This window comes from Amycolatopsis sp. NPDC003865, assembly GCF_053605345.1.
The window spans coordinates 1-55,665 of the sequence record NZ_JBSGJA010000033.1 but is presented as its reverse complement, the minus strand read 5'-3'; the positions used below and the strand labels follow the sequence as shown (position 1 = coordinate 55,665).

The 55,665-nt window shown below is 72.6% G+C and carries 54 protein-coding genes (1 of these 54 only partly in view); 33 read left to right on the top strand and 21 right to left on the bottom strand.

The window, feature by feature from the left end; genetic code table 11:
* The 5 genes from ACWEVP_RS45930 to ACWEVP_RS45910 all read left to right on the top strand — a co-directional run.
* Window positions 1-697 carry the 3' portion of an ABC transporter substrate-binding protein gene (locus ACWEVP_RS45930; RefSeq protein WP_452068910.1) on the top strand. 569 nt of this gene lie to the left of the window's left edge, so 697 of the gene's 1,266 nt are visible here — the last part of the coding sequence; the start codon falls outside the window, past its left edge; it ends in the stop codon at window positions 695-697.
* A 9-nt stretch (window positions 698-706) separates the two neighbouring features.
* Window positions 707-1,609: a carbohydrate ABC transporter permease gene (locus ACWEVP_RS45925; protein WP_452068909.1), complete on the top strand. Its 903-nt coding sequence runs from the start codon at window positions 707-709 to the stop codon at window positions 1,607-1,609.
* A complete protein-coding gene (locus ACWEVP_RS45920) occupies window positions 1,606-2,478 on the top strand; it encodes a carbohydrate ABC transporter permease (protein WP_452068908.1) in 873 nt (290 codons plus the stop codon). The genes ACWEVP_RS45925 and ACWEVP_RS45920 overlap by 4 nt, the downstream gene beginning before the upstream one ends.
* A 31-nt stretch (window positions 2,479-2,509) precedes the next feature.
* A complete protein-coding gene (melA, locus tag ACWEVP_RS45915) occupies window positions 2,510-3,817 on the top strand; it encodes an alpha-galactosidase (protein WP_452068907.1) in 1,308 nt (435 codons plus the stop codon).
* A gap of 143 nt (window positions 3,818-3,960) precedes the next feature.
* Window positions 3,961-5,226, top strand: a complete 1,266-nt coding sequence (locus ACWEVP_RS45910) for a serine/threonine-protein kinase (RefSeq protein ID WP_452068906.1) — start codon at window positions 3,961-3,963, stop codon at window positions 5,224-5,226.
* A gap of 4 nt (window positions 5,227-5,230) precedes the next feature.
* Here ACWEVP_RS45910 and ACWEVP_RS45905 read toward each other — a convergent pair whose 3' ends face one another.
* Window positions 5,231-5,884: a TetR family transcriptional regulator gene (locus tag ACWEVP_RS45905; RefSeq protein WP_452068905.1), complete on the bottom strand. Its 654-nt coding sequence runs from the start codon at window positions 5,882-5,884 to the stop codon at window positions 5,231-5,233.
* A 93-nt stretch (window positions 5,885-5,977) separates the two neighbouring features.
* On the opposite strand from ACWEVP_RS45905, the gene ACWEVP_RS45900 reads away from it, so the two are divergent.
* From ACWEVP_RS45900 to ACWEVP_RS45860, 9 genes are all read left to right on the top strand, one after another.
* A complete protein-coding gene (locus ACWEVP_RS45900; protein ID WP_452068904.1) occupies window positions 5,978-6,862 on the top strand; it encodes an SDR family NAD(P)-dependent oxidoreductase in 885 nt (294 codons plus the stop codon).
* A gap of 105 nt (window positions 6,863-6,967) precedes the next feature.
* On the top strand, window positions 6,968-7,699 hold the full coding sequence (locus tag ACWEVP_RS45895; RefSeq protein WP_452068903.1) for a hypothetical protein: 732 nt from the start codon (window positions 6,968-6,970) through the stop codon (window positions 7,697-7,699).
* Between the two features lie 267 nt (window positions 7,700-7,966).
* Window positions 7,967-10,198 carry a hypothetical protein gene (locus ACWEVP_RS45890; RefSeq protein WP_452068902.1) on the top strand — a complete coding sequence of 744 codons (2,232 nt, stop codon included), beginning with the start codon at window positions 7,967-7,969 and terminating at the stop codon, window positions 10,196-10,198.
* Complete coding sequence (locus ACWEVP_RS45885) at window positions 10,191-11,453, top strand: hypothetical protein (RefSeq protein WP_452068901.1); 1,263 nt, start codon at window positions 10,191-10,193, stop codon at window positions 11,451-11,453. Before ACWEVP_RS45890 ends, ACWEVP_RS45885 begins: the two co-directional genes overlap by 8 nt.
* Before the next feature lie 18 nt (window positions 11,454-11,471).
* On the top strand, window positions 11,472-12,011 hold the full coding sequence (locus ACWEVP_RS45880) for a hypothetical protein (RefSeq protein WP_452068900.1): 540 nt from the start codon (window positions 11,472-11,474) through the stop codon (window positions 12,009-12,011).
* A 25-nt stretch (window positions 12,012-12,036) separates the two neighbouring features.
* A complete protein-coding gene (locus ACWEVP_RS45875) occupies window positions 12,037-13,353 on the top strand; it encodes a hypothetical protein (protein ID WP_452068899.1) in 1,317 nt (438 codons plus the stop codon).
* Window positions 13,354-13,356: 3 nt separating this feature from the next.
* The gene (locus ACWEVP_RS45870; RefSeq protein ID WP_452068898.1) at window positions 13,357-14,370 is read left to right on the top strand and encodes a hypothetical protein; all 1,014 of its coding nucleotides are present in this window, start codon (window positions 13,357-13,359) and stop codon (window positions 14,368-14,370) included.
* 435 nt (window positions 14,371-14,805) lie between these two features.
* Complete coding sequence (locus ACWEVP_RS45865; RefSeq protein ID WP_452068897.1) at window positions 14,806-15,126, top strand: helix-turn-helix domain-containing protein; 321 nt, start codon at window positions 14,806-14,808, stop codon at window positions 15,124-15,126.
* 9 nt (window positions 15,127-15,135) lie between these two features.
* Window positions 15,136-16,092, top strand: a complete 957-nt coding sequence (locus ACWEVP_RS45860) for an aminoglycoside phosphotransferase family protein (protein WP_452068896.1) — start codon at window positions 15,136-15,138, stop codon at window positions 16,090-16,092.
* A gap of 185 nt (window positions 16,093-16,277) precedes the next feature.
* Here ACWEVP_RS45860 and ACWEVP_RS45855 read toward each other — a convergent pair whose 3' ends face one another.
* Window positions 16,278-17,504, bottom strand: coding sequence for an amidohydrolase family protein (locus ACWEVP_RS45855; protein ID WP_452068895.1), 1,227 nt, complete (start codon window positions 17,502-17,504; stop codon window positions 16,278-16,280).
* A 172-nt stretch (window positions 17,505-17,676) separates the two neighbouring features.
* Between ACWEVP_RS45855 and ACWEVP_RS45850 the strand changes: the two genes are divergently transcribed.
* Both ACWEVP_RS45850 and ACWEVP_RS45845 read left to right on the top strand, forming a co-directional pair.
* On the top strand, window positions 17,677-18,987 hold the full coding sequence (locus ACWEVP_RS45850; protein WP_452068894.1) for an NAD(P)/FAD-dependent oxidoreductase: 1,311 nt from the start codon (window positions 17,677-17,679) through the stop codon (window positions 18,985-18,987).
* Window positions 18,988-19,027: 40 nt separating this feature from the next.
* The gene (locus ACWEVP_RS45845; RefSeq protein WP_452068893.1) at window positions 19,028-20,239 is read left to right on the top strand and encodes a PucR family transcriptional regulator; all 1,212 of its coding nucleotides are present in this window, start codon (window positions 19,028-19,030) and stop codon (window positions 20,237-20,239) included.
* A 46-nt stretch (window positions 20,240-20,285) separates the two neighbouring features.
* Here the strand turns inward: ACWEVP_RS45845 and ACWEVP_RS45840 are convergent, their stop codons facing one another.
* Window positions 20,286-21,188, bottom strand: coding sequence for a helix-turn-helix transcriptional regulator (locus ACWEVP_RS45840; RefSeq protein ID WP_452068892.1), 903 nt, complete (start codon window positions 21,186-21,188; stop codon window positions 20,286-20,288).
* 99 nt (window positions 21,189-21,287) lie between these two features.
* Here ACWEVP_RS45840 and ACWEVP_RS45835 point away from each other — a divergent pair, with 99 nt between their 5' ends.
* Window positions 21,288-22,046 (top strand): SDR family oxidoreductase, encoded by a 759-nt coding sequence (locus ACWEVP_RS45835; RefSeq protein WP_452068891.1) that lies wholly within the window; start codon window positions 21,288-21,290, stop codon window positions 22,044-22,046.
* Here the strand turns inward: ACWEVP_RS45835 and ACWEVP_RS45830 are convergent.
* Entirely contained in the window at window positions 22,043-22,978 is a 936-nt protein-coding gene (locus tag ACWEVP_RS45830) for an NADP-dependent oxidoreductase (RefSeq protein WP_452068890.1), read from the bottom strand. The two genes, ACWEVP_RS45835 and ACWEVP_RS45830, sit on opposite strands and share 4 nt — an antisense overlap.
* A gap of 143 nt (window positions 22,979-23,121) precedes the next feature.
* Window positions 23,122-23,964, bottom strand: coding sequence for a helix-turn-helix domain-containing protein (locus ACWEVP_RS45825; RefSeq protein WP_452068889.1), 843 nt, complete (start codon window positions 23,962-23,964; stop codon window positions 23,122-23,124).
* Between the two features lie 65 nt (window positions 23,965-24,029).
* Here ACWEVP_RS45825 and ACWEVP_RS45820 point away from each other — a divergent pair, with 65 nt between their 5' ends.
* Window positions 24,030-24,533 (top strand): MarR family winged helix-turn-helix transcriptional regulator, encoded by a 504-nt coding sequence (locus ACWEVP_RS45820; protein ID WP_452068888.1) that lies wholly within the window; start codon window positions 24,030-24,032, stop codon window positions 24,531-24,533.
* Between the two features lie 9 nt (window positions 24,534-24,542).
* On the opposite strand, the gene ACWEVP_RS45815 is transcribed toward ACWEVP_RS45820, so the two are convergent.
* Window positions 24,543-25,163, bottom strand: coding sequence for a TetR/AcrR family transcriptional regulator (locus ACWEVP_RS45815; protein ID WP_452068887.1), 621 nt, complete (start codon window positions 25,161-25,163; stop codon window positions 24,543-24,545).
* Window positions 25,164-25,292: 129 nt separating this feature from the next.
* Between ACWEVP_RS45815 and ACWEVP_RS45810 the strand changes: the two genes are divergently transcribed.
* On the top strand, window positions 25,293-25,745 hold the full coding sequence (locus tag ACWEVP_RS45810; protein ID WP_452068886.1) for a cupin domain-containing protein: 453 nt from the start codon (window positions 25,293-25,295) through the stop codon (window positions 25,743-25,745).
* A 19-nt stretch (window positions 25,746-25,764) separates the two neighbouring features.
* Window positions 25,765-26,544: an alpha/beta fold hydrolase gene (locus ACWEVP_RS45805; protein WP_452068885.1), complete on the top strand. Its 780-nt coding sequence runs from the start codon at window positions 25,765-25,767 to the stop codon at window positions 26,542-26,544.
* Between the two features lie 27 nt (window positions 26,545-26,571).
* Here ACWEVP_RS45805 and ACWEVP_RS45800 read toward each other — a convergent pair whose 3' ends face one another.
* Window positions 26,572-27,498, bottom strand: coding sequence for a hypothetical protein (locus tag ACWEVP_RS45800; protein WP_452068884.1), 927 nt, complete (start codon window positions 27,496-27,498; stop codon window positions 26,572-26,574).
* A gap of 275 nt (window positions 27,499-27,773) precedes the next feature.
* Here ACWEVP_RS45800 and ACWEVP_RS45795 point away from each other — a divergent pair, with 275 nt between their 5' ends.
* Window positions 27,774-28,538, top strand: coding sequence for a S1 family peptidase (locus ACWEVP_RS45795; RefSeq protein ID WP_452068883.1), 765 nt, complete (start codon window positions 27,774-27,776; stop codon window positions 28,536-28,538).
* A 53-nt stretch (window positions 28,539-28,591) separates the two neighbouring features.
* Here the strand turns inward: ACWEVP_RS45795 and ACWEVP_RS45790 are convergent, their stop codons facing one another.
* The gene (locus tag ACWEVP_RS45790; protein WP_452068882.1) at window positions 28,592-29,722 is read right to left on the bottom strand and encodes a serine hydrolase domain-containing protein; all 1,131 of its coding nucleotides are present in this window, start codon (window positions 29,720-29,722) and stop codon (window positions 28,592-28,594) included.
* Window positions 29,723-29,771: 49 nt separating this feature from the next.
* Between ACWEVP_RS45790 and ACWEVP_RS45785 the strand changes: the two genes are divergently transcribed.
* The 4 genes from ACWEVP_RS45785 to ACWEVP_RS45770 all read left to right on the top strand — a co-directional run bounded on the left by ACWEVP_RS45785 (window position 29,772) and on the right by ACWEVP_RS45770 (window position 33,322).
* The gene (locus ACWEVP_RS45785) at window positions 29,772-30,158 is read left to right on the top strand and encodes a MerR family transcriptional regulator (RefSeq protein WP_452068881.1); all 387 of its coding nucleotides are present in this window, start codon (window positions 29,772-29,774) and stop codon (window positions 30,156-30,158) included.
* 100 nt (window positions 30,159-30,258) lie between these two features.
* Complete coding sequence (locus ACWEVP_RS45780; RefSeq protein WP_452068880.1) at window positions 30,259-31,011, top strand: SDR family oxidoreductase; 753 nt, start codon at window positions 30,259-30,261, stop codon at window positions 31,009-31,011.
* Window positions 31,008-31,778, top strand: coding sequence for an SDR family oxidoreductase (locus tag ACWEVP_RS45775; protein WP_452068879.1), 771 nt, complete (start codon window positions 31,008-31,010; stop codon window positions 31,776-31,778). Before ACWEVP_RS45780 ends, ACWEVP_RS45775 begins: the two co-directional genes overlap by 4 nt.
* The gene (locus ACWEVP_RS45770; RefSeq protein WP_452068878.1) at window positions 31,775-33,322 is read left to right on the top strand and encodes an acyl-CoA carboxylase subunit beta; all 1,548 of its coding nucleotides are present in this window, start codon (window positions 31,775-31,777) and stop codon (window positions 33,320-33,322) included. Before ACWEVP_RS45775 ends, ACWEVP_RS45770 begins: the two co-directional genes overlap by 4 nt.
* Here the strand turns inward: ACWEVP_RS45770 and ACWEVP_RS45765 are convergent.
* From ACWEVP_RS45765 to ACWEVP_RS45755, 3 genes are all read right to left on the bottom strand, one after another.
* Entirely contained in the window at window positions 33,319-33,834 is a 516-nt protein-coding gene (locus ACWEVP_RS45765; RefSeq protein WP_452068877.1) for a dihydrofolate reductase family protein, read from the bottom strand. The genes ACWEVP_RS45770 and ACWEVP_RS45765 overlap by 4 nt on opposite strands.
* A 66-nt stretch (window positions 33,835-33,900) precedes the next feature.
* Window positions 33,901-34,725 carry an enoyl-CoA hydratase-related protein gene (locus tag ACWEVP_RS45760; RefSeq protein WP_452068876.1) on the bottom strand — a complete coding sequence of 275 codons (825 nt, stop codon included), beginning with the start codon at window positions 34,723-34,725 and terminating at the stop codon, window positions 33,901-33,903.
* Window positions 34,726-34,783: 58 nt separating this feature from the next.
* Entirely contained in the window at window positions 34,784-36,001 is a 1,218-nt protein-coding gene (locus ACWEVP_RS45755) for an amidohydrolase family protein (RefSeq protein WP_452068875.1), read from the bottom strand.
* A gap of 91 nt (window positions 36,002-36,092) precedes the next feature.
* On the opposite strand from ACWEVP_RS45755, the gene ACWEVP_RS45750 reads away from it, so the two are divergent.
* Window positions 36,093-36,530: a MarR family winged helix-turn-helix transcriptional regulator gene (locus ACWEVP_RS45750; protein WP_452068874.1), complete on the top strand. Its 438-nt coding sequence runs from the start codon at window positions 36,093-36,095 to the stop codon at window positions 36,528-36,530.
* Between the two features lie 100 nt (window positions 36,531-36,630).
* Window positions 36,631-39,690, top strand: a complete 3,060-nt coding sequence (locus ACWEVP_RS45745; protein WP_452068873.1) for a glycoside hydrolase family 2 TIM barrel-domain containing protein — start codon at window positions 36,631-36,633, stop codon at window positions 39,688-39,690.
* 6 nt (window positions 39,691-39,696) lie between these two features.
* Here ACWEVP_RS45745 and ACWEVP_RS45740 read toward each other — a convergent pair whose 3' ends face one another.
* Window positions 39,697-40,506: a hypothetical protein gene (locus tag ACWEVP_RS45740; protein ID WP_452068872.1), complete on the bottom strand. Its 810-nt coding sequence runs from the start codon at window positions 40,504-40,506 to the stop codon at window positions 39,697-39,699.
* A 287-nt stretch (window positions 40,507-40,793) separates the two neighbouring features.
* Here ACWEVP_RS45740 and ACWEVP_RS45735 point away from each other — a divergent pair, with 287 nt between their 5' ends.
* From ACWEVP_RS45735 to ACWEVP_RS45725, 3 genes are read left to right on the top strand one after another with little or no spacing between them, the layout of a single operon-like run.
* On the top strand, window positions 40,794-42,446 hold the full coding sequence (locus tag ACWEVP_RS45735) for an AMP-binding protein (RefSeq protein ID WP_452068871.1): 1,653 nt from the start codon (window positions 40,794-40,796) through the stop codon (window positions 42,444-42,446).
* Between the two features lie 2 nt (window positions 42,447-42,448).
* Window positions 42,449-43,417 carry a phosphotriesterase family protein gene (locus ACWEVP_RS45730; protein WP_452068870.1) on the top strand — a complete coding sequence of 323 codons (969 nt, stop codon included), beginning with the start codon at window positions 42,449-42,451 and terminating at the stop codon, window positions 43,415-43,417.
* Window positions 43,418-43,460: 43 nt separating this feature from the next.
* Complete coding sequence (locus ACWEVP_RS45725; RefSeq protein ID WP_452068869.1) at window positions 43,461-44,084, top strand: TetR/AcrR family transcriptional regulator; 624 nt, start codon at window positions 43,461-43,463, stop codon at window positions 44,082-44,084.
* Between the two features lie 213 nt (window positions 44,085-44,297).
* On the opposite strand, the gene ACWEVP_RS45720 is transcribed toward ACWEVP_RS45725, so the two are convergent.
* The 8 genes from ACWEVP_RS45720 to ACWEVP_RS45685 form a co-directional block, all read right to left on the bottom strand.
* A complete protein-coding gene (locus ACWEVP_RS45720; protein WP_452068868.1) occupies window positions 44,298-45,170 on the bottom strand; it encodes an alpha/beta fold hydrolase in 873 nt (290 codons plus the stop codon).
* A gap of 224 nt (window positions 45,171-45,394) precedes the next feature.
* On the bottom strand, window positions 45,395-46,486 hold the full coding sequence (locus tag ACWEVP_RS45715; protein WP_452068867.1) for an acyl-CoA dehydrogenase family protein: 1,092 nt from the start codon (window positions 46,484-46,486) through the stop codon (window positions 45,395-45,397).
* Window positions 46,483-47,667 carry an acyl-CoA dehydrogenase family protein gene (locus ACWEVP_RS45710; protein ID WP_452068866.1) on the bottom strand — a complete coding sequence of 395 codons (1,185 nt, stop codon included), beginning with the start codon at window positions 47,665-47,667 and terminating at the stop codon, window positions 46,483-46,485. Before ACWEVP_RS45710 ends, ACWEVP_RS45715 begins: the two co-directional genes overlap by 4 nt.
* Window positions 47,664-48,887, bottom strand: a complete 1,224-nt coding sequence (locus tag ACWEVP_RS45705) for an acyl-CoA dehydrogenase family protein (protein WP_452068865.1) — start codon at window positions 48,885-48,887, stop codon at window positions 47,664-47,666. Before ACWEVP_RS45705 ends, ACWEVP_RS45710 begins: the two co-directional genes overlap by 4 nt.
* Window positions 48,888-49,904 (bottom strand): phosphotransferase family protein, encoded by a 1,017-nt coding sequence (locus ACWEVP_RS45700; RefSeq protein ID WP_452068864.1) that lies wholly within the window; start codon window positions 49,902-49,904, stop codon window positions 48,888-48,890.
* A gap of 102 nt (window positions 49,905-50,006) precedes the next feature.
* Window positions 50,007-50,459 carry a MaoC family dehydratase gene (locus ACWEVP_RS45695; protein WP_452068863.1) on the bottom strand — a complete coding sequence of 151 codons (453 nt, stop codon included), beginning with the start codon at window positions 50,457-50,459 and terminating at the stop codon, window positions 50,007-50,009.
* Window positions 50,460-50,464: 5 nt separating this feature from the next.
* Window positions 50,465-51,226 carry a 3-oxoacyl-ACP reductase FabG gene (gene fabG / locus ACWEVP_RS45690; RefSeq protein ID WP_452068862.1) on the bottom strand — a complete coding sequence of 254 codons (762 nt, stop codon included), beginning with the start codon at window positions 51,224-51,226 and terminating at the stop codon, window positions 50,465-50,467.
* Window positions 51,227-51,465: 239 nt separating this feature from the next.
* Window positions 51,466-51,846: an MFS transporter gene (locus ACWEVP_RS45685; RefSeq protein ID WP_452068861.1), complete on the bottom strand. Its 381-nt coding sequence runs from the start codon at window positions 51,844-51,846 to the stop codon at window positions 51,466-51,468.
* 500 nt (window positions 51,847-52,346) lie between these two features.
* On the opposite strand from ACWEVP_RS45685, the gene ACWEVP_RS45680 reads away from it, so the two are divergent.
* Complete coding sequence (locus ACWEVP_RS45680) at window positions 52,347-52,931, top strand: methyltransferase family protein (protein WP_452068860.1); 585 nt, start codon at window positions 52,347-52,349, stop codon at window positions 52,929-52,931.
* A gap of 146 nt (window positions 52,932-53,077) precedes the next feature.
* On the opposite strand, the gene ACWEVP_RS45675 is transcribed toward ACWEVP_RS45680, so the two are convergent.
* Window positions 53,078-54,109: a TetR/AcrR family transcriptional regulator C-terminal domain-containing protein gene (locus ACWEVP_RS45675; protein ID WP_452068859.1), complete on the bottom strand. Its 1,032-nt coding sequence runs from the start codon at window positions 54,107-54,109 to the stop codon at window positions 53,078-53,080.
* Here ACWEVP_RS45675 and ACWEVP_RS45670 point away from each other — a divergent pair.
* Together ACWEVP_RS45670 and ACWEVP_RS45665 are read left to right on the top strand one after the other, a co-directional pair.
* Entirely contained in the window at window positions 54,060-54,701 is a 642-nt protein-coding gene (locus tag ACWEVP_RS45670) for a hypothetical protein (RefSeq protein WP_452068858.1), read from the top strand. The genes ACWEVP_RS45675 and ACWEVP_RS45670 overlap by 50 nt on opposite strands.
* 223 nt (window positions 54,702-54,924) lie before the next feature.
* Window positions 54,925-55,185 (top strand): hypothetical protein, encoded by a 261-nt coding sequence (locus ACWEVP_RS45665; protein ID WP_452068857.1) that lies wholly within the window; start codon window positions 54,925-54,927, stop codon window positions 55,183-55,185.
* Window positions 55,186-55,665 lie beyond the last annotated feature (480 nt).

Below are 55,665 nucleotides of genomic sequence, written 5' to 3'. Positions count from 1 at the left end.
GCCCGCCACCGGTGACGAGGACACCGTCTGGCGGATCTGGCCGATGGTGTGGGACCTCGGCGGCGACGTGATCGGCGCGGGCGGCCGCGGCATCGGGTTCGCCGACCAGGGCGTGCGCGCCCTGGAGGTCGTCCGCGACCTCGCCGCGGCGAAATCCGTCTACCTCGACCCGAAAACCGGCAGCGAGCAGATGTACCAGGCGTTCGAGGCCGGCCACATCGGCATGGTCCCGACCGGTCCGTGGCAGCTGCCCGACATCACCGACGCCGGGATCGACTACGCGGTCGTGCCGCTGCCGAGCTTCAGCGGCCGCCCCGTGACCATCTCCGGCCCGGACACCTGGACGCTGTTCGACAACGGTGCCGAACGCGTCCAGGCGGCGCGCACCTTCCTGTCGTGGCTGGCGGACCCGGCCCAGGACGTCCGCTGGGACGACGGTGCGGGCAGCCTCCCGCTGAGCCCGCAGACCAAGGACCTGCCCGCGTGGCAGGAGAAAACCGCCGGAACGCCGGGGCTGCCGGTGTTCGTCGACGCGCTGGCCGGTGCGCGCGTCCGGCCGGTGCACCCGGCCTACCCGCAGGTGTCGGCGGCCCTCGGCACCGCGATCGTCGCCGTGCTGCTCGGGCAGGCGACCCCGGCCGACGCCGTGGGCGACTGCGCCGCGGCCGCGAACGCCGCCCTGATCATCCCACGCTAGGGAGCCGCCATGCCCGGACTGCCGAGTCCCCTCACCGTGCCGAGACGCCACCGCGAAACCGCGGCCGCGTGGACCTACGTCTCGCCCGCCGTGCTCATCATCCTCGGCCTCGGCGTGGTGCCCGTGGCCTGGTCGCTGCTGCTGTCCTTCCAGGCCGACGACCTCGTCACGCCGAGCCGGTTCGTCGGGCTCGACAACTACGCCGCGCTCGCCCAGGACCCGCACTTCGCCCAGGCCGTGGGCAACACCGTGCTCTACACGGTGCTCTACGTCCCGCTGAGCATCCTGTTCGGCTTCCTGCTGGCGCAGGCGCTGAACCGGCGCATCCGGCTGATCGGGGTGTACCGGACGCTCGTGTTCGTCCCGTTCGTGCTGTCGGCGACCGCGCAGGGCGTGCTGTTCTCCTTCATCCTCGACCCGCAGTTCGGCGCGGCGAACTCGCTGCTGCACCACCTCGGCGTGTCGCCGCAGGGCTTCCTGACCGACCCGGCGCAGGCGCTGCTCGTGCTCGTCGGCATCACGCTGTGGAGCGGCACCGGTTTCTGCGTCGTGGTGTACCTGGCCGCGCTGCAGGACGTCCCGCCGTCGCTGGTCGAGGCCGCGCGGCTGGACGGCGCGGGCACCTGGCGCGTGCTGCGGCACGTGACGCTGCCCGCGGTCACGCCGGTGACGGCGTTCCTGGTGCTGTGGCAGCTGATCACGTCGCTGCAGGTGTTCGACCTCGTCTACGTGACGACCAAGGGCGGCCCGCTCGGCTCGACGACGGTGATCGTCTACTTCGTCTGGGAGCAGGCGTTCAAGAACTTCACCGCGGGCTACGGCGCGGCTTCGGCCTACGTCCTGGCGCTGGCCCTGCTGGTGGTCGTGGCCGCCGTGCGCCTGGCGCGCCGGCCGCGGAAGGCACTGCGGTGACCGCCCGGATCGACAGCGTGCCCGCGCCGCGCACGCTGCCCGCGCTGCGCCGCCCCCGGCTGCCGTTCAGCGCCTGGCACCTGCTCCTCCTCCCGCTGGCATTGGTGTTCGCCGCGCCGCTGGTGTGGCTGCTGCTCAGCTCGGTGATGAGCAACGCCGAGATCAACCGGTTCCCGCCCGCGCTGTGGCCGTCCCATGTGGACTTCGCGGGCTACCGGTACGTCCTCGAGAACGCGCTTTTCGTGCGCTGGATCGGCAACTCGCTGATCGTGTCGGCGGTGACCGTCGTGTCGAACCTGCTGTTCGGCGCGCTCGGCGGGTACGCGTTCGCGCGGATGCGCTTCGCCGGCTCGCGGGCGCTGCTGGCCCTGATGGTCGCGACGATGGCGATCCCGTTCCAGCTCACCATGATCCCGACGTTCCTGGTGATGAAGCGGCTCGGCCTGATCGACAGCCTGGGCGCGCTCATCGTGCCGTCGCTGGTCACGCCGTTCGCGGTGTTCCTGCTGCGCCAGTTCTTCCTGTCCCTGCCCCGGGAGCTCGAAGAGGCCGCGTGGATCGACGGCTGCTCGCGCCTGCGCGTGCTCTTCACGATCGTGCTGCCGCTCTCGCGCCCGGCGTTGACCACGGTGGCCGTGCTGACGTTCTTGAGCACCTGGAACGACCTGACCTGGCCGCTGATCGCGCTCAACCACGACACGACCTACACGCTGCAGCTGGGGCTCACCACGTTCCAGGGCCAGCACCACACGAACTGGGCCGCGGTGATGGCGGGCAACGTCATCACGGTCCTGCCGGTGCTGCTCGCGTTCCTCGGCGCGCAGAAGACGTTCATCCAGTCCATCACCTCCAGCGGGCTCAAGGCCTGACCCCGCACCTCGAACCACCGGATCGGATCCCATGACCGCCAAGATCACCTTCGTCGGCGCCGGCAGCGTCGTGTTCACCCAGGGCCTGCTCGCCGACCTGTTCGCCTACCCCGAGCTGGACGGCCTCCACGTCGCCCTGCACGACATCGACCCCGGCCGGCTCGCGACCGCGCTCGCCGCGGCCCGCCGGATCGCCGCCGCGCGCGGGGTCGAGCCGGTGCTCACCGCCCACGAAGATCGGCGGGAAGCCCTGGCGGGCGCGGACTTCGTGGTCAACATCGTCCAGATCGGGATGGGGGAGTCGACGCGGACCGACTTCGAAGTCCCGGCGCGGTACGGCCTGCGCCAGACCATCGGCGACACCCTCGGCATCGGCGGGATCTTCCGCGCCCTGCGGACGTTCCCGTTCCTGGCGGAGCTGGGCCGCGACATCGCCGCGGTCTGCCCGGACGCCTGGCTGCTCAACTACACGAACCCGATGGCGATGAACGTCCAGTACCTGACCGAAGCGACCGGGCTGACCCGGGTCGTCGGGCTCTGCCATTCGGTGTACTGGACCGTGCACGGGCTCGCCGAGCTGGCCGGGGTGCCGTTCGAGGAGGTCACCTACGTCGCCGCCGGCGTCAACCACCAGGCGTGGGTGCTGCGGTTCGAGCACCGGGGGACCGACCTGTACCCGCGGCTGGCCGAGCTCGCCGAGACCGACGGCCAGCTGCGCCGGCGCGTCCGGTTCGACATGTTCCGGCGGCTCGGGTACTACCCGACGGAGACCAGCGAGCACTCCGCGGAGTACGTCCCCTGGTACCTCGGGCACGAGAGCGAAGTCGAGCGGCTGCGGCTGCCGATCGGCGCCTACCTCGGCATCGTGGCGGAGAACGAAGCCGAGTACGAGAAGACCCGCCGCGCCATCGCGGCCGACGAGCCGCTGCCCGTCGAAGGCACGAACGAGTACGCGCCGCAGATCGTCCACAGCCTGGTCACCGGCACGCCGCGGACGCTCTACGGCAACGTCGTCAACCGCGGGCTGATCGAGAACCTGCCGTCGGGCGGGGTGGTCGAGGTGCCGTGCCTGGCCGACGGCACCGGCGTCCGGCCGACCCGGATCGGCGCGCTGCCGCCGCAGCTCGCCGCGCTCAACCGGACGTACCTGAGCGTCAACGACCTGGTCGTGCGTGCGGCCGTCGAGGACGACCCGCGCCACATCCGCCACGCCGCGATGACCGACCCGGCCACGGCGGCGGCGCTGCCGGTCGAGCGGATCTGGGAGCTGTGCGACGATCTGGTCCGCGCGCACGGCGACCGGCTCCAGCCGGGCCTGCGCGCCCTGCTGGGCCGCTGACCCGGCAAGATCCTCCGCGGCGCGGGTGAAGCGGCGCCACCGCCCGGCCGGGCGTAAAGTGCTTCCCGGTTCAACCAGCAGCCGTCGTCCAGCGCCGCGCCTCGCGCCCGGCGTTCGCCCTCAGCCTGCGGAGGTCGCCGCTTATGCTCGGTGAGCACCACGGCGACAGCACCCCGACGTCTCCCCGGTTCTCCCTCGACGTGACCGGCGTGCGGCCGTGGTGGGCCCGCGACGAACCGCCGGAGGTGATCGCCGGGCGCTACGAGGTCGGCGGCCTGATCGGCACCGGCGGTACCGCCCGCGTGTACCAGGCCTTCGACCGGCGGCTGCGCCGCGACGTCGCGGTCAAGGTGTACGACCGCGGCGCGGTGGCTGTCGAGCGGCTGCGCCGGGCGCGGGAGAAGACGATCCAGGCCAGCATCGACCACCCCCGCGTGGTCGCCCTGTTCGACAGCGGCACCGACGGCGACCGGGCGTACCTGGTGATGCAGCTGGTGCACGGGGAGAACCTCGCGCAGCGCCTGCTCGCCGGGCCGCTGCCGGCCGGCGAGGTGACCGAGCTGGCGGGTCAGCTGGCCGACGCGCTGGCCCACGTCCACGACCGGCGGATCGTGCACCGCGACCTCAAGCCCGCCAACGTCCTGCTCGGCGGCGACGGCCCGCTCATCTCCGACTTCGGCATCGCGCACGAGCTGGAGTCGACGCACGTGACCGGCTCCGGCCTGGTGACCGGCACGGCCGCGTACCTGGCCCCGGAGCAGGTGGCCGGCGAGCGGGTCGGCCCGGCGGCGGACGTCTACGCGCTCGGCCTGATCCTGCTGGAGTGCCTGACCGCGGAGCGCGAGTACCCCGGCACCCCGGCCGAGTCGGCGACGGCGCGGCTGAACCGGTCTCCCCGCGTGCCGGCGGGCGTACCCGCACCGCTGGCCCGCGTGCTGGAGCGGATGACGGCGAGGGAGCCCGAGGCGCGGCCCACCGCCGGCGAAGTGGCGCGGCTGCTGCGGGAGCCGGACGCGCCGATCCTGGCCCCGGTCCCCGCGCGGCGCCGCCGCCGGCTGGCGGCCGCGGGCGGGCTCGCGACGGCGGCCGCGGCGGTGGTGCTCGGCGTGCTGCTGACCCGCCCGGACGCGGCGGACCCCGACGCCGGCCAGGATCCGGGCGCGGGTTCGGTCACGCCGGGCAGCCGGGTGCAGCCGCCGCCTTCGGCGATGGCGACGCTCCCGGCCTCGACGGTGGTGATGGGGTCGCCGCAGGGCGGGTCCTCGGTGACGTCGGAGCCGGTGGCCGAGCCGCCGCCCGCGCCCGCCACGTCCGGTGCCGCGCACAGCGCGAACGCCGAGAGCGGGAAGGCGCGGGGCAAGACGCGGGGGAACGGTCCGGTGAAGGGCAAGGGCCAGACCGGCCCCTGACCTCTCACGCCTCCCGCGTCACGCCGAGGGCGACCGCGCGCAGCAACGTCGTCAGCTGCTCGCGGAAGCGCAGTGCGCTGTGCGCCCACCGCGGTACCTCGTCGTAGAGCCGGCGCAGGGTCGGCGTCGGCCGGGACAGCTGGTAGAGGTACGCCGCGCAGCTCATCGCCGCCGTCAGGATCGTGCGCGCGCCTTCCGCGTCCAGCCCCTCGCCGGCCTCGGCCAGCGCGGCCGTCATCGCGTCGAACGACTCCGAGGCCGCCGTCTTGTACCGGCGCGCCCGCTCCAGCCGGACCGCGCCCTCCAGGCTCAGGCCGACGTGCGTCTGCAGGTCGCAGAACAGGGGGAGCGCGTCGAGGGACCCGGCGACGACGTCGGCGATCTCCACCGCGGTCAGGCGCCGGCCGGCCAGACCGGCCAGCAGGCGCTCGCGCCATTCGGGCCACTCCCGCTCGGCCAGTTCGAGCAGCAGCTCTTCGCGGGATTCGAAGTAGCGCCGCAGCGCCGACGGGTGCAGGCCGACGCGGTTGGTCACCTCGGTGAGCGTGACCTCGCGCACGCCGAGATCGGCCGCCAGCTCGCGCGCGGCGGTCAGCAGGGCCTCCTTGCGAGCCTCTTTGTCCTGGTCGGAGCGGGCGCGCTGGCGGGGGTGGGACACCCTCCCAGGATAACGCAAGCGCTTTGACTTAACTGCCGGCCCCGCGTACGGTCGATTTAACGCAAAGACATTGCGTTAACTGAGGAGCGTCCCATGAGTTCAGTGTTTTTCGTGACCGGCTCGTCGCGCGGGCTCGGCAGGCAGATCGCCGAGCGGGCCCTCGCCGCCGGGCACCGCGTCGTCGCCACCGCCCGGGACCCGCGGGCGGTGGCCGACCTCGCCGGCCGCTACGGCGACCGCGTCCACGTCGAGCGGCTCGACGTCACCGACGCGGCGGCCGCCGAAGCCGCGATCGCCGCCGGGGTCGCCGCGTTCGGCCGGATCGACGTCGTGGTCAACAACGCCGGCCAGGGCGACCGGGTCGCCCTGGAGGACACGACCCTCGACGTCTTCCGCCGGCAGATCGAGACCAACTTCCTCGGCACGGTGTACGTCACCAAAGCCGCGGTTCCGGTGCTGCGCCGGCAGGGCGGCGGCCGGATCATCCAGGTCTCGTCCGTCGGCGGCCGCGTCGGCAGCCCCGGGATGACGGCCTACCAGTCGGCGAAGTGGGCCGTCGGCGGGTTCAGCGAGGCCCTTTCCGCCGAGGTCGCCCCGCTGGGCATCAAGATCACGGTGCTCGAGCCGGGCGGGATGCGCACGGACTGGGGCGGCGCGTCGATGACCACGCCGCCGATCAGCGAGCCGTACGAGGCGACAGTCGGTGCTTCGGCCCGCGCGATGGCGGACTTCGAGAAGCACGCGAACAGCGACCCCGCGAAGGTCGCCGACCTGGTGCTCACGGTCGCGGCCCTCGACGAGCCGCCGCTGCGCCTGCTGGCGGGCAGCGACGCCTACGAGTACGGCCGGGAGGCGTGGCGGCACCGCGTCGACACGGATGCGAAGTGGGCCCACCTGAGCGCCTCCACCGACGACGCCGAAACCGGCGACGCGTGGCGCCGCCAGCGCGGCAAGAGCCTGCCCGACGTGCGCGCCTGAGAAACACCGACGGGTGGTCGGACGTTCCGGACGGCGGTTTCGTGGGTAGCCCAGTGGTGTGAGGCTGAGCAGGCCCTGCCTGCGGGACCAGTGAGAGGTGAGCACATGACCCAGGGCGATGCTCCGGTCGGACGATCCGTGAAGACGGCGGCGGCCGGCGTACGAGACCTCGCGGCCGAGGCGGCGCGGGTGGGTGCGGCCGCGGCCGCACGCGCGGTGGAGATCACCGACCGCAAGCTGTCCGAAGGCGCCGACGAGCTCGCGAAGGTGGGCCGGACGGCGACCAAGGACTTCGACAAGAGCACCCGGTCCTCGCGCCGGGACGTGCGCAAGCACTCGGTCGCGGCCCGCGACGAGGTGCTGAGCCGCGCGGTGAAGCTGCGCGACCCGGGCCGCAAGGCGGCCCAGGCGCTGGCGACCGTCGCGGGGTCGGCGAACGAGTCGAACCGCAAGCGCCGCAAGGCGGTGGCCACGGCCAAGCGCGACCTGGCGGTGGCGCTGCAGGAAGCCAAGAGCGTGGCGCGCGGGGAACGCGGCCGCCGGGCCCGCTGGCCGTGGTTCCTGGCGCTGGGCGCGCTGGCGGCGGCGATCGTGGCCGTGACGCAGGTGAAGCGGTCGAACCCGCTGGCGGAGGAGACCCCCGCCCCGGCTCCGGCGGCCCCCGTGGGTGAGCAGCCCCCGGTGCCGGCGGACAAGACGGTGACCCCGGCGGACCAGGCGGTCCCGCCGAACCCGGCGAAGCCGGCACCGCCGAAGCCGGCCACGGCCAAGCCCGTCAACGGGAGCAATGGCCAGGCGGCCGCGGCCAAGGGCAAGAGCGAGCCCAAGGCCCGCTGAGCCGGGCGAGAAAGCCGGGGCGTCGCCTGAACGGGCGGCGCCCCGGCTTTCGCATGTCGTGATCCGCAGCTGTCCGGGACCCGCTCGGAACTTCCCGACCGGTCCGCTTTTCCGCCCGGGTGGCGGAAAAGCCAATGGTGACCACCGGAGCGGGCGTGCCACGCTGAACGCACATCGTCCGTCCAGACAGGACGCACGCGGAGTTCCCGCGGTGGCGAACTCGTCGCGCCGGCCCGGAGCTGGGGCGGTCAGCTGTGGAGGTTCCCGATGAGCGTGCCCGTGCTCGGCCCGTACGGCGAAGAAGTGACCACCGAGATGGGCGCGACCTCGCCGTTCGCGCCGGTGAGCCTGGCGAACGTGGCCGAGCCGGCGACGGCGCCGCGACCCGGGCAGGTGCTGCATTCCCCGTTCGCGGAGGCCGCGGTCGCCGCGGGCGACGGCGACCGCGCCGCCGAGGCGACCGACGCCCTGCTCGCCGAGCTCGAAGACCCCGCCTTCACCGAGGCGCTCGAGGCGCTGGCGGACGAGGCCGCCGCCCGGCACCTCAAGTCGGTCGGCACCTGGTCGAACGACTCGGAGGCGCCGGCGCTCGCCACCGCCGACACCACCCAGTGGCTGGAGCAGCTGGCCGGCGAGGCCGACCGGATGCTGGGCGCGCTGGAGGCGTACTTCGGCGACCGCCCGGCGGACTCGCTGCAGGAGGGCGAGATCGAGGCGGCCACCGGGATCGACGGGTTCGTCGACCCGGCGGATGTGCAGCAGCTGTTCTTCGGCAAGTTGCTGGACAAGGCGAAGAAGCTCGCGAAGGGCGCGGTCAAGCTCGCCAAGAAAGGCCTTTCCGTCGTCGGGAACCTCGCGCTGGGACCGTTGTTCGGCAAGCTGCGGCTGCTCGTCAAACCGTTGCTGGGCAAGGTGCTCGACACCGCCATCGGCAAGCTGCCCGAATCGTTGCGCCCGCTGGCCACCCAGCTCGCCGCCAAGCTCCGGGGTGAGACCGGCAGCCACGAGGAGGAACTCGCGGAGTCCTTCGACCGCAGCCTCGCCGAGCTGGCGACCGCACCCGACGACACGACCGCCGCGCACCTGGTGGCCGAGCTGCAGCCGGCGGGTGAGGACCCGTACGGGCCTTCGCCCGCGCACGAACTGGACTCCGCCCGCGCCCGGCTGGCCCGCGAACTGACCGAGGCCGACCCCGGCGTCGCGCCCGTCGCGCAGCTCGAGCAGTTCATCCCCGTGGTGATGGCGGCGATGCCGTTGATCCGCATGGGCGTCCGGCTGATCGGCCGTGACCGGATCGTCGACGGGATCGCCAAGCCGCTCTCGCAGCTGATCGCGAGCATGGTCGGCCAGGACGCGGCGAACCTGCTGTCCCGGCACATCGCGAGCGCCGGGCTGGGGCTGCTCGGCCTGGAGGCCGGCGGCGGCGACCCGGCCCTGGGTGGCGAGGCCCTCGCCGCGGCGGCCGAGGACACCGTGCGGAAGGTGCTGACGCTGCCGCCGGAGTCGCTGGAGAACGAGCTGCTGCTGGAAACCGAGATCCAGGACGCGTTCGCCGAGGCAGCCGCCCGCCACCTCCCCGCGACCGTGCTCCGTCCCGAACTGGCCGAACCGGGCGCCGACGGCGAGCACGGCGTGTGGCTGATGATGCCGCGCGCCACCCGGCCGTGCTTCCGCTACAAGAAGTACAGCCGGGTCATCCCGGTGCGGATCACCCGGCCGATGGCCCGCGCGGTGCTGCTGTCCGGTGGGGACTCGCTGGAACGGCGGCTGCTCGAGGACGGCACCGAGACCTGGCCCGTCGAGGGCGAAGTGGAGCTGTACGAGCTCCTGCCCGGCGGCGGGCTCGGGCACATCTCCGCGTTCGAGTCGCCCGACGGGCCGGTCGCCGCGGCCGAGGAGTTCGAGGAGCTCACCGAATCCGCCGCGACGGTGCTGGCCGGCAATCCGCGCCTGGCCCACGTCGGGCACCACGGCGCGCCGGGCAGGCACCGCCGTCCGGGCAGCCGCTACTTCCGCTTCCGCCACCGCGGGCGTCCGGTGCACCGCAGGCACTTCCTCGGGGTCCTGTTCGACCTCACCGCACCACAACCGGTGCTCCGGCTGAACCTCGTGCTGGGCGAGCGGGACACCCACGAGCTCGCCGCGCACCTGCAACGACGGCACTTCGTCCAGGTGGTCGCGATCGTCCGCCGGCTGCTCGGCCCCGCCGCGCTGCGGGCGGTCGAACGCAGGCTGACCAAGCTGATGGCCAAGCACGGCATCACCGTGGAGGCGGGGGCCGCGGCCCGGCTCGCCCAGCGCCTCGTCGACGGCGTGCTGCGCGCGGTGTCGGACCAGCTGCCCGCCGCCGCGGCCGCGCTCGCCAAGGCCGCCCAGGATCCGGCGCCGGGAGCCACCTTGACGTTCACGTTCGGGTTCGCCGACCGGGCGGCGCTCGCCGCGGGCACCCCGGCGAGCGACCCGGCCGTCGCGATCAGACCGGGGCGCCACCGTGACTGAGGCGGTGGACCGGCAGACGGAGGCGGAGCTGGCCCATTGGCAGCTCGCGGTCGAGGCGCTCGCCGACCTCGACACGGTGGCCGCGCCCGAGGCGTGGCAGGCACTGGAGGACTACCTGCAGCGCCGGGTCCGCGACCGGCTGTCCGAGCTGGTCGCCGTGCTGGTGGGCGAAGGCAGGGCGGCCCGCCGCATGCTCGGCCACGGCGGCGACCCCGGCGCGGTGCGGCAGGCGGTGCTGAAGCTGCGCACCCGGTACCTGCAGGTGGAGACGATCCTCGACTTCTACGGCCACGCGGTGAACAGCCGCACCAATCCGGCACTGCGGGCGGTGCTGCGCGGTTACGACACGCTCGCGGGCGACAGCATGGCCGCGGTCCTGACCCGGCTCGGCATCGAGCCGCCCCCGGCCCTGGTGTACCTGGACCACGGGCTGGGCGCGTCGATCCTGCGGGCCGGCATCCGGCTGTGGGACCACAGCCACCCCTCGCCGGCCGCGGCGATCAAGCTGACCCGGCACAACCTGGCCTACCCGACCGCGCTGCTGCACGAGACCGGCCACCAGGTCGCCCACCTGACCGGCTGGACCACCGAACTCGCGGACGCGCTGGCGGCCCGGCTCGCGCCGCGCTCGGCCGAGCTGGCGCAGGCCTGGCGGGACTGGGCCGGGGAAATCGCCGGCGACGTCCACGCCTTCGTCCAGGCGGGGTGGGCGCCGGTCGCCGCGCTGGCCAACGTCGTCGACGGTCCCACGCCGGCGGTGTACCGGGACCGGTTCGGCGATCCGCACCCGTTCCCGTTCCTGCGGGTGCTGTTCAACGTCGAACTGTGCCGCCGCTGGTTCGGGGCCGGACCGTGGGACGACCTCGCGGCGGCGTGGCAGCACCGGCATCCGGTCGACCGCGCCTCCGGGGACACGGGGGCGCTGGCCCGGGCGAGCCTCCCGGTGCTGGGCGACGTCGTCGACGTGTGCACCCGGCTGCCGATGGCGGCGTTCGGCGGGGAACCGCTTTCGGCACTGCTCGACCCGCGCCGGGTGTCGCCGGCGGCGCTGGACGCGCTGGCCCGGCAGGCCGGCCCGTCGCTGCTCACCTCGGCCTACCTGAGGCGGCGCGAGCCGTTGCGGATCCTCGCCCTCCTGTCCACGCGCGCGGTGCTCGCTCCCGAAGCCGCGGCGGACCACCAGGCGGCCCTGCTGTCCTGGGTCACCTCCGTCGGTGCGGACGCCGCACCGGCCGCCCCCCACTGTGCAGCCTGACCGGAACGAGGAAACGCCATGACCAACCCGAAGACCACCGAGTCCCGCGCCGTCGCCGGCCGCACGAAACAGGTCGCCGAAGTGGAACCGAAGAGCGACCGCGACGCGATGCTGGCGCAGCTGGTCTCGCTCACCAAGTCGATCGGCGAACTGGCCAAGCAGGCGAACGGCGCACCCGGCGTCCAGGTGACGGCCACGCCGGACGACGATCCCGTGCTGCGGCAGCAGGACCGGGTCCGGTTCGCCTACAACTTCCTCGGTTTCGTGCTGGGCAGGCGCGCGCCGAGCGTGTTCCAGCTGACCACGGTGGAAGTTCACCGCGACACCCGCACCCTCACCTTCACCGGTCTCGGCGCGGCGACGGCGGCGAGGATCCGCGCGGCCGACAACCGCTCCCAGTTCCTGGAAGGGCTGGTGGACGGCAGGCCCGTGGTCATCGACGAAGGCAAGGACGCCATCCGGTACGACCAGCGGATCGACTCGATCGTCACGTTCACCTCCAAGGGCGGGGTACCGGTCGCGATCGGCCCGTGCCAGGACCCGGTACCGGGCGAATGACCCCCTAGACAACGGAGACAGCGTCATGTTCTTCCCCTTGGCCAAGATTTTCGGCACGCAGCGGGTGTTCCGCCTGCATCCCTGGCAGATCGCGTACTTCCTCGACGAGGTGTGGGACGGGGCCCGCCGGACGCCGCAGATCCCGGACCCGGCCGGGTCGGCGGACCTCAGGTTCTTCGCCACGTTCTTCGACGACACGGTGCTCGACGCGCTCGACCTGCCGACCCAGCCGGGCGACGACACGTTCACCTCGACCGACGGGCTCAACGCGTTCCTGGCCCCGTCCGGCATCAACAACGACGTGCCGTTCAAGTTCGAGTGGAACGGCCGGCCGAACCGGCTGTTCTGCCCGCCGCTGCTCTGGCACCACCTGGCCTACGCCTACGTCCTCGAGAGCACGGGCATCGTCGAGATCTTCGCCGAGGTCGTGCGGCGGCTGCTGGTCGGCGAGACGCTGGGCGTGCTGTCCCCGGACAGCATCGCCTGGCTGCGCGCGACCGAGCAGCTGTTCTTCCGCGACATCCCGACGTTCTCGGTGGCCAGCGTGCTCAGCGAGGTCCGCCCGTTCGACCGGACCAACCGGCGCAACGCGTACTGGCGCATGTTCGGCCTGGACCTCGCCCACCCGGTGCCGCCGCTGTGGGCGAGCTCGAGCCCGCTGGCCGACTGGAAGGCGCTGACCGGCCCGGTGAACCTCGACTTCCGCCAGAAGTGGAGCGAGTTCCTGCGCCAGGTCTGGATCGGCCTGGAGAACACGGCGAACAACAGCGGCCCCAACCCGACCGACCCGGCCTACATCGCGCTGCTGTCCACCGCGATCAAGGACCTGCTCGGCAACCGCCGTCGTGGCGGCGCGCTCGCCCGCGAGGAGTTCGCCTACGTGACGATGCTGAACTGGTTCCACCTGACCGTCGACACCGACACGTCGGTGATCGTCGACCTGCAGGCGCAGGCGAGCAACCCGGCCGACCGGCTGGGCGCGCTCGGGCAGAAGGTCGGCATCACCCCGGCGCTGCGGTCGCGGGAGCTGTTCGACCTCGCCGAACCGATGTCGACGCTGCTGCGCGGCATCGAGCTCGGGCTGTTCGACACCGAGGACACCGCGGCGACCTTGTTCACCGGCAAGAACAACCTCGTCACCGACGCCCGCTCGGTGATCAACAACTGGCAGTCGGCCACCGGCGAGCGCGTCAAGGAATCGCCCGCCTACCCGCGTCCGGTCGTCACCGGCACCCAGCCGTTGCGGGTGCCCAAGCCCGCGTCGCCGCCGGCCGTCACGGCGCCTTCGCCGTCGCCGAACGGCATGACGGCGGCGCCGTCGCTCAATGGCCAGAAGGTGTGAGCTGTGCGCGCCTGGACGCTCCCCGAACCCCGGTGGGAGTGGGAGTGGACCCACTCGCCCGTCGCCGGGCTGCCGGCGCCGGAGCGGGAAGGCCCGCCGCGGCGGGCCCCGGCCGGGACCACCACCGTGCGGACGTGGGCCGGTGCGTTCACCGCGGACCAGTACACGCTCCTGGAAGTGTTCCCGCCCGGCGGTCGCCTGCTCGTCGGCCACGGGGCGGACATCACCATTTCCTTCCGGCCCGGCCCGCTCGTCGAGGCCGACCGGATCGAGTTCGTCCAGCTGGCGCGCACGGTGCAGAACGACGAGCCGTACAACAAGTACACCGCGAACGACAAGGAGACGCGCACCGCCGAAAGCCGGATGGTGCCCGGTGACGGCGCGCACATCGACCAGTTCCCGCGGGTTCCGTCGCCGTGGTTCGCCCCGGCGACACCCGGGTGCCGCCGCAGGGACGCGGCCGGCAGGTGGCAGGCCACCGACGCGTCGATGCACGACCCGCCGACCTTGAGTTCCGGTGACATCGGCACGTCGGCGGCCGAGGCGCACACGGGGGCGTGGAGCCAGCAGTTCGAGACGGCGGTCGTCGCGACGGCGGGTGCCCAGAAGGGCACCTACTACGGCTCCGTGCGGTGGGGCTGGCGCTGGCCGGAACCCCTGGCGCGCCGGGATCCGGAGCTGCTGAAGTTCGAGGTCGTGTCGGCGGACGTGCCGTCGACGCTTTTCCGGGCCGCGGCCAAGCTGTGGAACGACAGCCTGACCTCCGAGGGTGCCCGGCCGGAACCGGTGCCGATCTCCGAGAACCGCAGGGTGAAGGCGAAAAGCGCGCGGCTGTGGGACAACCCGGTCACGCGGGCGACGATCGCCGTGCTGCCGAAGGGCACGCCGGTGCAGCGCATCGACGTCCGCCCGAGGTCGAGCACGCCGTCGCAGTCGTGGTTCTGGACGAAGGTGACCGTGACCGGCGGGCGGGACGCCGGAAGGACGGGCTGGCTGTGGCTGACCGATCTTTCCTAGCCGGCCCGGGCGGGCTCCACAGCCCGTTCGCGGCGGACGTGCCCGGACTGTCCGATGTGGACCGCCACTTCTCGGTGGAGCGGGAGCCGGCGGACTGGGCCGGCACCGCGCCCTTGGCCGTCCAGCTGCTCGTGTCCGGCGGAAAACGGGACGAGAACTGGCTGACCGACCTCGTCTTCCACGCCGGCGACCCAGCGGGGAAACCGCGAACTGCTGCGGGAGCAGAACACCGTCGTGGCGCCGTACTACGCCAGGATCCGCGACCTGGAGGACTTCGACCTGATCCCCGACCGGATGTCCCGCGGCGAGCTCGTCGCCCGCCGCCGGGCTGACACCCGCCCCGGCTGTCGACGGATTGTCGACGGGACCTGGGACCGTGGGCGGTGTTCGCCGGTGCGGACGCACGGCGGGTGTTCGGGGCGAGGGGGAAAGAGCGTGGAAACCGGGTTGGTGTGTGGTCCGTCCGGGGTGCTGAGCGACCGGGAGCTCGAAGTGCTCGCGATCGTCGCGCAGGACCGGACCGATCGGGAGATCGCGAGCCGGCTGGCGATCAGCGAGCGCACGGTGCGTGCGCACGTCAGCCGGATCATCCGGAAGCTGGGGGTCGCGTCCCGGGTGGGCGCGGCGGTGGTGTTCGTCGAATGGAAGGCGCGCGTCGAGCCGGCCGGGGTGCCGGCGGCCTGCGACGTCGGACTGGACGCCGGGGCGGAGCGAAACCTGGTGTCCGCGGGCCACCGGAGCCGGCTCGCGCGCTAACGTGCCGGTGTGGTCGCGGAGCCGTCGGAGGAAGTCCTGCGCTGGGCGGCCGGCGCGGTGGGAAGCGACGCGCGCGTCACCGCCGTCACGGGTCTGCGGGAGGGCGCCAACCCGTGGCTGCTGCGGTTCGCGCCCGCCGGCCCGGTCGAGGCGGCCGTGCTGCGCCTCGGCGACCCGGCCGACCCCGGCGACCGCCTGCGGTTCGCCACCGAGGTGGCGGCGCTGCGGGTCGCCGGTGACCACCGGCTGCCCGCGGCCCGGCTGATCGCCACGGACCTCGACGCCACCGCGACGGGCGCGCTGGCCGTGCTGAGCACGGTCCTGCCCGGGAACAGCAGGATCCCGCCGTCCGCCTCCGCCGAGCGGCTGCGCCGCCTGGGCGCCGCGGCGGCCGCACTGCAATCGGTCCCGTTGCCGCCTGGACCGGCTCTGCCGCTGCGGACCCGCTCGATCGCGGACGTGGACTTCGCGGCCCGCCGCCGCGAAAGCGGGACCACCGCGCTGCTGACGGCCGCCGAGGAGCGCCTCGCCCGGCTCGCCGTGCCCGAAGGCCCGACGGTCTTCGTGCACGGCGACCTGTGGCACGGCAACACCCTGTGGTCGGGTGACCGCTGCACCGGCCTCGTCGACTGGGACTGCGCCGGCGCCGGGTCGCCGGGGCTCGACCTCGGCGGCGCGCGGTTCGACGCGGCCCTGCTGTTCGGGCTGCCCGCCGCCGGGCAGGTGCTGACGGGCTGGGAGCGGGCGGCCGGGCGGCGGGCCGCCGACGTCGCCTACTGGGACGTCGTGGCGGCGACCTGCACGTTGGCCGACATGGCGTTCTGCGTCCCGGTCATGCACGACCAGGGCCGGCCGGACCTCGACGCCGGTGTCCTCGGGCAGCGCCGGGACGCGTTCCTCGAAGACGCGCTGGCCCGGCTCGACGGCACCGCTTCCCCGGCGGGGCAGGCGAATCCCGGAACGTGACGCCCCCCGTCGCGGCCCGCCCGTCAGAGCCCCGCGGCGACGCCTTCGTCGTACCGCGGCAGCGGGTTCGTCGGCACGCCGAGCTTCGCCGGCCCGGCCGAGCAGGCGGATCGTGTCGCGCTCGTTGCCGTTGTCGCAGACGTGGCCGTTCGGCGCGCACCCGGCGGTTCCCGGCGGGTCGCGGGTCACCGGATGTCCTTGACGACGCGGCCGCGCTGGAGCACGACCTTCACCTGCCGCGGATCCTCGAACACGAGCGGGTCGGCCAGGGGATCGCCGCCGAACGCGGCGAGGTCGGCGAGCTTGCCCGGCTCGATCGTGCCGACCTCGTCGGCGATCCGCAGGACGCGCGCGTTGTCCCGGGTCGCCGAGACCAGCGCCTGCATCGGCGACTCGATCTCGCTGCGCAGCACGAGTTCGTGGCCGCGGCGGTCCTGGTTCGGCCCGATGTAGTCCGAGCCCGAGCCGATGAGCACCCCGGCCGCGCGGGCGGCGCGGATGGCGCCGGCCTGGCCGTCGATGACGTGGCCGACGCGCTCGCCGATGTGCGCGGGCAGCCCGGCCTCGGTCGAGTCCTTGAGCAGCGCGTGCGCCACCGCCAGCGTCGGCACCAGCGCGACGCCCTTTTCGGCCATCAGCGCGGCCGTCTCCGCGTCGACCGCCGAACCGTGCTCGACGCACTTCACGCCCGCGTCGACGGCCGTGCGCAGGCCTTCGTTGTTGTGCGCGTGGACCGTCACGTACGTGCCGCGGGCCCGGGCCTCGGCCACGGCGGTCGCGATCTCCTCGTGGGTGAACTGGGTGTCGGTGAGCTTGTCGTGGCGGGACACGACCCCGCCGGTGACGCACATCTTGAGGAAGCCCGCCCCGCGCCGGAACGCCTCCCGGGCGTTGCGGCGCACGGAGTCCGGGCCGTCGGAGAGCAGGGACAGCGCGAACAGGCCGGGGACCTGGCGGGCGTCCCAGTCCTCGGCCGAGTCCCACTCCGCGCCGAGGTAGCCGTGGCCGCCGGTCTGGGCGAGGATCGGGCCGCAGTGCAGGACGCGCGGGCCGGGGACGCGGCCGTCGGCGACGACCCGGGCGAGGCCGTCGTCCACGCCGCCGGTGTCCCGGACGGTCGTGAAGCCCGACTCGAGGGTCCGGCGGCAGTTGGCGAACATGTCGGCGGCGATCTCGGCGACCGACAGCTGCCGGGACGTGCTCAGCTTGTCCAGGTCACTGGACAGTCCGAGGTGAACGTGCGCGTCGATGAGCCCCGGGGTGAGGACCAGGCCGGTGAGGTCCAGGACCTCCGCGCCGGCCGGCGGGGTGCCGCCAAGGGCCGCGATCCGGCCGTCCTCGACGAGAACGGCCTGGCCGGGGACCGGATCCGCGCCGGTCCCGTCGATGACGGTCGCTCCGGTGAGCCACATGAACCACTCCCGTCCGTGCGTGGGTGCCTCCGCCCACTGTCGTCCGGACCGGCGGCCGCGGCCAATGGACATCCGTCGTCCCGGGCCGGCCCGGATCGCGACAGCTGTCGGGCGACGGCGGGCGCCCGGCTGCGCACACTGGGTCGCGGGACCCACCGGGAGGACGAAGACGATGAGTGCGGAAGTCACCGCGGACGCGGTCGTGGTCGGCGCCGGGGTGATCGGGTCCGCGATCGCGCTCGAACTGGCCAAAGCGGGCCGCCGGGTCGTGGTCGTCGACCGCGCGAGCGGTGCCGGGCAGGGCTCGACGAGCGCCTCGAGCGCCGTGATCCGCTACAACTTCTCCACCCTCGCCGGGGTGACCACCGCCTGGGAAGCGCGGTTCTGCTGGTCGGCGTGGGCCGAGCACCTCGGCCACGACGTCGGCGACCTGGCCCGGTTCGAACGCAGCGGGCTGGTGATGCTCGACGTCGACGCGGCCCCGCGGGCCGGCTGGCTGCCGCTGTTCGACCAGGTCGGCGTGCCGTACGCGGAGTGGGACACCGCCACCCTGCTCGAGCGCGTGCCCGGCCTGGACGCCGGCCGGTTCTGGCCGCCCAAGCGCATCGACGACGACGCCTTCTGGACCGACGCCACCGAGACGCTCGGCGGCGTCTACACACCCGACGCCGGGTACGTCACCGATCCGCAGCTCGCGGCGCGCAACCTCGCCGCGGCGGCCGCACGGGAAGGCGCCGCGTTCCGGTTCCGCGCCACGGTGTCCGGAGTGGAGTCCCGCGCCGGCCGGGTCGGCGCCGTCGTGCTGGCGGACGGCACGAAGATCGCCGCGCCGGTCGTCGTCAACGCCGCCGGACCCTGGTCGGGCAAGCTCAACGCCCTCGCCGGGGCCGGCGCGGACTTCACCATCGGCGTGCGGCCGCTGCGGCAGGAAGTCGCCCACGTCCTCGCGCCCGAGGGCTACCACCCGCCCGGCGGGGTGGGCCCGGCCGTGGCCGACCTGGACCTGGGCACCTACTTCCGCGGCGAGGTCGGCGGCGGGCTGCTCGTCGGCGGCACCGAGCCCGCGTGCGACCCGCTGCACTGGCTCGACGACCCCGACGACGCCGCCCCGCACCCGACGATGGCGGTGTTCGAGGCCCAGGTCACGCGGGCGGCGCGCCGGCTGCCCGGGTTGCGCGTACCGAACCGGGCGCGCGGGGTCGTCGGCGTGTACGACGCCGCCGACGACTGGACGCCGATCTACGACCGCACCGACTTGCCCGGGTTCTACGTCGCCATGGGCACCAGCGGCAACCAGTTCAAGAACGCCCCGGTCGTCGGGAGGCTCATGGCGACGCTGATCGACCGCGTCGAGGCCGGTGCCGACCACGACCGGGATCCCGTCCGCTACCAGGGCGTGCACACCGGCCTGGAGATCGACCTCGGCGCGTTCTCCCGCAAACGCGAGCGCAACACCGGCAGCTCGGGGACGGTCATGGGCTGAGCGGCGCGTTACCGTGGACGGCAGCCGGGAAGGGAGTGCCGTGGCCGACCGGGATCTGCAGTCCATCGTGGACGAACTCGCCGAGCGCCTGCGGCGGTCGGTCGCGATCGACGACCCGGCCATCCGCCTGCTCGCCGCCAGCCGCCACTTCGGGGACGAGGACGCCCTGCGCGTCAGCTCGGTGATGAACCGGGCGGTGGAACCGCGGATCGTCGACCACATCCTCGCCCAGGGCATCAGCCGCTGGGTCGCGCCCGGCGTCGTCGACGTCGAGGGCGCGATGCCGCGGCTGTGCGCGCCGGTGCGCTGCAACGGCATGCTGCTGGGCTACCTGTGGCTGATCGACCAGGACGGCACGTTCACCGAGCACGAGAAGGCGGCCGCCGGCGAGGCGGCCGCGACCGCCGGGGCGATGCTGCTGCGCCGGCTGCTGCTGCACGAGCGGTCGAAGGCGCGGCAGGAGGGCGTCCTGCGCGAGCTCGTCTCCGGCGACCCGGCGGTGCGCGCGCAGGCGGTCGAAGACCTGCGCGCCGAGCAGCTCTTCGGCGACGAGAGCGGCCACTTCACCGTGCTCGCCGTGCAGAGCCGGGCGGCCGCCGCGCCGCAGGAGATCGCGTTCGAGGCAGCCGTCGAGGAGGGCGTCCGCGTGGTCGCCGGCGACGTCGCGCTGATGGCGGCGAACCGGTCGCGGGCGTGGATCCTGCTCGTGCAACGGGTTCCGCCGTCGCGGGCGCTGGTCGACGCGGTCGCCGAGCGGATCACGACCCGCTTCCGGCGGCTCGGCGACGGGAACGCGCGGCCGGTGTTCGGGCTCGGCGGCACGGTGACGGCCCTCGGCGACGTCGTCACCTCCTACCGGGAGGCGCTGCTGGCCGCCCGCGCGGCCCTGCTGCTGCCCGGCATCGGGTCGCCGGCCCGCTGGGGCGAGCTGGGGCCGTACGAGCTCCTGCTGAAGCTGCCGCCGGAGGACCTGCTCACCGCCTCCCCGGAGCCGGCGCTCGCGGCGATCGAGCGGGAGGACACCCACGACGTCCTGCTCACCACGCTGACCGGCTTCTTCGACCACGGCGGCAACATCCAGCGCACCGCCGACTCGCTGCGCGTCCACCGCGCCACGCTGTACCAGCGGCTCAAGCGGATCGAGCAGATCACCGGCTGCAGCCTCGACGCCGGCGACGACCGGCTGATGCTGCACCTCGGGCTCAAGCTGCGGGTCCTCGCCGCGGCCTACCGCGACCAACGGGGTCGCTGAGCATCGCCGAACGGCCGGCGGGTCGCACTCGGGCTGTCGAGCCCCGTCATGGGCGGGGCGACGGCGCTGACGGGTCTGCTGCCCGGGTGGTCGCGCCGGCCGCGCTGCCGGCGTCCTCGAATCGCTCGTTGCCCAGCACGGCCAGCAGCTGCAGCTTCTCGAACGCCTCCGTGCGCGGGGGCGCCGTCAGCACCAGCAACGCCTGCGACTGGTCCTCGGTGAACAGCGCCTGGCAGTCCACCTCGATCTCGCCGAGCTGCGGGTGCACGAGCACCTTGTGGTCCTCGAACCGCTTCGCGACCTCGTGGCGCTCCCACAGCTCGGCGAACTCCCCGCTCTCGCGCTGCAAGGCCCGCACCAGCTCCCCGGCCCGGGAGCGCGGGCCCATCGAGCCGTGCGCGGCCCGCAGGTTCGCGACCAGGGCGCGGCTCTGCCGGTCGCGGTCGTCCGCCGGGTAGATCAGGCGCTCGGCGGGGTCGGTGAACCAGCGGTAGATCTCGCTGCGCGCCAGCCCGGTGTGCTCGGCTTTGCCGCCGTACAACGCCTCGGCGAGGCGGTTGCGCACCAGGACCTCGCCGAGGTTGGACAGGATGAGCGCGGGCGTGTCCGACAGCCGGTCCAGCACCCGCAGCAACGCCGGTGCCACGTGCGCGGCCGTCGCCGCGGGGGAGGGGGCCGCGCGGCCGGCGACTTCGAACAGGTAGTCCCGCTCGTCGTCGGTCAGGCGCAGCGCGCGGGCCAGCGCGGCCAGCATCTGCTCACTCGGCTGCGGGCCGCGTTGCTGCTCCAGGCGCGTGTAGTAGTCCGTCGACATCGCCGCGAGCGACGCGACTTCTTCCCGGCGCAGCCCGGCCGTCCGGCGGCGCGCGCCCGGCAGCAGCCCGACGTCCTCGGGACGCAGCTGCTCCCGGCGCCGCCGCAGGAAAGCCGCCAGTTCCGCTCGGTCCATACCCCCAGTATCGCGCCTGCCGCGGCCGCAACCAGGGAGCGCCGATCCCCCGATGAGCGCTCTCTGCCCACCGCCGCCGGACCGGGCGAAGGTGGGGGCATGGACATCACCGGAAACACCCTCTTCATCCCCGGCGCCACCAGCGGCATCGGCCTGGCCCTCGCACTCGCCCTCAAGGACCGCGGCAACACCGTGATCGTCGGCGGGCGCCGCACCGGGCTGCTGGAGCGGCTCGCCGCCGAGCACCCCGGCCTCGGCACCGTCGAAATCGACACCACCGACCCCGCGAGCGTCCAGGCGGCGGCGAAGGACGTGCTGGCCCGCTACCCCGAGCTGAACGTGCTCGTGACCATGGCCGGCGTCATGCGCGTCGAGGACTGGCACCGGCCCGAGACGTTCGTCGAATCGGCCGAGAACATCGTGACGACCAACGTGCTCGGCCCGATCCGGCTGATCGGCGCGTTCGTCGAGCACCTGCGGACCCGGCCCGACGCCACCATCATGACCGTCTCCTCGGGCCTGGCGTTCGCCCCGCTGAAGGTGACCCCGAGCTACAACGCGTCGAAGGCCGCGATCCACATGCTCAGCGAGTCACTGCGGCTGCAGCTGGCGGACACCTCGGTGAAGGTCGTCGAACTGGTGCCGCCGTCGGTGCAGACCGATCTGCTGCCCGGCCAGGCCGAGAACGAGCACGCCATGCCGCTCGGCGAGTTCGTCGCCGAGGTCATGACCCTGCTCGAAACCCGGCCGGACGACCGGGAAATCCAGGTCGAGCGGGTCAAGTTCCTCCGCTACGGCGAGGTCCGCGGCGACTACGACCAGGTCGTCGCGGCCCTCAACGGCACCGATCCGCACTAGACCGTCACGACGACCTTGCCGTGCACCGCGCCCTCGGCGGCGCGGGCGTGCAGGGCCGCCAATCCGGCCAGCGGCACCCGTTCGGCGACCTCGACGCGCAGCTCGCCGGAGTCGACCAGTGCCACCAGCTTCGCCAGCTGGCCGGCGTCGCTGCGGACGAACAGGTCGACGCCGCGCACGCCGCGGTCCTCGTCGGACGGCGCGGGCATCCACACCGTCGTGTTCACCAGGGTCCCGCCCGGCTTGACCAGGGTGACCAGCGCGGCCAGCTCCGCCGGGTCGACCGGCGCCAGGTTGAGCGCGAGGTCGACCGGCTCGGTCACCGCGGCCGGCACCGTGGTGGTGGTGTGGTCGACGATCTCGTCGGCGCCGGCGGACTTGACCGCGGCGGCGCTGTGCGGGCCGGCCGTCGCGATGACGTGGGCCCCGGCCGCCTTGGCCAGCTGGACGGCGTAGCCGCCGACCGCGCCGCCGGCGCCGTTGATCAGCACGCGCCGGCCGGCGGTCAGCTTGCCGTGGTCGAACAGCGCCTGGTGGGCGGTCAGCCCGACCAGCGGCAGGGCGGCGGCGTCGGCGAGCGGGACGTTCGCGGGCGCGGCGGTGAGGACTTCGGCCGGCGCGAGGACGTACTCGGCGGCGGCGCCGGGCTTGTCCATCGGCAGGAAGCCGACGACCGGGTCGCCGACCGCGAGGCCGTCGACGCCTTCGCCCAGCGCGTCGACCGTGCCGGCGACGTCGAGACCGGGGGTGTGCGGCAGCTCGACCGGGATCGGGCCGCGCATGAAGCCGCCGCGGATATTGCCGTCGACGGAGTTGAACGAGGTCGCGGCGACGCGGACCCGGACCTGCCCGGCGCCGGGAACCGGCACCTCGACGTCTTCGTAGCGCAGGACTTCGGGGTCGCCGTAGTCGTGGAAACGCACTGCCTTCATCGGACTCTCGCTTTCGGGAAGAGCTTCGAATTCGAAGCAACTACGGGCACGGTACTGCTGCTTCGAATTCGAAGCAAGTGAGGCCGGTCACCCTCGCCGGGCTCTTGATCCACTCGGGTCCAGGATCGTCGGCGCGGGCCCGGTCAGCCTGGGCCGGTTTGGCCCACCCTGAGCACGGCCGGCGCGTCGGACGCGCGGACGAGTTCGCCGAGGCGGGCCGCGTCGGCCGAACCCGGGGCCGCGGTGAGGACCACCGCCATCAGGTCGTCCCCGGGCACGCCGAGCAGGGAGCCGTCGAGCGCGATGCCGTCGCCGTCCGGGGTCCGGAACACGGCTCGGTTCTCGAAGGCGTAAGCGGTTTCCGGGCTGCGCCACAAAGTGTCGAACACGCGGCTGGTGCCGCGCAGCTCGTCGACGAGCTCGGCGAGCGCCGGGTCGGTGGGGTAGCGCAGCGAGGTGTCCCGCAGCCGTGCGGCGAGCGCGGCCCGGAACCCGGCCTGGTGCTCGTCGGTCCGGGCGATTTCCGTTCGCGGGTCGCAGAACGTGCGCCAGGCGACGTTCCAGTCCCGGGCGCTGGTCGCCGGCGTCCCGCCGAGCGCCAGCCACGCGCCGTTGACCGCGATGGCGTTCCACGAGGCGTCGGTCAGGAACGCGGGGGTGCCGCCGAGCCGCTCCAGCAGCCGCATCGCCGCGGCACCGGCTTCGCGCGGCACCCGGCCGTCCACCGGGGCGTACCCGGCCAGGGCGCAGAGCCGTTCGTAGTCGGCGCGGCCGACCCGCAACGCACGCGCGATGGCGGTCACCACGCCGGCCGAGGGGTGGCGGCGCCCCTGCTCCAGCCGTCGCACGTAGTCCGCGGACACCCCGGCCAGCTCGGCGAGCTCTTCCCGGCGCAGGCCGCGCACCCGCCGCCGGGTCCGCTCGCCGGCCGGCTCGGTGTGCTCGCGCAGCCAGCGGACGGCGGCGCCGAGTTCGGACAGCGACATGGCGACAGTTTGCCCGGTTTCGCGGCCACCCGGGACCTTCGAATTCGAAGCAGTAGACTCCGGTCATGGCCGACGCACCACCGTCGCTCGACCCCGTGCAGCTGGGCGCGTACTTCGACCTCATCGAGGTGACCAGCCTGCTGCGGCACGCGGTCGAGCAGCAGCTGCGCGAGGCCGGCGAGCTCAGCTACGTGCAGTTCCAGCTGCTGGCCCGGCTCGGGGACGCGCCGTCGGGCAGCCGCCGCATGACCGACCTGGCCGACGGCGTCGTCTACAGCCGCAGCGGCCTGACCTACCAGGCGGGCCTGCTCGAGAAGGCGGGCCTGGTGGAGCGCGCGCCGTCGCCGGACGACGAGCGCGGCATCACGGTGACGATCACCGACGCCGGCCGCGAGCGGCTCGCGGCGGTGCTGCCCGGGCACGTCGAAGTGGTCCGCGGCCTGCTGTTCGAGCCGCTTTCCCGCGAGGACGTCGAGCGCCTGGCGACGGTGCTGGCGCCGGTGCGCGACCACATGCGCTCGACGCCTCCGCGCTCGGCCGCGCCGCGCAAGCGGGCCAGGGGCGGGTGAGGTTCCCCGTCAGCCGGCCGTGAATCCGGGGAGCGCGGCCGTGACCAGTGTGCGCGCGGTGCGCTTGAGGCTCGCGATCGCCGCTTCGGTGTCCAAGCCGCACAGGTCGGTGAGGGAAAAGAACGCGTCGGCGCTGACCACCGCGGCGAGGTCCTGCTTGAGCTGGGCCAGCCGGCGGGCGGCGGCGGGCGTGTCCACCGCGATGACCGGGTCGAGCGCCTCGTCGATGAGCCCGAACCGGAAGCCGGGCCGGGCCTGGGCGCGCGGCGGGTCGAGCACTGTCGCCGCGATGACCGCGCGGACCGATCCCTGGTAGGACACCACCCGGCGCAGCAGGACGTCCGTGGCGAACTCCAGCCGCTCCGCCGGGTCGGTGGTGCCCGCGACCGGTTCGAGCGCTTCGGCGGGGGCCGGCCACATGCCCACCAGCGCGGCGTTGATCAGTTCCACGATCTCGGAGAAGTGGCGGTAGGCGGTCGCCTCCGAGACGCCGGCCAGTTCGGCGACCTCGGGCATGGTCAGCGTGCGGCCGGAGGCGATCAGCGTCCGGCACGCGTCGACGATCGCGGCGCGGGTCCGCGCCTTCTGCTCCGCCCGGCTGACCCGTTCGCGCTTGCTCGTCGTGGGCATCCCGCTCCTGTTCCTCCGGCTCCGCGTCCGATTCTCTCCCACGCTGCCAGTCGCACTCGTGAGAGTCTACTTGCGCGAGTTGACTCTCGTAAGTACGTTGGCGGCAGAACCCCGGACAAGGAGCGCGGCATGGCGGACGTATCGGTCGTCGGACCGGAGGGCGGCGAGTCGATCGGCATCGGCACGACCGTGGTGCGGATCCTGGAGGACGGCAGCACCACCGGGCACCGGCTCGGCATGGCGGAGATCGTCGTCGCCCCGCACACCGACGGGCCGCCGCAGCACCGGCACGCCCAGCACGACGAAGGCTTCTACGTCGTGTCGGGCCGGGTGACCTTCACCGTCGGCACGCAGGAGCACCACGCGACGGCGGGCACGCTCGTGATGGTGCCGCCCGGAGCGCCGCACACCTTCGCCAACCACGGCGACGAGCCCGCGGTCATGCTCAACACCTTCACCCCGGACCTCTACGTCGGCTACTTCCGCGACCTGCGCGCCATGATCGCCGGCGGGGGCACCCCGACGCCGGAAGCGCTGACCGAGGTCATGCGGGCCTACGCCACCGAGCCCGTCACCGACTGACCACCCCAGGAGCGCACCCATGACGAACACCCAGCGCGTCGACCTCGAAGACCTCGGCCCGGTCGACCTCACCTACACCGCGTACGGCACCGGCCGCCCGCTGCTCCTGCTGCACGGCGGCGCGGGACCGGCGTCGGTGACCGCGTTCGCCGAGCGCCTCGCCGCGGACGGCTTCCGGGTGCTCGTGCCGGTCCACCCCGGGTTCGAGGGCACCCCGCGGCCCGAGCCGCTGACGACGATCGCCGGCCTGGCCCGGCTCTACGCCGCACTGCTGGACGGGCTCGACCTCACCGGCGTCACGGTGGTCGGCAACTCCATCGGCGGGTGGATCACCGCGGAGCTGGCCCTGCTCGGGTCCCCGCGGGTCGCCCGGGTGGTGCTGGTCGACGCGGTCGGCCTGGACCTCCCGCAGGCGCCGATCGCGGACTTCTTCGGTCTCACCATGGACCAGGTGGCCGAGCTGAGCTACGCGGACCCGGACGCGTTCCGCGTCGACCCCGCGAAGCTGCCGCCCGAGCGCCAGGCGGCGATGGCGGGCAACCGCGCGGCCCTGCTGGTCTACGGCGGCACGACGATGACCGACCCGACGCTCCTGGGCCGGCTGCCCGCGGCGACGGCGCCGGCGCTGGTGGTGTGGGGAGCGGCGGACCGGATCGTCCCGCCCGGCCACGGAAAGGCCTACAGCGACGCGCTGCCCGACGCGAAGTCCGTGCTCATCGAGGACGCCGGCCACCTGCCGCAGCTGGAAACGCCCGGGAAGCTGCAGGAGCTGGTCACGGAGTTCGCGGAGAACGCCTGACGGCCTCAAGCGGGCCGCCCCGCGCCCTCACGGCCAGCTCCACCGCATGCCCCGGATGCCCGGCCCGCCGCCGCTGGTGAAGACGTGCGCCGGGGCCGCCGGGGACAGCGGTACCGCCGTCACGTCCCGCTCCGGGCCGCCCGGCGAATCCAGCCGGTAGCTCTCGCACGTCGCCGGCAAGCCCGCGAAGTGGACCTCCAGCAGGTGCTCGGCCACGGGGTGGCGGAACCGGCGGTCGTAGCTCGTGTCCGGGACCCCGTCGGTGTAGGCGAATTCGTACTCGAGGATCGCGGTTTCGCCGATCGCCAGCGACCGGCCCGGCACCAGCTCGCTGAGCACGAACCCCGGCTCCGCCAGCACTTCGGTCCGGACCGGACGGCAGTAGCGCGTCGACACCAGCCGAGGCGGCCGGCCGGACACGCAGCCGCGCAGCGCCACCACCTTGGCCTGCACCGGTTCTTCGACCGCGCGGACGACCTCGCGCACGCGAAGCCGGGTCAGCAGCCGGTCGGCGCCGACGTGCAGCTGTTCGTGCAGGCTCACCACCACCAGCGACGTCTCCTCGGCCGCGTCGAACGACCGCAGCGCCGGGAGGACCCCGTTGCGAGGTCCCCACAACCGCTCCCACCGCACCGGATCCGGCGTGCCCGGGCGGCCGGGGCGGGCCAGCAGCTCGGTCAGCGCCCGCGAGGGCACGCCGAGGACGTCCTCCAGCACAGCCACCGCGCGCAGCGAATCCGGCCGCTCGGGCCGGGTCCGCCCGGTCCGCCAGTAGCTGAGCGTCGTCGTGCTGACCGGCACGCCCGCGGTCGCCAGCCGGTCGCGCAGGCGCGCGAGCCCGAGTCCGCTGCGGTCGATGGCCAGGGAAAGCGCCCGGTTGAAGGGGCCGGCGGCCAGGGCGCGTGCCAGCTCCCGCTCGGCGAGGTCCGGGCGCGGCACCGCGAACAACGGCATCGGTGATCCTCGGTGTCGGTGCGGGGAAAGGCTTTCCGGGACAGGCGGATCACGCGCGGCCGGCACGGGCGTCCGGTGGCGGGGTGGGCCGGACCGCCTTTGGTGTAGCAGCCGCGGATCACCGCTGTCATCCGACGAACGTCGGCCGCGGCGAGGGCAACCCGTCGAAGGAACTGTCTTGTTCCGTTGATCGGCTCGGATCTTCGGACGGTTACCGGCGGCGCACCGCGCGCTTACGTTCGGTGAGTCCCCACCGGTTCCCCCGAGGAGTCCCCATGCGTAAGTCATCTCGCCGGTTCGCCCGCGCCGCCGCGCTGCTCGCCGGCTCGGCCGCCGCACTCGCGACGCTTGCCGCGCCCGCGTCGGCCAGTGCGCCCGTCGCGCCGCTGTCGCCCGACGCCCAGCCGTCGATCATCGGCGGCAGCACCGCCCAGAACCCCGGCTACATCACCCGCTTCAACGGCCACGCCAACGGCTACACGTTCTTCTGCACCAGCACGCTGATCGGCGCGCGCTGGGTGCTGACCGCCAAGCACTGCATGTACGACAACAACGGGCAGCGGCTGACCGACATCGACCTCTACGTCGGCTCGAACAGCGCTTCCGGTGGCGTGCACGCGAAAGCGTCGTCGACCTACGTCTACTCCGGCGGCGACCTCGCTCTGATCAAGCTGAACACCACCGGTGGCAGCACGTACGCGCGGCTCGCGTCGAGCTCCTCGGACGCGCAGGAGGGCGACGGCGCCACCGTCTACGGCTGGGGCGCGACCCAGTCGACCGACGAGGGCAGCCACCAGTCCAGCGTGCTGAAGCAGGCCTCGGTGCAGATCTCCGACACCTCGGCGAGCGACTACTTCGGCGGGCCGGCGATCTCGGCCGACACCCCGGACGGCGCGGTGGCCGGCGGTGACTCCGGTGGCCCGATGGTCGACGACGGCGTGCAGGTGGGCGTCTGCTCGACCAGCGACCGGTCCAGCACCACGACCTACGGCAGCGTCGCCGCGGGCCGCAGCTGGATCCGCCAGGTCAGCGGCGTCTGACCGACCCGGGCCGCCGGCCGTGCCCCGACCGGCCGGCGGCCCGTACCCACGGCTCAGCCCAGGGCGGCGTAGATCGCGTCGACGTAGGCGGTGCTGCGGTCGGAACCGATGACGCCAGGCCCCATCCTGTTCATCACGTAGGAGATCGTCAGGCGCCGGTCGAGATCGGCGATCACGACCGAACCGCCCCAGCCGCCCCAGAAGCAGACCCGGCCCTCCGGTACCCACGGCACCGCGTCGGGCCGGGGGAGCGCGTAGCCGATGCCCCACCGCAGCGGGATGCCGAGCCCGAGGTCGACGCCGTTCGCCTGTTCGGCGAAGACGAGGTCGAGCGTGTCCGGGCCGAGCAGCCGGACGCCGCCGACCGTGCCGCCGCGGGCCAGCGTCGAGAGCAGCCTCGCGACCGAGCGGGCGTTGCCGTGGCCGTTCACCGCGCCGAGGTCCGCGCGGCGCCACGCCGGGGTGTTGGCGACGGCCGCGTCGACGGCCGGGCCGGTCAGCGTCTTGGCCATGACGCTGCCGGGTTCGAGGTCGAACTGTGCCGCGGGCGGCGGCACGACCGGTGCGATCCGCGGCAGGTCCGCCGCCGCGGCCCCGATCCGGAAGTCGGCCTCCAGCGGGCCGGCGAGCTCCTCGGCGACGAACTCCTTGACGGTCTTGCCGCTGACCCGCCGGATGACCTCGCCCGCCAGGTGGCCGAAGTTCGTGGCGTGGTAGCCCGAGGCGGTGCCCGGCGGCCACCACGGCGCCTGGGCGGCGAGCCGGGCCGTCGTCTTCTCCCAGTCGTAGAGGTCCTCGACCGTGGCGGGCTGGTCCAGCCCGGACACCCCGGACGTGTGCGACAGCAGGTGCCGCACTTCGACGTTCTCCTTGCCGTTCTCCGCGAATTCGGGCCAGTACCGGGCGACCGGGGCGAAGACGTCGAGGTCGCCCCGGTCGGCCAGCACGAGGGCGGCCAGGCTGACGACGGTCTTGGTGGTCGACCAGACGTTGGTGATCGTGTCCCGCTCCCACGGCGTGGTGCGCGCCTCGTCGCGGAAGCCGCCCCAGAGGTCGACGACGAGTTCGCCGTCGAGGTCGACGACCAGGGAGGCGCCGAGCTCCTCGCCGGAAGCGAGGTTGCGCCGCAGCGCGTCGCGGACGGGGGCGAAGCGGGGTTCGTGGGTTCCGTGCACTTCGGTCATGGCCGTACGCTAAAACCTGACGCCGACGTCAGAGGCAAGGGTGAAGTGCGTGCGAATCGGGGAGCTGGCCGCGAAGACGGGCGTGAGCGTGCGGGCGCTGCGGTACTACGAGGAGCAGGAGCTGCTGGTCTCGCAGCGCAGCCCCAGCGGCCAGCGGCAGTACGCGGACGCCGCGGTCGGCCGCGTAGAGCTGATCCGGCAGCTCTACGCCGCCGGGCTGTCGAGCCGGACCATCCTGGGCATCCTGCCGTGCGTGGTGACCGGCGAGGTCACGCCGGAGCTGCTGGCGCGCCTGATCGCCGAACGCGACCGCATCGACGAGCGCGTCCGCGACCTGACGGCGACCCGCACCCGGCTCGACGCGATCATCGCGACCTCCCGCGGCTCGCTGTCGGCGGGAAAGCCCTGCGCCGTTCCCGGCGCGCGCCCGGTGTGACGCGCGTCGGCTTGAGACGATGGCCGCGGCGCGCATAATGGGCACCTGACCGACCGCTTAGCATGTGCCGGGTACCACACCGCGAAGGAGACACACAGCCGTGAACTCGTTCAAGGATCGCGTCGCGATCGTCACCGGGGCCAGCCGGGGCATCGGCCTCGGGATCGCGAAGACGCTCGTCGAGCGCGGGGCCAAGGTGTGCATCACCGCGCGCAAGCCCGAGGCGCTGGAAGAGGCCGTCAGCTCCCTCGGCGGACCGGACGTCGCCATGTTCGTGCCCGGCAAGGCCGACGACACCGACCACCAGGACGAGGCCGTCGCGAAGACGATCGAGACCTTCGGCCGGCTCGACTACCTGGTCAACAACACCGGTATCAACCCCGCCTACGGCCCGACGCTGGACATCGACCCCGCCGCCGCGGCGAAGATCCTCGGCGTCAACGTGCTCGCGCCGCTCGGCTGGACCAAGCGCGCCCGCGACGCGTGGATGGGGGAGCACGGCGGCGCCGTCGTCAACGTCGCTTCCGTCGCCGGCCTCGGCGCTTCGCCGGGCATCGGCATGTACGGCGTCAGCAAGGCCGCGCTGATCCGGCTCACCGTCGAGCTCGGCGCGGAGCTCGGGCCGAAGATCCGCGTCAACGCCGTCGCGCCCGCGGTCGTCAAGACGAAGTTCGCGACCGCCCTCTACGAAGGCCGCGAGGAAGAGGTTTCCGCGGCCTACCCGATGAAGCGGCTCGGCGTGCCGGCCGACATCGCCGGCGCCGTCGCGTTCCTGCTGTCCGACGACGCGGGCTGGATCACCGGCCAGACGATGGTCCTCGACGGCGGCGTCACCCTGGGCGGTGGCCTGTGACCGGCGTCGTCGTCACCGGCGGCGGCGGGGGCATCGGCGCCGCGCTCGCCCGCCGCTTCGCCGCGGAGGGTGCCCAGGTCGTCGTGGCCGACCTCGACGGTGACAAGGCCGCCGAGGTCGCCGCCGAAATCAAGGGCACGGCCTTCGCGGGCGACGTCGCCGGTCCCGAAGGTGTCGCGAAGCTGGTCGACAGCGCCCGCGAGACGCTCGGCGAGATCGACGTCTTCTGCGCCAACGCGGGCATCGCGCCCTTCGGTGGCGCGGAAAGCCCCGAAGAGGTCTGGGCGCGCACCTGGGACGTCAACGTCATGGCGCACGTCCGCGCGGCCAACCTGCTGCTGCCCCGCTGGCTCGAGCGCGGTCAGGGGCACTTCATCGCGACGGTGTCGGCGGCCGGGCTGCTGACCAGCCTCGGCTCGGCGCCGTACTCGGTGACCAAGCACGGCGCGCTCGCGTTCGCCGAGTGGCTGTCGGCGACCTACCGGCACCGCGGCATCACCGTGCAGGCGATCTGCCCGCAGGGCGTGCGCACCGCGATGCTGGAGAGCACCGGCACCGCCGGGCAGCTGCTGATGGGCGCGTCGGCGATCGAGCCGGAGCAGGTCGCGGACGCGCTGTTCGCGGCGATGGAGGCGAACCAGTTCCTCGTGCTGCCGCACCCGGAGGTCGCGGAGTACTACGCGGCGCGCGCGACGCAGACCGACCGGTGGCTCGGCGGGATGAACAAGCTGCAGCGCAAGGTCGAAGCGGCCGTCGAAGCCGGATGAGCTGGCAGCCGGAGGTCGACGAGATCGCGCGGCGGCGCGCGCTGGCCGAGCGCATGGGCGGGCCGGAGAAAGTGGCCCGCCAGCACGCCGCCGGGCGCTCGACGGTCCGCGAACGGATCGCGGCGCTGGCCGACCCCGGCAGCTTCGACGAAATCGGGGCGCTCGCCGGCACGGCGTCCTATGTGGACGGATCGTTGGACGCGTTCACCCCGGCCAACTTCGTCATCGGGACCGCCCGGCTCGACGGCCGCCGGGTCGCGATCGGCGGCGACGACTTCACCGTGCGCGGCGGCGCCGCCGACGCCGCGATCATGGAGAAGCAGGTCCACGCCGAGCGGCTGGCGAACGAGCTGGGCCTGCCCCTGGTGCGGCTGATCGAAGGCACCGGGGGCGGCGGCAGCGTCAAGATGCTGGAGCAGCACGGGTTCACCTACGTCCCGGTCAACCCGGGCTGGGACCTCGTGGTGGACAACCTGTCGGCGGTGCCGGTGGTCGCGCTCTGCCTCGGCCCGGTCGCCGGGCTGGGCGCGGCGCGGGCGGTCATGTCGCACCTGAACGTCCTCGTCGAGGGCACGGGGCAGCTGTTCGTCGCCGGGCCGCCGGTCGTCGAGCACGCGACGGGGGAGGACCTCACCAAGGAGGAGCTCGGCGGCGCCGACGTGCACCGGCGCAGCGGCGCGGTCGACCGGATCGTGGCGTCCGAAGCCGAGGCGTTCGCGGTGGCGAAACGGTTCCTGTCGTACTTGCCGTCCTCTGTGGACTCGTTGCCGCCGGTCGGGTCCACCGCGGACCCGGCGGACCGGGCCGACGAGGGGCTGCTGTCGCTGGTGCCGCGCAACCGCCGCCACCCGTACCGGCTGCGGCCGTTGCTGGAGGGCGTCTTCGACTCGGGTTCGGTGTTCGACTACGCCGTGTCGGGCGGCTCGGCGTACGCGGGTCTGGCGCGGCTGAACGGGCACCCGGTCGGCGTGCTGGCCACGGACCCGTACCGCGGCGCGACGCTGACCCCCGAAGGTGCCGACGTCATGACGCGGCTGGTCGACCTCTGCGAGACGTTCCACCTGCCGCTGGTGTCGCTGACGGATCAGGCGGGCATGGTGATCGGCGCGGCGGCCGAACGCGCGGGCGCGATCCGGCACGGCGCCCGCGCGGTGACGGCGGTGTACCAGGCGCGGGTGCCGATGGCGGAGGTGATCGTCCGGCGCGTGTTCGGTGTGGGCGGCGCGGGCCAGGTCAACCGCCACCGCCTGGTCCGCCGCTGGGCGTGGCCGTCGGGCGACTGGGGATCGCTGCCGGTCGAGGGCGGCATCGAGGCGGCCTACCGGGCCGAGCTGGACGCGGCCGACGACCGGACGGCGCGGATCGAGGAGATCCGCGCCCGCCTGGACGCGGTGCGCTCGCCGTTCCGCACGGCGGAGCGGTTTTCGGTCGAGGACGTGATCGACCCGCGCGAAACCCGCGCGCGGCTGTGCGACTGGGTGCCGGACGCCTACGCGGTGCTGCCGAAGCTGCTGGGCCGTCCGGCGTTCGGGCTGCGGCCCTAGCGGATCACCCGGTACCAGTGCGGCCGCAGGAGCTCCAGGCCGACGGGCTTCCCACCGGGGCGGTCGAACATCCGGACGCCGTCGCCGAGCAGGACGGGAACGGGCAGCGCGAGGATCTCGTCGAGCAGCCCGGCGTCGAGGCACTGCCGGGCGACCTCGGCACCGAGGACGTTGACGTACTTGCCACCGGCGGCTGCCTTCGCTTGTTCGACGGCTTCGGCGAGGTCGCCGGCGAAGGTGACGCCGGGCGCCGGGGGAGCGGGCCGGTGGGTGAGCACGAACTGCGGGCCGTCCCAGCCCCCGCCGAAGGCCTTGCCCTCGCCTTCGGTGCCGCGGTGGGGATCGTCGCCACCGTAGGTCCGGCGGCCCACCAGCAGCGCGCCGACCTCCGGGATCAGCTCGTCGACCAGCGGATCCGGGCCCAGGTGCGGCGTCAGCCAGGACATGTCCCCGCCGGGGCCGGCGATGAAGCCGTCGAGTGAGCAGCTGAAGCCGTAGAGCAGTTTCGCCATGGGTTTCTCCCGGGGCCGGTTTCACGGACTCCGGTACTGACGGCCGGTGGCCGGGAAAGTCATCGCTCAGGAAGCCGGGTACGGCGGGAACTTCGGCTCACGGCGTTCGTTCCAGCTGGCCAGTCCCTCGGCCAGTTCGGGACGCCCGAACGATTCGATCATCAACGCCGTCGCCTCGCGGGCGGCTTCGTCCAGCGGCAGCAGCGCCTCCCGCGCGAACTGCGCCTTCATCACCGCCATCGACCGCGGCGCGCTGAGGGTGGCCAGCTCGGTCGCGTACGCGTGGGCGCGCGGTCCCAGCTCCTCCGCCGGGACCACCTCCTGGACCAGGCCGTAGTCCAGGGCCTGCTCCGCGGTGAACGTCCGCCCGGAAAGCAGCAGGTCACGGGCCCGGCCTTCGCCCACCAGCGACGGCAGCAGCTTCGCGATGCCGTACTCCGCGATCAGCCCGCGGCGCGAGAACGCCGTGGTGAACTTCGCACCCGCCGCGGCGAAGCGGACGTCCGCCGAGCACGCGATCACGAACCCCAGGCCCGCGCAGCCGCCGTTGATCGCCGCGATCACCGGGACGCCGACCGCCGAGGCGGCGAGGACGTCGCGGAAGTTCTCGTGGCCGCCGCCCGAAGCCGGGGGAGCGGCGGCCAGGTCGTCGAGCAGCCCGAGGTCGGCCCCGGGGCAGAACGCCTTGCCCGCCCCGGTGACGACGACCGCCCGGACGGCCGGGTCCTCGCCGGCCTGGCGGAGCAGGGTGCCGTAGCGGGCCTGCATCGGCACGTCCATCGCGTTGCTGCGCTCGGGTTTGTCGAACGTCAGCGTGGCGACGGCACCGTCCGCCGCGTACCGGACACCATCCACAGTGGACAAGGCGGCCTCCTCGGGGTCGGCCACCATACTAAGCGGTCGCTTCGCCGCGGGCCAGGTGCCGCTGCCGGTCGGGGGCGTGCGACCGTCATGATTCTTCGAACCGCGCACCCCGCCGCCAGATGGCGCGGGTGTTGAGCGTGTCGTCGACGTCCGCCGTCGGATCGCCGTCGACGAGCAGGAGGTCGGCGCGCAGCCCCTCGGCCACCCGGCCCCGGTCGCCGAGGCCGAAGCGGCGGGCCGTGGTCGCCGTCGCGGCGCGCAACGCCCCGGCGGGCGTCAGGCCGGCCGCCACGAGGTAGCGCAGCTCCCGGTGCAGGCTGGCTCCGTGCGCCAGGCCGCCGAAGAACGTCTCCGGCATGGACGCGTCGGTGCCGGCCAGGATGTCGACGCCCGCTCCGGCCAGCGCCCGTACGGTCTCCAGCACGTCCTCGAGCTTGCCCTGCGGGTACCGGTCGTAGCTGGCCCGCAGGGTTTCCGCCCACTTGCCGTCGAGCCGGCGGGCGACCCGCGGGTCGTCGGCGAGGTCGTTGCCGGTGATGCCCATCATCGACGCGTCGAGGCAGACGCACGGCACGACGAACATCCCCGCCGCGGCGACCAGCTCCACGATCTCCGCGGTGTGCGGCCGGTCCATGAACACGTGGACGACCCCGTCGACGCCGGCTTCGGCGGCCATCCGGGTGGCGTCGAGGGTCAGCGCGTGGGCCACGGTGAGGGCGCCGTACTTCTTGGCCTCGGCGACACCTGCGTTCAGCGTGGCCTGGTCGAGCATCGGCAGCCCGGGATGTCCTTCGACGCTGCCGTCGTCGATCATGAACTTGACGTAGTCGGAGCCCCGCGCGAGCAGCCGCGGGACGAACGCGGCGGCCTCTTCCGGTGTGGTGGAGAACGGCATCAGCGGCCTGACCGGCGGCAGGTCCCCGCCGGGCCGGAACCCTTCCGGCATCAGTTCGCTGGGGTGCCCGCCGGGCGGGGTGATGGCGAAACCGGACGACCGGATGTCGGCCACCGTGTCGTCTTCGCCGGCGCGCGCCCGGTTTTCGCGGGTGTTCAGGCCCTGCATCTCCAGCTCGGTGGTGACGCCGAACCGCAGGGCCAGCGCCCGGGAGCCGGGCGCGGAGTGGACGTGCGCGTCGATCAGTCCCGGCAGCAGGGTGGCGCCCCGGCCGTCGACGACCTCGGCGCCGTCGGGCACGTCGCCGCCGACCTGACGGATCTTCGGGCCGTCGAGCACGACGGTCCGCACCCCGAGGTTCTTCTCCCCGTCGAAGACCCGGGCGCCGGTGATGGCGGTGGTGGCCATGGTGGCCTCGCTTTCTGGATCGCAGTTACATACCTAATGCTATGCAGTTAGCAGGTGGCATGCAAATGCCAGGGGTACTACGATCCGAGGGGTGGACAGTGCCGAAGACCTCCTCGACCGGATCGGCCCGGCGCTGTCGCGGCTGCGCCGGCGCACCCCGGCCTCGGGCCGGGACCTGTCTCGCAACCTGGTGCTGAACGTGATCGCCGACGCGCCGGGCGAGCTGACCGTCGGCGGGCTCGCCGCCGAGATGGGCGTCGCGCAGCCGGTGGCCAGCCGCACGGTCGCGGCCTGCATCGCCGACGGCCTGGTGCGGCGGGCGGCTTCGCAGGCCGACGGCCGCCGGACGGTGCTGGAGCTCACCGAGCGCGGCGAAGCGGAGCGCGACCGGTTCGCGGCCGAGCAGCGCCGGGCCTTCGAAGCCATCACGGCCGGCTGGTCACCGGAGGACCGCACCCAGTTCGCCCGGCTCCTCGTCCGCTACACCGCCGACGCGGGCGCCTGGTCCCGGAGCCGGAGCGACCGCTGACGGCGGCGCGGTTCGAAACTGTCGAACCCTTTGTCGACCCGGAAACCCTGTGCGATAGTGCTTTCCGCCCCGAAAGCACCGCCGCGGAAGGGACTCGCCGATGCCGACCACCCCCAGCAGGCGCCAGGTCCTCGGCGGCCTCGGCGCCGCCGTCGTCACCTCCGCGGTCGCGCCGGCGGCCCGGGCCGCGGAAGCCCTCACGCGGCCGGCCCTCGAACTCAGCGGCCGAACCACCGACCTGGGCACCGGCTGGCGGTTCGCGCTTGCCAACCCCGACGGCGTCACCGACCCGGACGGCCGCTTCGCCGACGCCCCGGACCCCGGCTACGACGACTCGGCGTGGCAGGTCGTCGACGTCCCGCACGACTGGAGCATCGAACTCCCGCCCACCGGCCGGGGCACCCAGAGCGGCTCCGGCTTCTTCCGCGGCGGCCTCGGCTGGTACCGCAAGACGTTCACCCTGCCGCCGTCGCTCGCCGGGAAACGGGTGTCGGTCGAGTTCGACGGCGTCTGCTCCGACGCCCACGTGTACCTGAACGGCGAACTGCTCGGCAACCACCCGTACGCCTACGCCGGCTTCGCGTTCGACCTCACCGGCCGCCTGCACACCGACGGCCGGACCCCGAACGTCCTGGCCGTCCGCGCGGTGAACCCGCTGCCCAGCAGCCGCTGGTACTCCGGCAGCGGCATCCACCGCCGCGTCCGGCTGGTGGTCACCGAGCCGGTGCACATCGGCAGGCACGGCACCTTCGTCACGACTCCGGACATCGCCGCCGGGCGCGGCACCGTCGAGGTGGCCACCGACGTGGTCAACGACTCCGCCGGAGCGACGGCGGCGCAGGTGCGCACCACCGTCACCGACCCCGCCGGCCGGGTGGTCGCGACGGGCACGGCGACCGTGCCGGTGCCCGCCGGGAAGAGCGCCACGGCGGTCACCACCCAGACCGTCGCCGCGCCGCGGCTGTGGTCCGTCGGCGATCCCCGGCTGTACCGCGTGCGCACCGACGTCGTCGTGGCCGGGCGCGTGCTCGACACGACCGGCACCGACTTCGGCTTCCGGTACACCGGATTCCACCCGGACCACGGGTTCTCGCTCAACGGCGAGCCGATGAAGCTGCGCGGGGTCAACCTGCATTCGACGCAGGGGCCGCTCGGCGCGGTGATCGACCCCGCCGCGCTGGAGCGGCAAATGCGGCTGATGCTCGCGATGGGCGCCAACGCGCTGCGGACCGCGCACAACCCGCCCGCGCCCGAGCTGGTGGCCGTGTGCGAGCGGCTCGGGATCCTCATGATGGTCGAGGCCTTCGACTGCTGGCGGACCGGGAAGCTCGAGTTCGACTACCACCGCGACTTCGACGCCTGGAGCGGACGCGACATCGCGGAAATGGTGCACGCGGCCAGGAACTCGCCGGCCGTCGTGCTGTGGTCGATCGGCAACGAGGTGCCGGACGCCTCGATGACGGGCGGCCCGGCCATCGCGGCCGAGCTGATCGGGACGGTCCGCGGGATCGACCCCACCCGGCCCGTCGTCATGGGCTCGGACCGCTACCGGAGCGTGCCCGCGCCGGGCTCGCCGCAGGACCTGATCCTGCGGCAGCTCGACGGCCTCGGCGTCAACTACAACACCGCGCAGTCGATCGACGGGCTGCACGCGGCCTACCCGGACAAGTTCTTCTTCGAGTCCGAGTCGTCGTCGGAGACCTCGACGCGCGGGGTCTACCAGGACCCGGACCTGCCCAACACCGGCGAGAACCAAACGCCGGGCAAGCGCGCGACGTCCTCCTACGACAACAACCTGGCCTCGTGGACGTTCAGCGGTGAGTACTCGCTCAAGAAGGACCGCGACCGGCGGTTCTGCCAGGGCCAGTTCCTCTGGGCGGGCCAGGACTACCTGGGCGAGCCGACGCCGTACGACGTCTTCCCGGTGAAGACGTCGTTCTTCGGCGCGATCGACAGCGCGGGCCTGCCCAAGGACGCCTTCCACCTCTTCCGCAGCCAGTGGACGACCGCGCCGATGGTGCACCTGACGCCGATGGACTGGAGCAACCACCGGCCGGGCGAACCGGTCGCGGTGTGGGTCTACTCCACTGTGGACACCGTCGAGCTGGTCCTCAACGGACGGTCGCTCGGCGTAAAGGAGTTCGACCGCAAGACCACTGTGGACGGCCGCTCCTACCTCGAAACGTCCGAACCCGCCGGCGACGACAAGAACGACCCCTCCGGCGGTTACACCAGCCCGAACGGCGGCCGCGGCAAGCTGCACCTGACGTGGACCGTGCCGTTCGAACCCGGCACGCTCACCGCGATCGCGACGGCGGGCGGCCGCGAGGTGGCGCGCGACCGGCTCATAACGGCCGGGCCCCCGCACGCGGTCACGCTGACCGCCGAGCCGCGCGGCGAAGGCGCGATGGCGTTCGTGACCGCGTCCATTGTGGACTCCCGCGGTGTCGTGGTGCCCGGTGCCGAGCCGGTGCTGCGGTTCGCCGTCCGGGGGCCGGGGCGGGTCGCCGGTGTCGACAACGGGCGCCAGGAACTCGCCCAGGGCTACCAGCAGCCGACGGTCCCGGCGTTCCGCGGCCGGGCCGTCGCCGTCATCGCCGCGACCGGCGGCCGGGGCCCGATCACCGTTACGGCGAGCGCGCCGGGTCTGGCGCCGGGCACGACCACGCTGGCGGGCACGAACCTCGGGCAGCGCAACGGTCCCGGCGCCCGGGCCGTGGACCGGCCGCTGCCGCCGGCCTTCGTGGCGGCCGACGCGAGTTACTCGGGCGCGCCCGGCACGCTGCCTGCGGCGATGCTGGACGGCGACCCCGCGACGGGCTGGTCGAACTTCTACGTCAAGCAGGCGACGGCGACGCTGCCCGCGGTGAGCCGGCCGCGGGCAGCGGACTGGGTGTCGCTCGCCTTCCCGGCGGCTCGGCGGATCAGCGCGGTGACGGCGAACTTCGTCGTGGACGCGAAACACGGGGTGCCGTCGGCGATCGAAGCCGCCTACCGCACCGCGCGGGGCTGGGAGCCGGTGCGGAACCCGGCGGTGACGTGGGGGAGCGGCTCGAACGACCCGACGACGCTCGAGTTCGATCCCGTCACGACGACCGGAGTGCGGATCACCATGGCCGCCAAGGGGTTCCTGCGGATCAGCGCCCTCGCGGCTTCCTGATCCCGGTCAGCGGCTGCAGGGCGCCAGCGCGTCGAGGCCCTGCGGTTTGGCCGCGGTGCGGCCGATGGCCGTGGCGATGCGGTTGATCGTCGCGACGCGCTTGTCCTCCAGCGGGCCGAGGATGGCGTTCTGAACGAAGTTCGCGCCGCCTTCGCCCGCGCTGGTGACCAGGCGGTTGTTGGCTTCGGCGATCTGCGTGGTCAGCAGGTCGAGGTTGCGCTGGACTTCGGCCTGGGCCGACGCCGGGATGGCGGGCAGCCGCGAGGCGACGTCGGGGCAGGTGATCTGCCCGGCCGCGTTCCCGGTGTTCCCGGTGTTGCCGCTGCCCTGGGCCGGCGCCGGTGCGGCCGGCACGGTGCCCGCGCCGGTGTTCGCCTGGCCGCCCAGCGAGCACGTGGCCAGGCTGTCGAGGCCCTGGGGTTTCTGACCCTGGCGGCCGATGGCGATGGCGATCCGGTCGATCGTCGACACGCGCTTGTCCTTCAACGGCCCGAGGATCGCGTTCTGGACGAAGTTCGGGCCGCCCTGGCCGGCGGTGCTGACGAGCCGGTTGTTGGCTTCGGTGATCTGCGTGGTCAGCAGGTCGAGGTTGCGCTGGACTTCGGCCTGGGCCGACGCCGGGATGGCGGGCAGCCGCGAGGCGACGTCGGGGCAGGTGATCTGCCCTCCCGAAGCGGCGCCGGCCGCGTTGGCCGCGCCGGGGTCGCCGACGGTCGTCGCGATCACCAGAGCTCCGGCCGCGATCGCGAGGCCGAGGCCCGCCGTCGCGATCTTCGTCCGCCGCGAGAGGCGGTGCCGTCCACCGGTAGCAGGCATGAATCACTCCAAGTTAGCGTGAACAGAGAGGGTCCACACGGGCAGCGCGCGGTTGTTCCGAATGGTGCGCCCCGACGGGGCCGCGGACGCCATCGTGGCGGCTCCACCAGGGATTTGTCCAGTGTGAAACGGTAATCGGAGAGATACTGAACCATTCCGAACCGGGGTCCGTATTACGCGGTGAAAGGCGGCTTCTGCGATTCCCGCGAAGCCGGGTCTTGACGCGGACCGCCCCGGCCTCCTAGCGTCGGCATACCGACCGGTCGGTGTCCAAGGGAGGTCACTGGATGAGCTGGTACGACGCGAAGCCCTGGCTCGCGAGCTACGACGAACGCGTGCGGGACGCGGAACCGGCCCGGCCGACGACGCTGCCCGAGTCGTTCCGCCGCGCCGTGGACGCCGGGCCCGAGCGGGCGGCGATCGCGTACTTCGACGCGCGGCTGAGCTACCGCGAACTCGACGAGCTCTCCGACGGATTCGCGCGCTACCTGACACGCGACGGCTTCGCGCGCGGCGACCGGCTCGCCCTGGTCCTGCAGAACATCCCGCAGTTCGTGATCGCGCTGCTCGGCACGTGGAAGGCCGGCGGCATCGTCGTGCCGGTCAACCCGATGTACCGCGAGCGCGAGCTCACCCACGTCTTCACCGACGCCGGCGTCAAGGCGGTCGTCTGCTCGCAGCGCGGCTGGAACGCCTACATCGGCAAGACGGCCGCGGACAACGGCGTCGGCATCGCCCTCACCACCAGCGAGCTCGAGTTCCAGACCCGCGACGACGAGCGCGTCTTCGCCAAGGTCGAAAAGGAGGAGACGCCGGGCGCGACCGAGCTCCTCGAAGCCGCCGCCACGCCGGGCCCGAAGCCGCCGGAGCCCGCGTTCGCGCTCGGTGACACCGCGCTGATCAGCTACACCTCCGGCACGAGCGGCGCGCCGAAGGGCGCCACCAACACCCACGGCAACGTCGGCACCAACGCCGCCGGGCTCGGGTCCTTCAGTGGCCTCCCCGCGGGTTCGACGCTCTTCGGGCTCGCGCCGCTGTTCCACATCACCGGCATGGTCTGCGAAGTCGGCTCCGCGATCGACATCGGCGGCACGCTCGCCCTCGCCTACCGCTTCGAGCCGGGCGTCGTGCTCGACGCGTTCCTCGAGCACCGGCCGTCGTACACGGTCGGGCCGTCGACGGCCTACATGGCGCTGATGGCGCACCCGTCGTTCAGCCGCGAGCACTTCGCGTCGTTCACGCTGCTCTACTCCGGCGGCGCCGCGCTGCCGCCCGCCGTCGTCGAGGCGTTCCGCGCGAAGACCGGGCACTACATCCACAACGGCTACGGCCTCACCGAGACCACGGCCGGCTGCGTCGTCGTGCCCGGCACGCTCGAAGCGCCGATCGATCCCGAGTCCGGCACGATCTCGATCGGCCTGCCGGTGCCGGACACGATCGTCCGCATCCTCGGGGAAAACGGCGAAGAGCTGCCGTTCGGGCAGGCGGGCGAAATCGCCGTCGAGGGTCCGATGGTCGTCTCCGGCTACTGGAACCGGCCGGACGCGACGGCCGAGGCGCTGCCCGGCGGGCGGCTGCTCACCGGCGACATCGGCTTCATGGACGAGCGCGGCTGGGTCTACGTCGTCGACCGCAAGAAGGACATGATCAACGCGTCCGGCTTCAAGGTCTGGCCGCGCGAGGTCGAAGACGTCCTCTACACGCACCCGGCGGTCCGCGAGGCGGCCGTCGTCGGGATCGCCGACGAATACCGCGGCGAGACGGTCAAAGCGTACGTCAGCCCGGCGCCGGGGGCGACCGCCGACCCCGCGGAACTGGTCGCCTGGTGCAAGGAGCGGCTCGCCGCCTACAAGTACCCGCGCACCATCGAGGTGCTCGACGAGCTGCCGAAGACCACCAGCGGCAAGATTCTCCGCCGCGAACTCCGGGCGAGGGGCTGACGATGGTCGAGACCGTCCGCGGCGCGATCGCGCCGGAAGCGCTGGGCCGGGTGCTCATGCACGAGCACCTCTTCGTGCTGAGCCCCGAGTTCGTCGCCAACTACCCGGAGCACGAGGGCTTCAAGGAGGACGAGCACGTCCCCGAGGCGATCCGGCGGCTCAAGGAGCTGAAGGACGCGGGGATCGACACGATCGTCGACCCGACCGTGATCGGCCTGGGCCGGTACATCCCGCGCGTGCAGCGGGTCGCGGCCGAGGTCGAGGTCAACATCGTCGTCGCGACCGGGCTCTACACCTACAACGACGTGCCGCACTACCTGCACTTCCGCGGGCCCGGGACGATGCTGCAGGGCGAGGACCCGCTGGTCGGGATGTTCGTCGGGGACATCCGCGAGGGCATCGCGGGCACCGGCGTGAAGGCGGGGCTGCTCAAGTGCGCGACCGACGAACCCGGCGTGACCCCGGGCGTGGAGCGCGTGCTGCGGGCGGTGGCGAAGGCGCACGTCGAGACCGGCGCGCCGATCATGACCCACACGCACGCGGGCACCCGGCGCGGCCTGGAGCAGCAGGCGATCTTCGAGGACGAGGGCGTCGACCTGGGCAAGGTGCTGGTCGGGCACTCCGGCGACTCGACCGACCTCGGGTACCTGACCGAGCTGGCCGACCGCGGGTCGCTGCTCGGCATGGACCGGTTCGGCCTGGACCTGCTGCTGCCGTTCGAGGAGCGGGTGAACACCGTCGCGGCGCTGTGCGAGCGCGGGTACGCGGGCAGCATGGTGCTCTCGCACGACGCGTCCTGCTACATCGACTGGCTGCCCGCGGAGCAGCTGCCCGTGCTGACGCCGAACTGGCACTACCTGCACATCACCCGGGACGTGCTGCCCGCGCTGCGGGAGCGCGGGGTGTCCGAAACGGACATCACGACGATGCTGGTGGACAACCCGCGGCGGTTCCTGTCGTGGGCGGGCTGAGCCGTTATCCTGGTGCGTCCTGATTCCGGAGAGGGGGCTGGCCGTGACCCGAGCGAACACCCGCAAAGCGGGCGAAGCGACCGGTGACGACCAGGCCGCCGTGCCGCGGCGGCTGCTGGAGCACGCCACGAAGCTGTTCGCGAAGAAGGGCTTCGACCGCACGTCGGTCCAGGAGATCGTCGAGGCCGCGGGCGTCACCAAGGGCGCGATGTACCACTACTTCGGCTCGAAGGACGACCTGCTCTACGAGATCTACGCCCGTGTCCTGCGCGAGCAGACCCGCCAGCTGGAGAGCGTCGCCTCATCGGACGCCCCGCTGCGCGAGCGGCTGGGCGCGGCCGCGTCCGACGTCGTGGTGTCGAGCATCGACAACCTCGACGACAACACGATCTTCCTGCAGTCGATGCACCAGCTCTCCCCGGACAAGCAGAAGGCCGTGCGCGCGGAGCGCCGCAAGTACCACGAGCGGTTCCGCGGCCTGATCGAGGAAGGCCAGGCATCGGGCGAGTTCCGCACGGACAAGCCGGCCGACGTGGTCGTCGACTTCTTCTTCGGCTCGGTCCACCACCTGGGATCGTGGTACCGCCGCGGCGGGACGCTCTCGGCCCGCCAGGTCGGGGACCACTACGCGGACCTGCTGCTGGACGCCCTGCGGCCGCCCGGGTGACGCTGGGCGGCGGTCCTGCGCGAGCTGCTGCCGGGGCTGCGCGGTCCGGCGGACCCGCGCGGGGTGCGCCTGCGCGGCGCCCGGATCGCCGAGTTCGACGGCATCCGGGCACGTCGGCAGCGGTGGCCATCGCGCGGCCGAGCGGACAACGGGGTTCACGGCCGCGGCCACGCCGGCGCTCGCCGGCTACCCGGGCCTGGTCCGCAAGACCGGCTAGTGGCGCCGGAGGTGGTCCAGCAGGAACGCGATCACCTCGTCGGGGGCCTCCATCGCCATCCACTGGCTCGCGCCCTCGATGATCTGGAAGCGGTACTCCGCGTCGATGTGGTGGACCGTCAGCTCCGCGGCGCTCTGGCCGAGGTACGGGTCCTCGCTGCCCCAGAGGTAGAGCGTCGGCACAGTGATGCGGCCCGCCGGGACGTCGAAAACGTCGTTGGTGGCGCCGCGGTACCAATTCAGCGTCGCGGTCAGTGCGCCCGGTTCGGAAAGGCGCGCGACCGTGCGTTCGATGATTTCGACCGGAATCCGCCGATTGTAAACAGCGCGTAATTGCGCGGCTTCGTCGCGTAAGAGGAATTTCTCGGCTTTGCCGACGCCGCGCCGGAAGAAGCGGATGTAGCCGAGGTCGTGGAACTGCCCGTCGTCGGTGGCGGCCGCGCGCTGCAGGGCCGACGGGTGCGGCGTGGAGAGCACGGTCAGCGACCGCAGCCGGCTGGGGTGTGCGGTGGCGAGGGCCCAGGCGACCATGCCGCCCCAGTCGCGCGCGACCAGGTGGAACCGGTCGGCGCCCTGGCTGTCGGCGAACGCGAGGGCGTCGCCGACCAGGTGCTCGATCGAGTAGTGCTCGACACCGTCCGGCCGCGCGTGCCGGGCGTACCCGCGCTGGTCGACGGCGAGGGCGCGGTAGCCGGCCTCGCCGAGGGCGTGCAGCTGCTCGGTCCAGGATTCGGCGAATTCGGGCCAGCCGTGCAGCAGCAGGACGAGTTCACCGGACCGCGGCCCGGCGGCGAGCGCGCTGTGCCGATGCCCGCCGACCGCGACGGTCAATTCCTCCAGCGCTTCCGTCGGTGCGACGGCGAATTCCATGGCGCCAAGGCTAGATCCCGGCGGGTGGGGAGAACCATGGGAACGCGGGCACTTTTGCCTCCCTTTTGCCTCGCGAGTGGTGTGGCTCACAGCATTTTCGCTCAGATGAGCGAAAATTCGGAAAAAAGCCGAACGGGATTCACGAACCCGCCGACGAGCGCCCCAAGGCGGCCTCAGTTGCGTCTGATGCAACCAAGGCCACCCCGGGGGCGCTCGGGCCCGGATCAGGCGGGGAGGTCGATCAAGTCCGCCAGGTGGGCGCGGTGCTTGCCCGGCGTGCCGAGCGCGATCTCGTCCGCCTTGGCCCGCTTCAGGTACAGGTGCGCCGGGTGCTCCCACGTCATCCCGATGCCGCCGTGGAGCTGGATCGCCTCCTCCGTCGCCCGCACCGCGATCGGCGCGTTGCGGGCCTGCGCCACCGCCACCGCGATCGGCACGTCCGTGCCCGTGGCCAGGGAGTCCGCCGCGTAGCGCGCCGCCGCCCGTGCCAGCACCAGGTCCGTGTACAGGTTCGCCAGCCGGTGCTTCAGCGACTGGAACCCGCCCACCGGCCGCCCGAACTGGTAGCGCCCCTTCAGGTACGAGACCGTCTCCGTCAGCGCCCACTCGGCGACGCCCGTCTGTTCCGACGCCAGGATCCCGGCCCCGAACAGCAGCGCCTCCTCCAGCGCCGAAGCCGCGTCCGGGCCCGACGCCACCAGCGTCGCCGGTGCGTTGTCCAGGACCACGTCCGCCACCCGGCGGGTCAGGTCGAACGACACCAGCTCCGTCACCGTCGCGTCGGCCGCCGAGACGACGTACAGCGCCGGGCCGTCCGGGCCCGCGGCCGGGACGACCAGCAGGTCCGCCACCGACGCGTCGGCCACCGTGCCGACCCGCCCGCTGAGGCGGCCGTCGGAAACGGTCACCGACGACGGGAACCCCGCCCCCGGCGCCGTCGACAGCGGCACGGCCAGCGCGCCGATCGCCGAACCCGAAGCCAGCTGCCGGACGAAGTCGCCCGCCGAAGCGCGGACCAGCGCCGTCGTCGCCAGCACCACGCTGCCCAGGAACGGCACCGGCGCGACGCTGCGGCCCAGCTCCTCGGCCACCACGGCCACCTCGCGGGCCGACGCGCCGTGCCCGCCCAGCTCCTCGGGCACCGCCAGCCCGGCCACGCCCACCTCGTCGGCCAGCGTGCGCCACAGCTTCAGGTCGTAGCCCTCGGCCGTCTCGACGCGCGCCAGCAGCGCTTCGGCGCCGGCCTTGTCCTTGAGCAGGTCCCGGACCGAAGCCCGCAGGTCTTCCTCGACGTCGGAATAGAGCAGATCGGTCATCGGGGGAGGTCCTTCCAGGCGACGTCCTTGTCGACGCGCGGCTCCGACGGCAGCCCCAGCACGCGCTCGGCGATGATGTTGCGCAAGACCTCCGAGGTGCCGCCCTCGATGGAGTTGCCCTTCGCGCGCAGGTAGCGGTACCCGGCCTCGCGGCCGGTGAAGTCCACAATGGCCGGACGCCGGAACGTCCAGTCGTCGTAGGCGAGACCCTCTTCGCCGAGCAGCTCGACCTCCAGGCCGGTCAGCGCCTGGTTGAGCTCCGAGAATGCGACCTTCATGGCCGAACCCTCGGGGCCGGGCGCGCCGGCGGTGAGCTGCTGGCGCAGCCGGGTGCCGGCCAGCCGCAGCGTCTCCGCCTCGACCCAGCGCTGCACCAGGCGGTCACGCAGCTCCGGCGTGCGCAGCTCGGGCCGCTCGCGCCAGGTCTTCGCGACGATCCCGATCAGCCCGCCTTCGCGCGGCTGGACGTGCCCGCCGATCGCGACGCGCTCGTTCATCAGTGTCGTCTGGGCGACCTTCCAGCCCTCGCCGACCGCGCCGAGGCGCTGGGTGTCCGGGATCCGGACGTCGGTCAGGAAGACCTCGTTGAACTCGGCCTCGCCGGTGATCTGGCGCAACGGCCGGACCTCGACCCCGGGGGCGGTCATGTCGCACAGGAAGTACGTCATGCCCTGGTGCTTCGGCACGTCCGGGTCGGTGCGCGTCACCAGGATCGCCCACTGCGACTCGTGCGCGCCCGACGTCCACACCTTCTGGCCGGTGACGATCCAGTCGTCGCCGTCGCGGACGGCCCGGGTGCCCAGCGCGGCGAGGTCGGAGCCGGCGCCCGGCTCGCTGAACAGCTGGCACCACACCTCCTCGCCGGTCCACAGTGGACGCAGATAGCGCTCGCGCTGCTCCGGCGTGCCGAAGGCGAGGATGGTCGGCGCGGCCATGCCGAGGCCGATGCCGATCCGGCGCGGGTTGTTGTCCGGCGCGCCCGCGTCGGCGAACACGCCGTCCACAACGGACTGCAGCGCGCGCGGCGCGTTCTGCCCGCCGAGGCCGGCGGGGAAGTGGATCCAGGCGAGCCCGGCGTCGAACCGGGCGCGCAGGAAGTCCAGCCGATCGGTGGACGCAGGGTCGTGCGCGGCGAGGAACTCGGTCGCCTGGCGGGTCAGGTCTTCGGCGGTGACAGTCACTTCGCGCCCTCCGAGAGGTACTTCTTCAGCTCACGCCGGGCCAGGGACCGCTTGTGGACCTCGTCCGGTCCGTCGGCCAGCCGCAGCGTGCGGTTCCCGGCCCACATGGCGGCGAGGGGGAAGTCCTGGCTGACGCCGCCCGCGCCGTGGACCTGCACGGCCTTGTCGAGGATCCATTCGACGGTGATCGGCGTGGAGATCTTGATGGCCTGGATCTCGGTGTGCGCGCCCTGGTTGCCGACGGTGTCCATCAGCCACGCGGTCTTGAGCACCAGCAGCCGCTGCTGCTCGATCTTCACGCGGGACTCGGCGATCCAGTCCTGCACGACGCCCTGCTGCGCGATCGGCTTGCCGAACGCCTCGCGCGAGATCGCGCGGCGGCACATCAGCTCCAGCGCGCGCTCGGCCATGCCGATGGCGCGCATGCAGTGGTGGATGCGGCCCGGCCCGAGCCGGGCCTGGGCGATCGCGAAGCCGTCACCCTCGCCGGCGATGAGGTTCTCCACCGGCACGCGGACGTCCTCGAAGAGCACCTCGGCGTGGCCGCCGTGGTCGCTGTCGTCGTAGCCGAAGACGTGCATGCCGCGCTTGACCGTGACACCCGGGGCGTCGCGGGGGACCAGGATCATGCTCTGCTGCTTGTGCGGCGCGGCGTCCGGGTCGGTCTTGCCCATGACGATGAAGATCTTGCAGGCGGGGTTCATCGCCCCGGAGATGTACCACTTGCGGCCGTTGACGACGTACTCGTCGCCGTCACGCCGGATCGCGGTCTCGATGTTGCGGGCGTCGGAGGAGGCGACGTCCGGCTCGGTCATCGCGAACGCGGAGCGGATTTCGCCGTTCAGCAACGGTTCCAGCCACTGCTTCTGCTGGTGCTCGTTGCCGAACATGGCCAGCACTTCCATGTTCCCGGTGTCCGGCGCGGCGCAGTTGAGCGCGGTCGGGGCCAGCCGGATGCTGCGACCGGTGATCTCGGCCAGCGGCGCGTACTGGAGGTTGGTCAGGCCCGCGCCGTGGTCGCCCGGGAGGAAGAAGTTCCACAGGCCGCGCTTGCGGGCTTCGGCCTTCAGCTCCGCCACGACCGGCGGGATGGCCCACGGGTCGTCGCGTTCGGCGAGCTGCTGCTCGAACACGGGCTCGGCGGGGTAGATGTGCGAGTCCATGAACTCGAGGAGCTTCCCGCGCAGCTCCTCGGTCTTCTCGTCGAACGCGAAGTCCATTTACTTCTCCTCTTTGAGAATCTCGTTGCCGTGCGAGATGAGCAGCGGGACACCGGCGCCGACGCCTTCGAAGCCCGCGCCGACCGTCTTGCCCTGCGTGTAGCGGTAGTGGATGCCTTCCAGGATCACGGCGAGCTTGAAGAACGCGAAGCTGACGTACCAGTTCAGCTGCGAGACGTCCCGCCCCGAACGTTCGGCGTAGCGCCGCACGACTTCGTCGGTGCTCGGGTAGCCCGGCGCGGAACTGGCGTTGGACACGAACTGCAGCGACACCTTGTCGCGCTCGGCGTAGGCCACCAGCAGCGCGAGGTCGGTCAGCGGGTCGCCGAGCGTCGACATCTCCCAGTCGAGCACCGCGGAGATCTCGTCGCCGGCGTCGACCAGGACGTTGTCCAGGCGGTAGTCGCCGTGGATGATCGACGGCTTCCCGGACACCGGCACCGCCGCGGCGAGCCGGTCGTGCAGGTCCCCGATGCCGTCGAGGTCGCGGCTGCGGGAGGCGTCGAGCTGCTTCTTCCACCGCCGCAGCTGCCGCTCGAGGAAGCCCTCCGGCCGGCCGAAGTCGCCGAGCCCGACCTCGGCGGGGTCGACGGCGTGCAGGTCGACGAGCGTGTCGACCAGGGCGTCGGCGATGGCCCGGGTGCGTTCTTCCCCGAGTTCCGCGAGTTCTTCGGCGGTCCGGTAGGGCGTGCCCTCGACGAAGCTCATGACGTAGAACTGCGCCCCGATGACGTCGGCGTCCTCGCAGAGCAGGATCGCCTCGGGCACCGGCACGGCGGTGTCGCGCAGCCCCGAGATCACCCGGAACTCGCGGGTCATGTCGTGCGCGGTGGGCAGCACGTGGCCCAGCGGCGGGCGGCGCACCACCCAGCGCGACCGGCCGTCGCCGACCACGTACGTGAGGTTCGACCGGCCGCCCTCCACGACGTCCGCCGACAGCTGTCCGGCGACCAGGCCGGGCCGGTGCGCGTCCAGGTGCGCGCGCAGGCGGTCCAGGTCGAGTCCTGGCGGGTTCATGCAGTCTCCTCTTCGTCAGAGACGAGCATACCGACTAGTCGGTATGACGTACAGAGGGGACCGGGAGCGGCACTTTCACGTGAAAGTGCCGCTCCCGGGACGTCACGCGAGGAACCGCGTCACCCATTCGGCGACGCAAGCGGGCTTCGCTTCGCCGTCGATCTCGACCGTCCACTTCGACACCGCCTGCTTGCCGCCCGGGATGTCGGTGACCTCGACCAGTTCGGCCCCGGCGCGCACCTTCGAGCCGACCTTCACCGGCTGCGGGAAGCGGACCTTGTTGAGGCCGTAGTTGATGCCCATCTTGATGCCGTTGACCTTGTAGATCTTCGGGCCGAACGCCGAGAGCAGCGACAGCGTCAGGAAGCCGTGGGCGATGGTGCCGCCGAACGGGCCCGCGGTCGCCATCGGCTCGTCGACGTGGATCCACTGGTGGTCGTCGGTGGCGTCGGCGAAGAGGCTCACCCGGTCCTGGGTGACCTTCAGCCACTCGCTGTACCCGAGGTGCTCGCCGACCGCGGCGGCGAAGGCGTCCAGGTTCTCGAACTCGCGCATCGGCCTCAGTCCTTCGGTCCGCCGGCGGCGTAGATGACCTGGCCGGAGATGAACCCGGCGCCCTCGCTGACCAGGAAGGAGGCCAGGTGGGCGATGTCGTCGGGCGTGCCGACGCGCTGCACCGGGATCTGCGACGCGGCGGCGGCCTTGAACTCCTCGAAGCCCATGCCGATCCGCTCGGCCGTCGCGGCGGTCATGTCGGTGGCGATGAAGCCCGGCGCGATGGCGTTCGCGGTGACGTTGAACTTGCCCAGCTCGATGGCGAGGGTCTTGGTGAAGCCCTGCATGCCGGCCTTCGCGGCGGAGTAGTTGACCTGGCCGCGGTTGCCCAGCGCCGAGGTGCTGGAGAGGTTGACGATCCGGCCGTACTTCTCCTGCGTCATGTACTTCTGCACCGCGCGGGTCATCAGGAACGAGCCCTTGAGGTGCACGCCGAGGACGGAGTCCCAGTCCTGTTCGGTCATCTTGAAGATGAGGTTGTCGCGGGTGATCCCGGCGTTGTTGATAAGCACGACGGGCGGGCCCAGCTCGTCGGCGACCCGGGTGACGGCGGCCTCGACCTGCTCGGCGTCACTGACGTCGAGGGCAACACCGACGGCCTTGCCTCCCTTGGCGACGATGGCTTCGGCGCCCTGCTTGACACCGGCCTCGTCCAGGTCGAGCAGCCCGACGGCGAAGCCGTCATCGGCCAGCCGCGCCGCAACGGCGGCACCGATGCCGCGGCCGGCACCGGTGACCACGGCGACACGGGAAGGGGAATCGGTCACGGGGACCTCCTCGTCGTTGAGAAGCGGGCTCGTGCCCGCGAGCCTACTAAGCGGTTGGTCACCAGACGATACGCGAGATCGGTCCCTGGCGTGGTGACAGCATGCGCAGGATCATAGCCATGGCCGAAGGCCGTAACTTGACTGCTCCACCTGGGGGAATCCCTTCAGGTAGTTCGGTTCGCCGCGGCCTTGACAGGTCGGCGGCCACCTGCTCGAGCGTGCGCCGGGGATGGGCGCGCTCAACGACCAGCGGCCGGGTAGCGCCAGAACGGCCGCACCAGGACGGCGCCGGCCAGGACGAGTGCCACGCACGCCAGTGCGGTTCCGGACCACGCCACCGTCAGCGGCAGCGCCGAGGCCATGACTCCGGCGCGGAGATCACCGAGGCGGGGACCGCCGGCGACGACAACCGTGTAGACACCTTGGAGGCGGCCGCGCATCCGGTCGGGGACGGCGGTCTGCAGGATCGTCTGCCGGTACACCGCGCTGACGAGGTCGGCCGCGCCGGCGATCACCAGCAGGGCCACCGCGAGCCAGAGGCTCGGGGCGAGGCCGGCCAGGGCGACGGCGCCCGCCCAGACCGCCACCGCCGTGGTGAGGGCGGCGCCCTGGCGGCGCACCCGGCCGATCCAGCCGCCGGACTACGCCCTCGACGAACTCGAAGAAGTCCTCACCACAAACTCCATCCTCCGCCGGGCACCGGCAACCGTCCCGGCCAGCTCACCGCACCCGACCTCGTCATCGCAGGAGACCCGATTCTCATCACCGCGCCGCTCCCGGCAGACGTACGACACTCCCTACAGATCACCGTCGTCGACGAACATCAACGCACCGCCTTCGCCCGCCGCCCGCGGAGCGCTGACGGGACGTACCACGCAACCGCACCAGCACTCCGACCCGGCGGCTACGAAATCCGCATCACCGGCACCCGCTCAGGATCACCGATCACACCCGTCACGGCACCTGTTCTCGTCTGGGACCCAGCAACCGAACTTTGATTTAAGTCGGAGCGATACGCATCGACCCACGTTACGTCCGCACGTCGGCATGAGCGCGCAGCCGGGTCAGTAGTGCGGTTGACGGCGGCGACGTGTGGTGTGTTCGGTGTGACAATGCGACCGTGCTTGCATCCTTCGGGGAGTCGTCGGACGTGGCCGGGGTGGTCTTGGTCATCAGTGCCGGTGCCTTCGCGACGGGCGAGCTGGTGCAGGCGTTTCGCATGCGTCGCGGCGCGCGGCTCGTTGATGTTCGCGCGGAGGTCGTCTTCAGGGCGATGTTCTTCGGCGCGATTCTGCTGTGGCCGATCGGCCGCGCGATCTTCCCGGCCGCCGGCATCGGCGGACCATGGCTGTTCCCGCTCGGGGCGGTGATCGGGTGGCTCGGCCTGCTCCTGCGCTGGTGGTGCTTCGTCAGTCTGGGCAAGTACTTCACTGTGACGGTGCAGACGAGCGAAGAGCAGCTCGTCGTGGAACGTGGTCCCTACCGGGTCCTGCGCCATCCGAGCTACACCGGCCTGCTGCTGGTCTTCTCCGGCGGCGGTCTGATCGCGGACAACTGGGTCGGTGCGGCGGGCGCCGGCGCTGTGTTGCTGGTCGCCCTGATCTACCGCCTCCGCATTGAGGAACGCGCCCTCGAAGAAGCTCTGGGCGACCGCTACCGGCAGTTCGCCGCGAGCCGGGCTCGGCTCATTCCGTTCGTGTGGTGACCGGAGTTACCGAGCCGGTCGGCCGTCGCCGGAAAGAGGCAGTGATGCTCCCTCGCGAGTCGGCTGTACATCGGCATGACCGGACGTTCGTGTGGGGTCGAGATGCGGCCGGGTTGCACCGGCCGCAGGACATTCCGAACTCGGCTTCACGGGGCTGACGGCCGCCGTGGTGGGTTCGGCTTGATGTCGGCCGTGCGGGAGGCTTGCCGAGGCGTCCGGCTGAGGCCGTCGAGGATGAGGTCGAGCCCGAACTCGAACTCGTCGGCGAAGGCGAACCCCGTTTTCGCCAGTTCGGTAACCACCTCGGCGAGGTAGGGGTAGTCCTCGAGTCCTGTCGGCTGTCGGTCGACGACGGTTTCTTGCCGTCGCGCCGCTTCCGCCGGGATGTCGCCGGCGAGGGTCTTCTCCTGGAGGGCGAACCCGTAGACGTAGGCGTCCATCAGGTTGTACGCGTGCACAGCCATGCGGAAAGGAAAGCCCGCGTCACGGCGAAGGCACCGCATCACCGCGTTGTGGTGGTGCAGGTTCGCCGGTCCCGGAGTACCGGTCTCCATCCGGCCGACCGCCCACGGGTGACGAAGCAAAGCCTGCCGCATCGACGCCGCGCGGAGACGCATGGCGGTCCGCCAGTCGACGTCGACGGGCACCTCGACCTCGGCGAACACCAGGTCGACCATGCCGTCGAGGAGCTCGCGCTTGTCCGCCACGTGCTTGTAGAGCGCCATGGGCACGACGCTGAGCCGGTCTGCGAGCCTGCGCATGGTCAATGCCTCGAAGCCGCCTTCATCCGCCAGTTCGACGGCGGCGCGCAGCACCTTGGCGCGATTGAGGCGCTCCCGGCCGCGGGCCGCGGCGGTGTCCTGCATCGGGTCCTCCACCTCGTGACCGGCCTTGACAGGTGTACATCGTACGCCTACCTTGGGCGCGGTATAGGTGTACTTAGTACACCTCGGTCGCGTCCCTTCCGGAGGAGCAGGCATGAGTGCGACGCCAAGACCCGGCAAGACGAAGCGGTTCTCCATGGCACCCAGCGCAAGGGGGCTTTCGCGGGCCGCCGGAATCGCTGCCGCGCTCGCGGGGGCGCTGTTCATCGCGGTCCAGGTCGGCCATCCGGCCATGGATGTTTCGGTGATCACCACCACCGACTGGGTCGTGCGCAGCACGGCGAAGGCGCTCATGGCCGCGCTGGCGCTCGTCGGCATCACCGGCATGTACCTGAGTCAAGTGCGGCAGACGGGGATCCTCGGCTTCCTCGGTTACGTGGTGTTCGCCGTCGGCTATCTGTTCATGTTCAGCGTCGAGGTCGTTGCTGCCGCTGTTCTGCCCGCGCTGGCGCACACCGTGCCGGGCTACGTCGCAGACGTCCTCGCCGTCGCCTTCGGTGGCGCCGCGACCCGTGGCATCGGCGCCATGCAGACCGTCTTCGTGGTCAGCTCCGTCGGCTATCTCGCCGGCGGGTGCCTGTTCGGGATCGCGTTGTTCCGGGCGCGTGTCCTCGCCCGGTGGGCCTCGGCGCTGCTCGCCGCAGGCACCCTCGCCACGGTCTCGCTCGCGGTACTGCCGGAGTCGTTCAACCGGCCGTTGGCCGTTCCGACCGGAGTGGCACTGATCGGTTTGGGGATCTCGCTGTGGCGGGCCGAGGCCCGGGATGTGCCGGCGAAACTGCCAGCTCGGGTGCGTGCGTTCGCCACCGGCAATGGCCGCAAGACGGAGCCCGCGGACGCGCATTCCGTGGCTCTGGCCGCGTTGCGTGGCCCGCGTGGAGGTTGACCCCGAGCTGGTTGTGATGACCATGGTCGTCGACCGTCGCGACGAACTCGGCCGAGCCGGGACGCAGGCCATCAACCACGGGACATCGGGGCAACATCCGGCGTCGGCTGGCGGTGGAGCTGATCGCGGAGCTGGAGACCATCGACGAGAAGATCAAGGCCGCGGGCGGCGACGTGAGGCGGCAGGCTCGGGAGGACACTCGGGGACGGCTCTGCAATCCAGCGTGACCGGCCGGATCCCGGACACCGGCTCTTCGGACAAGCCGCAACCCGAACTGCCACTGCCCAGCCCGCAACAGCACCGCCGGTATCTCTCGGCCTCGCCGCTGCGCGACAACGGCCAGCCGTTGCCCGGGTTCCTCGACTTCATCGACACCGACGTCGCCGCCTATCCCGGAGGCGACGGGCATCCGGCGTTCTTCGCGTGGATCCCACCCCGCCCGCGCCGATCGGCATCCTCGCCCATCTCATCGGCACCACGCTGAACGCCAGCTGCGGCTACGGCGAGAACGCGCTGGTGGACCTGGCCGGCGTGTCGCCACGCACCGGCGGCGTGCTCACCAGCGGCGGGTCGATGGCCACCTGCTCTGCCTGGCTGCCGCCCGCACCTGGTTCCTGGCCTCACGCGACGCCACCGATGGCGTGGCCCACGTGGCCGGGACCTGAGCGTGTGGGCTGTCCTGCAGCAGCTCGGCCGCGAGGGCGCACCACCAAAGCCGACATCGAAACCTGGTCACCGAAGTGATCCGCCTCGGTGACCAACTCGCCGCGCGCTGGCGTGGCCGTCCCGGCCTTGATCGAGCAACGCGACCTGGGGCGTGGTCCGTCGGGGGCGGTCCGCCCCAGCCGCCTGGCCTGTCGGCAGGCCGGCTAGAGCCTGTTTCAATGGCGTAGCCACTCGTTGATCGCCGCGATGTGCACGGTCGCCTCGTAGCGAACCGCGAGTTTGTCGAACCGTGTGGCCA

Excerpts from the sequence above, each read along its gene's own strand:
- ACWEVP_RS45890 (WP_452068902.1), top strand. The coding sequence starts at position 7,967 with ATGAGCGTGCCCGTGCTCGGCCCGTACGGCGAAGAAGTGACCACCGAG.
- ACWEVP_RS45830 (WP_452068890.1), bottom strand. The coding sequence starts at position 22,978 with ATGAAGGCAGTGCGTTTCCACGACTACGGCGACCCCGAAGTCCTGCGC.
- ACWEVP_RS45740 (WP_452068872.1), bottom strand. The coding sequence starts at position 40,506 with ATGCCTGCTACCGGTGGACGGCACCGCCTCTCGCGGCGGACGAAGATC.
- ACWEVP_RS45840 (WP_452068892.1), bottom strand. The coding sequence starts at position 21,188 with ATGGACCGAGCGGAACTGGCGGCTTTCCTGCGGCGGCGCCGGGAGCAG.
- ACWEVP_RS45795 (WP_452068883.1), top strand. The coding sequence starts at position 27,774 with ATGCGTAAGTCATCTCGCCGGTTCGCCCGCGCCGCCGCGCTGCTCGCC.
- ACWEVP_RS45925 (WP_452068909.1), top strand. The coding sequence starts at position 707 with ATGCCCGGACTGCCGAGTCCCCTCACCGTGCCGAGACGCCACCGCGAA.
- ACWEVP_RS45800 (WP_452068884.1), bottom strand. The coding sequence starts at position 27,498 with ATGCCGTTGTTCGCGGTGCCGCGCCCGGACCTCGCCGAGCGGGAGCTG.
- ACWEVP_RS45820 (WP_452068888.1), top strand. The coding sequence starts at position 24,030 with ATGGCCGACGCACCACCGTCGCTCGACCCCGTGCAGCTGGGCGCGTAC.
- ACWEVP_RS45810 (WP_452068886.1), top strand. The coding sequence starts at position 25,293 with ATGGCGGACGTATCGGTCGTCGGACCGGAGGGCGGCGAGTCGATCGGC.
- ACWEVP_RS45900 (WP_452068904.1), top strand. The coding sequence starts at position 5,978 with ATGAGTTCAGTGTTTTTCGTGACCGGCTCGTCGCGCGGGCTCGGCAGG.
- ACWEVP_RS45745 (WP_452068873.1), top strand. The coding sequence starts at position 36,631 with ATGCCGACCACCCCCAGCAGGCGCCAGGTCCTCGGCGGCCTCGGCGCC.
- ACWEVP_RS45705 (WP_452068865.1), bottom strand. The coding sequence starts at position 48,887 with ATGGACTTCGCGTTCGACGAGAAGACCGAGGAGCTGCGCGGGAAGCTC.
- ACWEVP_RS45755 (WP_452068875.1), bottom strand. The coding sequence starts at position 36,001 with ATGGCCACCACCGCCATCACCGGCGCCCGGGTCTTCGACGGGGAGAAG.
- ACWEVP_RS45790 (WP_452068882.1), bottom strand. The coding sequence starts at position 29,722 with ATGACCGAAGTGCACGGAACCCACGAACCCCGCTTCGCCCCCGTCCGC.
- ACWEVP_RS45700 (WP_452068864.1), bottom strand. The coding sequence starts at position 49,904 with ATGAACCCGCCAGGACTCGACCTGGACCGCCTGCGCGCGCACCTGGAC.
- ACWEVP_RS45770 (WP_452068878.1), top strand. The coding sequence starts at position 31,775 with ATGAGCTGGCAGCCGGAGGTCGACGAGATCGCGCGGCGGCGCGCGCTG.
- ACWEVP_RS45730 (WP_452068870.1), top strand. The coding sequence starts at position 42,449 with ATGGTCGAGACCGTCCGCGGCGCGATCGCGCCGGAAGCGCTGGGCCGG.
- ACWEVP_RS45875 (WP_452068899.1), top strand. The coding sequence starts at position 12,037 with ATGTTCTTCCCCTTGGCCAAGATTTTCGGCACGCAGCGGGTGTTCCGC.
- ACWEVP_RS45910 (WP_452068906.1), top strand. The coding sequence starts at position 3,961 with ATGCTCGGTGAGCACCACGGCGACAGCACCCCGACGTCTCCCCGGTTC.
- melA (WP_452068907.1), top strand. The coding sequence starts at position 2,510 with ATGACCGCCAAGATCACCTTCGTCGGCGCCGGCAGCGTCGTGTTCACC.
- ACWEVP_RS45715 (WP_452068867.1), bottom strand. The coding sequence starts at position 46,486 with ATGACCGATCTGCTCTATTCCGACGTCGAGGAAGACCTGCGGGCTTCG.
- ACWEVP_RS45805 (WP_452068885.1), top strand. The coding sequence starts at position 25,765 with ATGACGAACACCCAGCGCGTCGACCTCGAAGACCTCGGCCCGGTCGAC.
- ACWEVP_RS45720 (WP_452068868.1), bottom strand. The coding sequence starts at position 45,170 with ATGGAATTCGCCGTCGCACCGACGGAAGCGCTGGAGGAATTGACCGTC.
- ACWEVP_RS45835 (WP_452068891.1), top strand. The coding sequence starts at position 21,288 with ATGGACATCACCGGAAACACCCTCTTCATCCCCGGCGCCACCAGCGGC.
- ACWEVP_RS45855 (WP_452068895.1), bottom strand. The coding sequence starts at position 17,504 with ATGTGGCTCACCGGAGCGACCGTCATCGACGGGACCGGCGCGGATCCG.
- ACWEVP_RS45850 (WP_452068894.1), top strand. The coding sequence starts at position 17,677 with ATGAGTGCGGAAGTCACCGCGGACGCGGTCGTGGTCGGCGCCGGGGTG.
- ACWEVP_RS45825 (WP_452068889.1), bottom strand. The coding sequence starts at position 23,964 with ATGTCGCTGTCCGAACTCGGCGCCGCCGTCCGCTGGCTGCGCGAGCAC.
- ACWEVP_RS45815 (WP_452068887.1), bottom strand. The coding sequence starts at position 25,163 with ATGCCCACGACGAGCAAGCGCGAACGGGTCAGCCGGGCGGAGCAGAAG.
- ACWEVP_RS45735 (WP_452068871.1), top strand. The coding sequence starts at position 40,794 with ATGAGCTGGTACGACGCGAAGCCCTGGCTCGCGAGCTACGACGAACGC.
- ACWEVP_RS45765 (WP_452068877.1), bottom strand. The coding sequence starts at position 33,834 with ATGGCGAAACTGCTCTACGGCTTCAGCTGCTCACTCGACGGCTTCATC.
- ACWEVP_RS45695 (WP_452068863.1), bottom strand. The coding sequence starts at position 50,459 with ATGCGCGAGTTCGAGAACCTGGACGCCTTCGCCGCCGCGGTCGGCGAG.
- ACWEVP_RS45880 (WP_452068900.1), top strand. The coding sequence starts at position 11,472 with ATGACCAACCCGAAGACCACCGAGTCCCGCGCCGTCGCCGGCCGCACG.
- ACWEVP_RS45675 (WP_452068859.1), bottom strand. The coding sequence starts at position 54,109 with ATGAGCGCCTTCGCCGTGCTGCGCACGACCCAGTCGGTGGTGGTGATC.
- ACWEVP_RS45760 (WP_452068876.1), bottom strand. The coding sequence starts at position 34,725 with ATGGTGGCCGACCCCGAGGAGGCCGCCTTGTCCACTGTGGATGGTGTC.
- ACWEVP_RS45895 (WP_452068903.1), top strand. The coding sequence starts at position 6,968 with ATGACCCAGGGCGATGCTCCGGTCGGACGATCCGTGAAGACGGCGGCG.